General features: G+C 68.8%; 49 protein-coding genes (2 of these 49 only partly in view). 26 read left to right on the top strand and 23 right to left on the bottom strand.

What is annotated here, in order from left to right; all coding sequences use genetic code 11:
* From LY41_RS09850 to LY41_RS09860, 3 genes are all read right to left on the bottom strand, one after another.
* Positions 1 to 840, bottom strand: the 5' portion of a protein-coding gene (locus tag LY41_RS09850; protein ID WP_253864072.1) for a PucR family transcriptional regulator. 732 nt of this gene lie to the left of the window's left edge; only the first 840 of its 1572 coding nucleotides appear in the window; the start codon lies at positions 838 to 840; its stop codon lies off the left edge, out of view.
* Between the two features lie 181 nt (positions 841 to 1021).
* A complete protein-coding gene (locus tag LY41_RS09855; protein ID WP_253863561.1) occupies positions 1022 to 1510 on the bottom strand; it encodes a hypothetical protein in 489 nt (162 codons plus the stop codon).
* A gap of 73 nt (positions 1511 to 1583) precedes the next feature.
* The gene (locus LY41_RS09860; protein WP_253863562.1) at positions 1584 to 2174 is read right to left on the bottom strand and encodes an SACE_7040 family transcriptional regulator; all 591 of its coding nucleotides are present in this window, start codon (positions 2172 to 2174) and stop codon (positions 1584 to 1586) included.
* Positions 2175 to 2331: 157 nt separating this feature from the next.
* Between LY41_RS09860 and LY41_RS09865 the strand changes: the two genes are divergently transcribed.
* From LY41_RS09865 to LY41_RS09945, 17 genes are all read left to right on the top strand, one after another.
* Complete coding sequence (locus tag LY41_RS09865) at positions 2332 to 3147, top strand: SGNH/GDSL hydrolase family protein (RefSeq protein ID WP_253863563.1); 816 nt, start codon at positions 2332 to 2334, stop codon at positions 3145 to 3147.
* Positions 3148 to 3249: 102 nt separating this feature from the next.
* On the top strand, positions 3250 to 4863 hold the full coding sequence (locus LY41_RS09870; protein ID WP_253863564.1) for a carboxyl transferase domain-containing protein: 1614 nt from the start codon (positions 3250 to 3252) through the stop codon (positions 4861 to 4863).
* A gap of 160 nt (positions 4864 to 5023) precedes the next feature.
* Positions 5024 to 6997 (top strand): acetyl/propionyl/methylcrotonyl-CoA carboxylase subunit alpha, encoded by a 1974-nt coding sequence (locus LY41_RS09875; RefSeq protein ID WP_253863565.1) that lies wholly within the window; start codon positions 5024 to 5026, stop codon positions 6995 to 6997.
* Complete coding sequence (locus LY41_RS09880; protein ID WP_253863566.1) at positions 6994 to 8148, top strand: acyl-CoA dehydrogenase family protein; 1155 nt, start codon at positions 6994 to 6996, stop codon at positions 8146 to 8148. The genes LY41_RS09875 and LY41_RS09880 overlap by 4 nt, the downstream gene beginning before the upstream one ends.
* Positions 8149 to 8252: 104 nt before the next feature.
* Positions 8253 to 9035: a type I methionyl aminopeptidase gene (map, locus tag LY41_RS09885; protein WP_253863567.1), complete on the top strand. Its 783-nt coding sequence runs from the start codon at positions 8253 to 8255 to the stop codon at positions 9033 to 9035.
* 53 nt (positions 9036 to 9088) lie between these two features.
* Entirely contained in the window at positions 9089 to 10120 is a 1032-nt protein-coding gene (locus LY41_RS09890) for an alpha/beta fold hydrolase (protein ID WP_372493178.1), read from the top strand.
* A gap of 102 nt (positions 10121 to 10222) precedes the next feature.
* Positions 10223 to 10702 carry a MarR family winged helix-turn-helix transcriptional regulator gene (locus tag LY41_RS09895; protein WP_253863568.1) on the top strand — a complete coding sequence of 160 codons (480 nt, stop codon included), beginning with the start codon at positions 10223 to 10225 and terminating at the stop codon, positions 10700 to 10702.
* Positions 10703 to 10974: 272 nt separating this feature from the next.
* The gene (locus tag LY41_RS09900) at positions 10975 to 12243 is read left to right on the top strand and encodes an FAD-dependent monooxygenase (protein ID WP_253863569.1); all 1269 of its coding nucleotides are present in this window, start codon (positions 10975 to 10977) and stop codon (positions 12241 to 12243) included.
* Positions 12244 to 12333: 90 nt separating this feature from the next.
* Complete coding sequence (locus LY41_RS09905) at positions 12334 to 13731, top strand: MFS transporter (RefSeq protein ID WP_253863570.1); 1398 nt, start codon at positions 12334 to 12336, stop codon at positions 13729 to 13731.
* A 4-nt stretch (positions 13732 to 13735) separates the two neighbouring features.
* Complete coding sequence (locus LY41_RS09910) at positions 13736 to 14590, top strand: FAD binding domain-containing protein (protein ID WP_253863571.1); 855 nt, start codon at positions 13736 to 13738, stop codon at positions 14588 to 14590.
* A complete protein-coding gene (locus LY41_RS09915; RefSeq protein ID WP_253863572.1) occupies positions 14587 to 16995 on the top strand; it encodes a xanthine dehydrogenase family protein molybdopterin-binding subunit in 2409 nt (802 codons plus the stop codon). Before LY41_RS09910 ends, LY41_RS09915 begins: the two co-directional genes overlap by 4 nt.
* Entirely contained in the window at positions 16992 to 17495 is a 504-nt protein-coding gene (locus LY41_RS09920; protein WP_253863573.1) for a (2Fe-2S)-binding protein, read from the top strand. The genes LY41_RS09915 and LY41_RS09920 overlap by 4 nt, the downstream gene beginning before the upstream one ends.
* Entirely contained in the window at positions 17492 to 18196 is a 705-nt protein-coding gene (locus tag LY41_RS09925; protein ID WP_253863574.1) for an SRPBCC family protein, read from the top strand. The genes LY41_RS09920 and LY41_RS09925 overlap by 4 nt, the downstream gene beginning before the upstream one ends.
* Positions 18183 to 18836, top strand: coding sequence for an isochorismatase family protein (locus LY41_RS09930; protein WP_253863575.1), 654 nt, complete (start codon positions 18183 to 18185; stop codon positions 18834 to 18836). The genes LY41_RS09925 and LY41_RS09930 overlap by 14 nt, the downstream gene beginning before the upstream one ends.
* Positions 18833 to 19690, top strand: coding sequence for an alpha/beta fold hydrolase (locus LY41_RS09935; RefSeq protein WP_253863576.1), 858 nt, complete (start codon positions 18833 to 18835; stop codon positions 19688 to 19690). The genes LY41_RS09930 and LY41_RS09935 overlap by 4 nt, the downstream gene beginning before the upstream one ends.
* Positions 19691 to 19703: 13 nt before the next feature.
* On the top strand, positions 19704 to 20747 hold the full coding sequence (locus LY41_RS09940; RefSeq protein ID WP_253863577.1) for a 2,5-dihydroxypyridine 5,6-dioxygenase NicX family protein: 1044 nt from the start codon (positions 19704 to 19706) through the stop codon (positions 20745 to 20747).
* 5 nt (positions 20748 to 20752) lie between these two features.
* Positions 20753 to 21508: a maleate cis-trans isomerase family protein gene (locus tag LY41_RS09945; RefSeq protein WP_308292223.1), complete on the top strand. Its 756-nt coding sequence runs from the start codon at positions 20753 to 20755 to the stop codon at positions 21506 to 21508.
* On the opposite strand, the gene LY41_RS09950 is transcribed toward LY41_RS09945, so the two are convergent.
* Both LY41_RS09950 and LY41_RS09955 read right to left on the bottom strand, forming a co-directional pair.
* The gene (locus tag LY41_RS09950; protein WP_253863579.1) at positions 21493 to 22116 is read right to left on the bottom strand and encodes an FMN reductase; all 624 of its coding nucleotides are present in this window, start codon (positions 22114 to 22116) and stop codon (positions 21493 to 21495) included. The two genes, LY41_RS09945 and LY41_RS09950, sit on opposite strands and share 16 nt — an antisense overlap.
* On the bottom strand, positions 22113 to 23219 hold the full coding sequence (locus LY41_RS09955; RefSeq protein WP_253863580.1) for an LLM class flavin-dependent oxidoreductase: 1107 nt from the start codon (positions 23217 to 23219) through the stop codon (positions 22113 to 22115). Before LY41_RS09955 ends, LY41_RS09950 begins: the two co-directional genes overlap by 4 nt.
* A gap of 240 nt (positions 23220 to 23459) precedes the next feature.
* On the opposite strand from LY41_RS09955, the gene LY41_RS09960 reads away from it, so the two are divergent.
* Positions 23460 to 24386: an NADP-dependent oxidoreductase gene (locus LY41_RS09960; protein ID WP_253863581.1), complete on the top strand. Its 927-nt coding sequence runs from the start codon at positions 23460 to 23462 to the stop codon at positions 24384 to 24386.
* 325 nt (positions 24387 to 24711) lie between these two features.
* Positions 24712 to 25749, top strand: a complete 1038-nt coding sequence (locus LY41_RS09965; protein ID WP_253863582.1) for a serine hydrolase domain-containing protein — start codon at positions 24712 to 24714, stop codon at positions 25747 to 25749.
* A 166-nt stretch (positions 25750 to 25915) separates the two neighbouring features.
* Here the strand turns inward: LY41_RS09965 and LY41_RS09970 are convergent, their stop codons facing one another.
* The 3 genes from LY41_RS09970 to LY41_RS09980 form a co-directional block, all read right to left on the bottom strand.
* The gene (locus LY41_RS09970; protein WP_253863583.1) at positions 25916 to 27124 is read right to left on the bottom strand and encodes an acyl-CoA dehydrogenase family protein; all 1209 of its coding nucleotides are present in this window, start codon (positions 27122 to 27124) and stop codon (positions 25916 to 25918) included.
* 22 nt (positions 27125 to 27146) lie between these two features.
* Positions 27147 to 28442: an acyl-CoA dehydrogenase family protein gene (locus LY41_RS09975; protein WP_253864074.1), complete on the bottom strand. Its 1296-nt coding sequence runs from the start codon at positions 28440 to 28442 to the stop codon at positions 27147 to 27149.
* Between the two features lie 155 nt (positions 28443 to 28597).
* Positions 28598 to 29905 carry a TetR/AcrR family transcriptional regulator gene (locus LY41_RS09980; RefSeq protein ID WP_253863584.1) on the bottom strand — a complete coding sequence of 436 codons (1308 nt, stop codon included), beginning with the start codon at positions 29903 to 29905 and terminating at the stop codon, positions 28598 to 28600.
* A gap of 163 nt (positions 29906 to 30068) precedes the next feature.
* Here LY41_RS09980 and LY41_RS09985 point away from each other — a divergent pair, with 163 nt between their 5' ends.
* Together LY41_RS09985 and LY41_RS09990 are read left to right on the top strand one after the other, a co-directional pair.
* A complete protein-coding gene (locus LY41_RS09985; protein ID WP_253863585.1) occupies positions 30069 to 31280 on the top strand; it encodes an acetyl-CoA C-acetyltransferase in 1212 nt (403 codons plus the stop codon).
* A gap of 15 nt (positions 31281 to 31295) precedes the next feature.
* Positions 31296 to 33467, top strand: coding sequence for a 3-hydroxyacyl-CoA dehydrogenase NAD-binding domain-containing protein (locus LY41_RS09990; RefSeq protein ID WP_253863586.1), 2172 nt, complete (start codon positions 31296 to 31298; stop codon positions 33465 to 33467).
* A 128-nt stretch (positions 33468 to 33595) separates the two neighbouring features.
* On the opposite strand, the gene LY41_RS09995 is transcribed toward LY41_RS09990, so the two are convergent.
* Positions 33596 to 34627 (bottom strand): 2-hydroxyacid dehydrogenase, encoded by a 1032-nt coding sequence (locus tag LY41_RS09995; RefSeq protein WP_253863587.1) that lies wholly within the window; start codon positions 34625 to 34627, stop codon positions 33596 to 33598.
* A gap of 223 nt (positions 34628 to 34850) precedes the next feature.
* Here LY41_RS09995 and LY41_RS10000 point away from each other — a divergent pair, with 223 nt between their 5' ends.
* The 3 genes from LY41_RS10000 (at position 34851) to LY41_RS10010 (ending at position 37516) form a co-directional block, all read left to right on the top strand.
* On the top strand, positions 34851 to 35648 hold the full coding sequence (locus LY41_RS10000; RefSeq protein ID WP_253863588.1) for an alpha/beta fold hydrolase: 798 nt from the start codon (positions 34851 to 34853) through the stop codon (positions 35646 to 35648).
* 38 nt (positions 35649 to 35686) lie between these two features.
* Positions 35687 to 36649 carry a zinc-binding dehydrogenase gene (locus LY41_RS10005; protein WP_253863589.1) on the top strand — a complete coding sequence of 321 codons (963 nt, stop codon included), beginning with the start codon at positions 35687 to 35689 and terminating at the stop codon, positions 36647 to 36649.
* Between the two features lie 330 nt (positions 36650 to 36979).
* Complete coding sequence (locus LY41_RS10010; RefSeq protein WP_253863590.1) at positions 36980 to 37516, top strand: flavin reductase family protein; 537 nt, start codon at positions 36980 to 36982, stop codon at positions 37514 to 37516.
* A 26-nt stretch (positions 37517 to 37542) separates the two neighbouring features.
* On the opposite strand, the gene LY41_RS10015 is transcribed toward LY41_RS10010, so the two are convergent.
* From LY41_RS10015 to LY41_RS10065, 11 genes are all read right to left on the bottom strand, one after another.
* Positions 37543 to 38352 (bottom strand): ABC transporter ATP-binding protein, encoded by an 810-nt coding sequence (locus tag LY41_RS10015; protein ID WP_253863591.1) that lies wholly within the window; start codon positions 38350 to 38352, stop codon positions 37543 to 37545.
* Positions 38342 to 39313, bottom strand: a complete 972-nt coding sequence (locus LY41_RS10020) for an ABC transporter permease (protein WP_253863592.1) — start codon at positions 39311 to 39313, stop codon at positions 38342 to 38344. Before LY41_RS10020 ends, LY41_RS10015 begins: the two co-directional genes overlap by 11 nt.
* Complete coding sequence (locus tag LY41_RS10025) at positions 39310 to 40332, bottom strand: ABC transporter substrate-binding protein (protein WP_253863593.1); 1023 nt, start codon at positions 40330 to 40332, stop codon at positions 39310 to 39312. The genes LY41_RS10020 and LY41_RS10025 overlap by 4 nt, the downstream gene beginning before the upstream one ends.
* A gap of 41 nt (positions 40333 to 40373) precedes the next feature.
* Complete coding sequence (locus tag LY41_RS10030) at positions 40374 to 41651, bottom strand: TRAP transporter large permease (RefSeq protein ID WP_253863594.1); 1278 nt, start codon at positions 41649 to 41651, stop codon at positions 40374 to 40376.
* Complete coding sequence (locus LY41_RS10035; protein WP_253863595.1) at positions 41648 to 42172, bottom strand: TRAP transporter small permease; 525 nt, start codon at positions 42170 to 42172, stop codon at positions 41648 to 41650. Before LY41_RS10035 ends, LY41_RS10030 begins: the two co-directional genes overlap by 4 nt.
* A complete protein-coding gene (locus LY41_RS10040) occupies positions 42169 to 42948 on the bottom strand; it encodes a maleate cis-trans isomerase family protein (protein WP_253863596.1) in 780 nt (259 codons plus the stop codon). The genes LY41_RS10035 and LY41_RS10040 overlap by 4 nt, the downstream gene beginning before the upstream one ends.
* A 9-nt stretch (positions 42949 to 42957) precedes the next feature.
* Positions 42958 to 43953 carry a TRAP transporter substrate-binding protein gene (locus tag LY41_RS10045; RefSeq protein WP_253863597.1) on the bottom strand — a complete coding sequence of 332 codons (996 nt, stop codon included), beginning with the start codon at positions 43951 to 43953 and terminating at the stop codon, positions 42958 to 42960.
* Between the two features lie 315 nt (positions 43954 to 44268).
* Positions 44269 to 45825, bottom strand: a complete 1557-nt coding sequence (locus tag LY41_RS10050) for an acetolactate synthase large subunit (RefSeq protein ID WP_253863598.1) — start codon at positions 45823 to 45825, stop codon at positions 44269 to 44271.
* A gap of 49 nt (positions 45826 to 45874) precedes the next feature.
* Entirely contained in the window at positions 45875 to 47521 is a 1647-nt protein-coding gene (locus LY41_RS10055) for an FAD-binding dehydrogenase (protein ID WP_253863599.1), read from the bottom strand.
* Positions 47522 to 48279: 758 nt separating this feature from the next.
* The gene (locus LY41_RS10060; RefSeq protein ID WP_253863600.1) at positions 48280 to 48777 is read right to left on the bottom strand and encodes a DUF3830 family protein; all 498 of its coding nucleotides are present in this window, start codon (positions 48775 to 48777) and stop codon (positions 48280 to 48282) included.
* 13 nt (positions 48778 to 48790) lie between these two features.
* On the bottom strand, positions 48791 to 50044 hold the full coding sequence (locus LY41_RS10065; protein WP_253863601.1) for an aspartate aminotransferase family protein: 1254 nt from the start codon (positions 50042 to 50044) through the stop codon (positions 48791 to 48793).
* A 310-nt stretch (positions 50045 to 50354) separates the two neighbouring features.
* Here LY41_RS10065 and LY41_RS10070 point away from each other — a divergent pair, with 310 nt between their 5' ends.
* Positions 50355 to 51821, top strand: coding sequence for an NAD-dependent succinate-semialdehyde dehydrogenase (locus tag LY41_RS10070; RefSeq protein WP_253863602.1), 1467 nt, complete (start codon positions 50355 to 50357; stop codon positions 51819 to 51821).
* A complete protein-coding gene (locus LY41_RS10075) occupies positions 51818 to 52891 on the top strand; it encodes a tartrate dehydrogenase (protein ID WP_253863603.1) in 1074 nt (357 codons plus the stop codon). The genes LY41_RS10070 and LY41_RS10075 overlap by 4 nt, the downstream gene beginning before the upstream one ends.
* 293 nt (positions 52892 to 53184) lie before the next feature.
* Here LY41_RS10075 and LY41_RS10080 read toward each other — a convergent pair whose 3' ends face one another.
* The 3 genes from LY41_RS10080 to LY41_RS10090 all read right to left on the bottom strand — a co-directional run.
* Positions 53185 to 54618: a phytoene desaturase family protein gene (locus LY41_RS10080; RefSeq protein ID WP_301296810.1), complete on the bottom strand. Its 1434-nt coding sequence runs from the start codon at positions 54616 to 54618 to the stop codon at positions 53185 to 53187.
* A complete protein-coding gene (locus LY41_RS10085; RefSeq protein WP_253863604.1) occupies positions 54603 to 56426 on the bottom strand; it encodes a DUF3556 domain-containing protein in 1824 nt (607 codons plus the stop codon). Before LY41_RS10085 ends, LY41_RS10080 begins: the two co-directional genes overlap by 16 nt.
* An 81-nt stretch (positions 56427 to 56507) precedes the next feature.
* On the bottom strand, positions 56508 to 57671 hold the 3' portion of the coding sequence (locus LY41_RS10090; RefSeq protein ID WP_253863605.1) for a class I adenylate-forming enzyme family protein. Its footprint extends 309 nt past the window's final position; the window shows 1164 of its 1473 coding nt (coding positions 310–1473); its start codon lies beyond the right edge, outside the window — the gene reads right to left on this strand; it ends in the stop codon at positions 56508 to 56510.

Consider the following 57671-nt stretch of genomic DNA (forward strand, 5'->3'; position numbering starts at 1 on the left):
TTCGGCGGAGGCGCGGCGACGGACGTCGGCGTGGGCGCGGCGCCGGAGCAGGTGCAGCGCCACGACCGGAGCGGTGTCGGCGAACGCGGCGGCCCGCTCGTCGGGAACGGGGCCGTCGACGACGGCCCACATCGACCCGAGCAGCTCGCCGCCCATGCGCACCGGAGCGATGAGCCGCGGCAGGGTGCCGTCCTTCTGGCCCGGTACGAAGATCGTCTGCCTGCCGCGTGTGAGGTCCCGGAACACGCCGCGGGAGCGGAACCGCGCGAGCACGTCGTCGGGGATGCGCCTGCCGACGATCGTGGCCACGCGTGCCGGGTCGGTGAGGTCCTGCCGCGCGGAGTAGGCCAGCACGCGCGAGTTGGTGTCCTCGATCGTCACGGGCGCGTCGACGACCGAGGCGACCGCGTCGGCGAGCCGGAACAGATCGCCCGCCGCCGGGTCCGCTTCGGGCGCGTTGGACTCGTCGGAATCGTCGGACTCGGCGTCGAGCACGGTGCGCAGCAGCCACACGAGCTGGGCCCACGCGGTCGCCTCGTGGACCTCGACCAGGCCGATGCCCGCACGTCTGGCGGCTCCGCGGACGGTGGTGTGCTGCGCGATCGGCGCTTTGACGAGTACCGCTGTCGCCCCGCGTCCCGCGGCGTCCTTCACCAGTGCCACGGCCGAGTCGCCGTCCGGTACGGCGACGCCGAGCACGAGATCCCCCGTGCCCGGCACGGTCGCCGCGGCGGGCTCGGCGATGACGACGTCGGTGACCGCGGTGGTCTCGTCGGGCAGGTGCAGCGCGTGCAGTAGCGTCGGGCCGACGCGGTCGACCACCGTCCGGACGGTGATCATCGGTTGCCGGACGTGCTGCTCGTCATGGGTGGCGAGCATACCGGCAGAGACCGAACCGATGCCCGCGCCGACCCGGTGGCGGCCCTGCAGCATCGGCACCTCGGCACCTCGGCACCTCGGCACCGCGGCACCGCGGCACCTCGGTATCTCGGCACCTCGGTATCTCGGCACCGCGGAGCAGTCAGTCGAGCAGAGCCTCGGCGATCCACGATTCGACGGGCAGGTCGCGTTCCAGGCACGCGGTCGAGAGCCGCATGGTCCAGCGCAATGCCTGCACGACGAGGCTCTCCACCTCGTCCGGCGAGGCGTTGGCGAGCGCGATCTCCAGCTGCTGCCGGGCGTCGTCGGTGTTGCCGTGCACTTCGGCGAGCAGCGTGCGGACCGCGGTGCGCACGGGCGGCTCGGCGTCGTCGATCGCGACCTCTTCGCCCTCGGAGTCGAAGACCTGCACCTTGACGGGTGCGGCACCGCCGTCGCCGAGGGTCGTGACCATCTCGCTGCAGGTGCCGAACAGCAGCAACATGAGCGCGCGCGTGTCGTCGGCGGCGAGCGCTTCGAGCGCTGCCGCTTCGATGGCACCGGCGTCGTCGCCCAGCCGCATGGCCAGCAGCGCCCGCTGGGCGGTTTCGACGAGCCGTGACGGCGTCCCTTCCTCGTGCACGGATGTCATCAAACACCAGATGTGCCGTGATCGTCGTGCGCCCGCAGGGGTGATGATCACCGCAGGGCCGTTACGAGCGGTGCTACTTCGCCGCGTAGAGCGCACCGAGTGCGAGGCGGGTGAGCAGTTCGGCCAGGTCGTCGCCGGGGAGGTGCCGGTTGTGCGGAGTCGAGTTGATGAGGCCGAACACGGCGTGCGCCGCGGACCGGGCGTGGGGTTCATCCAGGCGGGGGACGGTCGCGCGCAGTGCCGTCACCCATACTTCGACGTACTGCCGCTGCAGCCGGCGCACGCGCCTGCGGTCCTCGTCGCCGAGGCTCGCCAGACTGCGTTCGTGGACGGTGATCAGCGCGGGCTGCTGCAGCGCGAAGTCGACGTGGAACCGGACGAGACCGGTGAGGATGTCGTCGGCGTCGCCGACACGCCGGATGCGTTCGGTGCCGCCCGCGAGGAGGTATTCGCTGATGCCGGTGAGCATTTCGCCCAACATGGCATCCTTGCTGCGGAAGTGGCGGTAGAGTGCCGGGCCGGTGATTCCGACGGCCGCGCCGATGTCGTCTATCCCGACGCCACGGAAGCCGTGCTGGGCGAACAGTTCCGCTGCCGCGGCCAGGATCTGATCCCGCCGGGACGGTTTCCCGTCGCCGGACGGTGGCGCTGCGCTGGGAATCATGGTGTCACTGTACGGGACGAAGTTAGTGAACGCTAACCTCGCTCCGAACTTTCGGTTTGAACCATGCGTGGTAAATCGGGAGGTTTCTCTCCTTTCCGGACCGTTGTCGCTGGTATTCGTCACCAGCGGTCAACGGCACACGGAAAGGCGGCTACGCATGGTCAGAGGTTCCCGTATCGCCGGCACGGTGGCAATCGCTTCGCTGGTACTGGTCGGCGGCGCGGCCACGGCAGGAGCGGTCGAAGCGACCACCCACGACAACCCGACCACCTACGACAACTACGTCGCCCTCGGCGACTCCTACGCCAGCGGCGTCGGCGCAGGCGAGTACGGCGATTCGGGCGACTGCAAGCGCAGCGCGAACGCCTACCCCCAGCTCTACGCGGACGCGGGCGGCATCGGCGATTTCCGGTCGGTGGCCTGTCTGGGTGCGAACACGCATGATGTGCGCGCACAGGCCGATTCGCTCTCCGCCGACACCGATCTCGTCACGCTGTCGGTCGGCGGCAACGACGCCGGGTTCGTCGACGTCATGATCGACTGCACGACGAGTTTCGATCAGGGTTGTATCGACCGGGTCGACGAGGCGAAGGAGTTCGCCGACACGACGCTGCCCGGCCTGTTGGACGGGGTGTACGACGAGATCAGGGCGAACGCGCCGGACGCCGAGGTGTTCGTCTTCGGCTACCCGCGCTTCTACGAGATCGACGGATCGTGCAACGCGGGCCTGAGCGACACCAAGCGTGCGGCCATCAACTCCGGTGCCGACGCCCTCGCGGAGACGATTTCGGAGCGTGCTCGGGCTGCGGGCTTCACGTTCGTGGATGTGCGCGACGATTTCGCCGGTCACGAGATCTGCTCCGACGACTGGTGGATGCGCAGTGTGACGTGGCCGATCGACGAGTCCTACCACCCGACCGCCACGGGTCATGAGCTCGGCTATCTGCCCGCGCTGCAGGCGGCGGCGGGCTGACTTCGACCGCGTGCGGATTTCCTCCCCGAATGCCTGGACCTCAGGGTTAGTAACCTCTAACATCAGAGGCGGTGTTAACGGCTGCTAACCCTGAGGTGTGTCATGGATGGTCCGGCGCTCGCCAGTCACGCTGACCCGAACAGCGAGGCTTACTCCCGCAATGTCGCAGGACACGGTGAGTTGGTCGAAGATCTACGCAAGCGGCTTGCCGCGGCCCGGCTGGGCGGCCCGGAGAAGGCGCGCTCCCGGCATGTGGAACGCGGCAAGCTGTTGCCGCGCGATCGGGTCGATGCGCTGCTCGACCCGGGATCGGCGTTCCTCGAACTCTCACCGCTCGCCGCGACCGGGCTCTACGACGACGAGGCGCCCGCCGCCGGCATCATCGCCGGTATCGGCCGTGTCTCCGGGCGCGAGTGTGTGATCGTCGCCAACGACGCGACGGTCAAGGGCGGCACGTACTACCCGATGACGGTCAAGAAGCACCTGCGCGCGCAGGAAGTGGCGCTGCACAACAACCTGCCGTGCCTCTACCTCGTCGACTCCGGTGGGGCGTTCCTTCCGCGGCAGGACGAGGTGTTCCCCGATCGCGAGCACTTCGGCCGCATCTTCTACAACCAGGCCACGATGTCGGCGCGCGGTATCCCGCAGATCGCCGCGGTCCTCGGCTCGTGCACGGCCGGCGGCGCCTACGTCCCGGCGATGAGCGACGAGGCGGTGATCGTGCGCAGCCAGGGCACGATCTTCCTCGGTGGGCCGCCGCTGGTGAAGGCCGCAACCGGCGAGGTCGTCACGGCCGAGGAGCTGGGCGGCGGGGACGTCCACTCGCGACAGTCCGGCGTCACCGACCATCTCGCGGCCGACGACGCCGACGCGCTGCGGATCGTGCGCTCGATCGTCTCCACCCTGGGACCACGGGAACCGGAGCCGTGGGACATCGAGCCCGTCGAGGAGCCCGCCGCCGATCCGGGCGAGCTCTACGGCGTTGTGCCCACCGATTCGCGCACGCCGTACGACGTGCGCGAGGTGATCGCCCGCGTCGTCGACGGCAGCAGGTTCGCCGAGTTCAAGAAGGACTACGGCACGACCCTGGTCACCGGTTTCGCCCGGATCCACGGGCACCCGGTCGGCATCATCGCCAACAACGGGGTGCTGTTCGCCGAGTCGGCGATGAAGGGCGCCCACTTCATCGAACTGTGCGACAAGCGCTCGATCCCGCTCGTGTTCCTGCAGAACATCACGGGCTTCATGGTCGGAAAGGACTACGAGGCGGGCGGGATCGCCAAACACGGCGCGAAGATGGTGACCGCGGTGGCGTGCGCGCGCGTCCCGAAGTTCACCGTGATCATCGGCGGCTCCTTCGGCGCAGGCAACTACTCGATGTGCGGGCGCGCGTACTCGCCACGGTTCCTGTGGATGTGGCCGAACGCGCGCATCTCGGTGATGGGCGGCGAGCAGGCCGCCTCGGTGCTCTCGACCGTCCGGCGGGACACCATCGAGGGACGCGGCGAGGAGTGGTCCGCCGCCGACGAGGAGTCGTTCAAGGAGCCGATCCGCGAGCAGTACGAGGAGCAGGGCAACCCGTACTACTCGACCGCGCGGCTGTGGGACGACGGGGTCATCGACCCCGCCGACACCAGGACGGTGCTCGGCCTGGCGTTGTCGGCGTCGGCCAACGCACCGCTGGAGCCCGTCGGCTACGGCGTCTTCCGGATGTGAGGACCGCCGATCGCCGGGTGGGCCGGGCCGCGCGGAGCTGCGCGGAAGGTGGCCCGCAGCCGCGCGGCGCAGGCGAGCTCACCACCGGTGGCGACGGGTCGCCGGGGTGCACGGCTCGCACTCTGAACAAGGCATTGTGAGAGAGGACGGTTCGACAGACATGTTCGACACGGTTCTGGTTGCCAACCGCGGGGAGATCGCCGTCCGCGTCATCGCCACGTTGCGGCGCATGGGTATCCGGTCGGTGGCGGTCTACAGCGACGCCGATGCCGACGCCCGGCACACCCGCGAGGCGGACGTGGCCGTGCGCATCGGCCCGGCGGAGGCGGCCCGTAGCTATCTGTCCGTTCCGGACGTCGTGAAGGCCGCCGTCGACACCGGTGCGCAGGCGGTGCACCCCGGTTACGGCTTCCTCGCGGAGAACGCCGAGTTCGCGGCCGCCTGCGCCGGCGCGGGCATCGTGTTCATCGGCCCTCCGACCTCGGCGATCGACGCCATGGGCGACAAGATCCGCGCGAAGGCCACGGTGTCGGCCGCGGGCGTTCCCGTTGTCCCCGGCAAGTCCGACGTGGTCGACTACGCCGAGGCAGCCGATGAGGTGGGCTATCCGGTGCTGCTCAAGCCGTCCGCCGGTGGCGGCGGCAAGGGGATGCGCCTGGTCGCCGAGCCCGGGCAGTTGGCGGACGCGGTCGAGGCGGCGCAGCGCGAGGCGCGTGGCGCCTTCGGCGACGACCGGCTGTTGCTGGAGCGCTTTGTCGACACGCCCCGGCACATCGAGATCCAGGTGCTGGCCGACGCGCACGGCACGGTGCTGCACCTCGGCGAACGTGAGTGCAGTCTGCAGCGCAGGCACCAGAAGATCGTCGAGGAGGCTCCGTCGCCGCTGCTGGACGTCGATGCCCGGGAACGCATGGGCGCGTCCGCGGCCGAGGCGGCGCGGGCGGTCGGTTACGTCGGCGCGGGCACCGTCGAGTTCATCGTGTCGGCGACCAACCCCGACGAGTTCTTCTTCATGGAGATGAATACCCGGCTGCAGGTGGAGCACCCCGTGACCGAGCAGGTCACGGGTGTGGATCTCGTCGAACGGCAGGTGCGGGTGGCTGCGGGCGAGCCGCTCACGATCGGCCAGGACGACGTGCGCTTCGACGGGCATGCCGTGGAGGCGCGGGTCTACGCCGAGGACCCCGCGCGGGGCTTCATTCCCACCGGCGGCACCGTGCTGGGGCTCACCGAGCCGGCCGGGCCGCACGTGCGGGTGGACTCCGGCCTCGCCGAAGGCACCCGGGTCGGGTCGGACTACGACCCGATGCTGGCCAAGGTCATCGCGTGGGGGCCTGATCGGGCGTCGGCGCTGCACCGGCTCGATCGGGCACTGGCCGGAACCGCGGTCCTCGGGCTGCAGACCAATGTGGAGTTCCTGCGGCGGCTCGTGTCCGATGCGGACGTCCGGTCGGGGAATCTCGACACCGGCATGGTGGAGCGGAAACTGGAGGAGCTCACCGATTCCGTTGTGGCGGAAGAGTTCTTCGTCGCCGCGGCCCTCGACCGGTTGCTCGCGCTGGAACCCGCGGGCCCGGTCGTCGACCCGTGGGACGTGCCGAGCGGCTGGCGGATGGGGGCGGCAGCCGGGGTGACGTTCCTGCTGCGTGCGGGCGAGACCGAACGGCTGGTGCGGGTCGAAGGCCCGGCGTCCGGTGCGCGGGTCACCGTCGGTGACGCCGAACCGGTCGAGGCTTCGGCACGCCGTCTCACCGGCGGGATCGATGTCCACTGTGGATCGCAGTATCGGCGGTACGTACGCGCGCAGGCGCCCGACGGGACCGTGTGGCTGAGCCACGACGGCGTCGGAGTGGCGGTCGGGGAGCGGCCGAACCTGCTGGCCCCGCGTGCCGAGGACGTCGACGCGGGACCCGTGACGAGTCCCATGCCGGGCACCGTGCTCGTCGTCAAGGCCGCCCAGGGCGATGCGGTCGCGGCCGGTGCGCCGTTGCTGGTCGTCGAGGCGATGAAGATGGAGCACACGATCACCGCGCCGGTCGACGGCGTCGTCACCGAACTCCCCGTGCGGGCGGGCCAACAGGTCGCGCTCGACGAGAAACTGGCACTGGTTACCCCTCAGGAGCAGACATCATGATCGACTTCCGGCTCGACGACGAGTACGAAGCGCTGCGCAAGACCGTTCACGACTTCGCCCAGTCCGAGGTCAAGCCCGTGATCGGGGACTTCTACATCCGGGAGGAGTTTCCGTACGAGATCGTCGCGAAGATGGGCGAGATGGGCCTGTTCGGCCTGCCGATCGCCGAGGAGTACGGCGGTATGGGCGGCGACTACTTCGCGCTGTGCCTCGCGCTCGAGGAGCTCGCCCGGGTTGACTCCTCGGTGGCGGTCACGGTCGAGGCGGGTGTGTCGCTGGGTGCGATGCCGATCTACCGGTTCGGCACCGAGGAGCAGAAGCGCCGCTGGCTGCCGTCGCTGTGCACCGGCGAGGCGCTCGGTGCGTTCGGGCTGACCGAACCGGACGGCGGTTCGGACGCCGGTGCGACCAAAACCCGCGCCACGGTCGACGGAGACCAGTGGGTCATCAACGGCAGCAAGTCGTTCATCACCAACTCCGGTACCGACATCACGAGCGTCGTCACGGTCACGGCCGTCACGGGCACGAACCCCGACGGCAGCAAGGAGATCTCGGCGATCCTCGTGCCCTCCGGTACGCCGGGCTTCACGGTGGCGCCGAAGTACTCGAAGGTCGGCTGGAACGCGTCCGACACCCACGAGCTGGCGTTCGACGACTGCCGCGTGCCGGTGGACAACCTCGTCGGCGAGCGCGGCCGCGGGTACGCGCAGTTCCTGCGGATCCTCGACGAGGGCCGCATCGCGATCGCGGCGCTGAGCGTCGGTCTGGCGCAGGGATGCATCGACGAGTGCCTGCGCTACGTGGACGAGCGGGAGGCGTTCGGCAACAAAATCGGCGCGTACCAGGCGATGCAGTTCAAGATCGCCGACATGCAGGCCCGGGTGCACACCGCGCGGCTGGCCTATTACCAGGCGGCTGCGAAGATGCTGCGCGGCGAGCGGTTCAAGCAGGAGGCGGCGATCGCCAAGCTCGCCTCGTCGAACGCCGCGATGGACAATGCGCGGGATGCGACGCAGATCTTCGGTGGCTACGGGTTCATGAACGAGTTCCCGGTCGGCCGGTTCTACCGGGATGCCAAGATCCTCGAGGTCGGCGAGGGGACGAGTGAGGTGCAGCGGATGCTGATCGCTCGTGAGCTCGGCCTGAAGTGACGGCGGGTGGACCTGTCGCCACCTCCGGATTGCCGTGATAAGAATACCGGTATAAGTATTCGCAGCGGCGATCGGGCGCGGGCCCGTGGTGGAGGAAGCAGGCGATGGTTGAGCTGAAGACCCCCGGCGAGATCGAGGCGATGAACGTGACCGGCACGTTCGTCGCCGAGGTGCTCGGCGATCTGGCGCAGCGGGCCGAACCCGGTGTCAACCTGCTCGACCTCGAGCATCGCGCCCGCGACATGGTCAAGCACCGCGGCGCCGAGTCCTGCTACTGGGACTACGCGCCGTCGTTCGGCAAGGGGCCGTTCCGCAACGTCATCTGCCTCGCGGTCAACGACGCCGTGCTGCACGGTCTGCCGCACGACTACGAGTTACGGGACGGCGACCTGCTGACGATGGACATGGCCGTCTCGATCGACGGCTGGGTGGCCGATTCGGCACGCACCGTGATCGTCGGCACGCCGCGGCCCGGTGACGTGGGGCGCGGCGACGTGCGGCTCGTCGAGGCGACCGAACGCGCACTGGACGAGGCGATCGCGGCCGCCCGGCTGGGCAACCGCCTCGGTGACGTCTCGGCGGCCGTCGGGGAGGTCGCGTCGCGGTACGGCTACCCGGTCAACACCGAGTTCGGCGGACACGGTCTCGGCCGCACGATGCACGAGGAACCGCATGTGCCCAACGTGGGCCGTCCCGGCAGGGGAATGCCGCTGCGCGCGGGGCTGACCATCGCGATCGAGCCGTGGTTCGCAGCCGGCACCGATCGCATCGTCTACGACCCGGACGGGTGGACGATCCGCTCGGCCGACGGGTCGCGCACCGCGCACAGTGAGCACACGATCGCGATCACCGAAGACGGGCCGCGTATTCTGACGCTCACGAGCTGAACCCGAGCCGGCTGGAGGTCCTGGTGCTCCCGATTCCGTCTCAGCTGGCGTCGATGGCGGCGAATGTCACCGACAAGGTCGCCAAGGGCGGCGTCGCGGACCTCCGGCCGGTGCCGCGGGTGCTGATCGACCGCGGCCCGAACCGCTCGGTCTACCGGATGACCGGGCAGCAGGCGCCCGCGTCGGGCGACCCGGTGCTGCTCGTGCCACCGCTGGCCGCACCCGCGCTGTGCTTCGACCTGCGGCGCGGCTGCAGCCTCGCCGAGCACCTCGCCGACGCGGGCAGGCGCACCTATCTCGTCGACTACGGCAGTGTCGCGTTCGCCGACCGCAATCTGGGCATCGAGCACTGGATCGACGACGTCCTGCCGCGCACGATCCGCAAGGTCAGCGAGGACGCGGGCGGCAGGCCCGTGCACGTCGTCGCGTGGTGCCTCGGCGGCATCTTCTCCGTGCTGACGGCCGCCGACCGGCCCGAACTGCCGATCGCGTCGCTGACCACGATCGCCTCGCCGTTCGACTACACCGCGATCCCGCTGGTGGCGCCGCTGCGGCCGCTCGTGGAGTTCACCGGCGGGCACATCCTCACGCCGTTCTACCGCATGTTCGGCGGTGCGCCGTCGGCCGTGGTGACGCAGGTGTTCCGCGCGACCGGGATCGAGAAGGAGATCACCAAGCCGCTCGCCGTGCTGCGCAACCTCGACGATCGCGACTACCTGGCACAGATCGAGGCGGTCGACCATTTCATGGCCAACATGCTCGCCTACCCGGGGCGCACGTTCGGGCAGATCTACCACCGGTTCTTCCGTGCGAACGACCTGTCCGCGGGCACGTTCGCACTCGACGGACGCACGATCTCCCTGTCCAAGCTGGACATCCCGACGCTCGTCATCGCGGGCGAGAACGACAGCATCGCGCCGCGCGGTGCCGTGGAGCGGCTGGTGGGACTGCTCGAGAACGCCCCGGAGGCGCGCTTCCACGTCGCACCCGGGGGTCACCTCGGCGTGCTCACCGGACGGCGCGCACGCACCACGACGTGGCACCACATCGACGAGTTCGTCGACGAGCATTCGAGCCCGCGGTAGGACGAACCGTCACTCCGGCACGTGGCGGCCGGGTATCGTGCGAATGGTCCGGGTACGGAGGGTCCCGGGCCGAGGCTGCCGACGGGAAAGGGTGGAGCCGTGGTGAACGGCAAGAGGGCCGTGGTGGCCGAGGACGAACTGCCGATTCCGCAGGAGCTGCTGGACGCACCCGGGTACGTCGCACGCAGGCTCTACCAGGCCTACCTCGCTGTTTGGGTGCGTATGGTCGACGCGAGTATCACGGGCCCTCAGTTCGCCGTGCTCGTCGCCGTTGACGATTATCCGGGCGAGGATCAAGGATCATTGGCGCACGTCGCCGCACTCGACCGGTCGACGATGGCCGACGTCGTGCGCCGCCTCGAGGCGCGCGGGCTCCTCACGCGCGAAACGGCCGAGAACGACGGGCGCCGCAAGCTCCTGTACCTGACCGACGAGGGCCACGAGCAGTTGGCCGGTGTGAACCGCCGCGCTCGCGACCTGGACCAGAAGCTCGTTCAGGGTAACGACGTCACCGTCACCAAGCAATGGCTGGCGGAGCTGAACGCTCTTGCCGAGTACTGGGAATCCCTGGTCGAGGACTGATCTTTCGGCTCCCGTCGCCCGGATCTCGTCGCCACTGCTCCGGCCGCCGTCGGCCGGTGTCGGGGCTCGCCTGCTCGTCGCGTCATGACCGGCGTATTACGCCGGATCGTTTTCGTGTGCCGCTTGTGCGGACGGCCGTGATAACAGCTTGTTTCCGGACATTAAACCTGCGTCCTCCTGTTGACTTCCGGAGTTAGTCCGTGTTCGGATCAAATCAGTCCGAACGCGGACGGATTTTTCCGACCGTGTGGCCACGGCAATGTGGAGGCGTTGTGCACGCTAGTCAGTCCTATGAGGTCACGGTCGTCGGCGGCGGTCTCGGCGGTTTGACGGCCGCCCTCGCCCTGCGGCAAAAGGGACTTCGGGTGACGGTACTGGAGCGGGCTCCGCAGCTCGGCGAAGTGGGTGCGGGGATTCAGACCGCGCCCAACGCCAGTCGAGTGCTCACGGGGCTGGGGCTGCGCAAGCAGCTGGAGGCGATCCACACGGAGCCGCTCGACCAGGTGCGCCGTCGTTGGCAGGACGGCAGCATCATCGGTCTGACCTCACTCGGTGAGTATTGCAAGCAGACCTACAACGCCCCTTACTGGCACTACCACCGCGCCGACCTGCACAAGGTGCTGCTCGAGGCCTGCCTCGACGAGCGGCGCCCCGGCCCAGTGGTCGAAGTGCACACCGGCAGTCGTGTGACCACAGTGGACACAGAGACGCGCCGTCGACCCGCAGTGCTGACCGAATCCGGTCAGCGATACGAAAGCGACGTCGTGATCGGTGCGGATGGTATTCGCTCGGCAGTACGCGATCTGATCGGTATGGACGACACTCTCGAGTTCTCCGGTGAGATGGCCTACCGTGTGCTGATTCCGGGCGACAAGATCGCGGCCGACCCCGCGACACGCTGGTTGGTGGATCGGTTCCAGAGCACCATCTGGTACGGCCCCGGAAGGCATCTCGTGCATTACATGATCCGGGGTGGCGAGTATCTGAACATCGTGGCGCTCGTGCCGTGCAGCGACGAGGTCGCGGAGAAATGGAGCGCGCCCGTCGGGGCGGACGAGCTCGTGAACGCGTTCCCGGGCTGGGACGACCGAGTGCCGGCGATGCTGTCCAAAGCGGAAGGCGACGCGATGGCGTTCGCCCTGTACTACCGCAGGCCGGATCCGGTGTGGATGGACGGTCATGTCGCGTTGCTGGGCGATGCCTGTCACGCGATGCTGCCGTATCAGGCCCAGGGTGCGTCGCAGGCGATGGAGGATGCGGCCGTGTTGGCCGAGGAGCTCGGAACGGTGCCGGTGACCGGCGTCGAAGAGGCGCTCACCCGATACGTGTCGCGGCGCGCGAAACACGCGGGCATGGTGCAGGACGCCTCGCTCGAGAACAAGCGGTTCTATCACCTGCCCGACGGGCCGGAGCAGCGGGACCGGGACGCGAAGCTGAAGAATTTCACCGGCGAGTCCCACGTGTCCTACAAATGGTTGTGGAGCGGGACCCCGTTGAACGACCCGGACGTCGAATCGTTCGCCTACCAGTTCTCCAGATGAGCCGCTTCCCCTGATGAACGTGGTGCCGGCGAAAGCGGCACCGATGCACACTTCCAGTCCCCACCCACGGAAGAAAAGGCAGGGTCTGCAATGAAAACGGCCGAGCAGATCGTTCAGGACCTACCTTGGAAGTGGTCCGTCCAGGGAAAGATTTTCATCATCGGCGGACTCGGGTACATGTTCGACGCCTGGGACGTCATCCTCAACGGCTTTCTCACGCCGCTCGTCGGAGACCACTTCGGACTGACCACGGGTGAGCGTGGCCTGGTCGCCACAGCGAACCTCATCGGCATGGCGGTCGGTGCGGTCCTGTGGGGCACGATCGCCGATCGCATGGGCCGCAAGAAGGCGTTCAGCATCACGTTGGCCCTGTTCGCGCTGTTCTCGGTACTCGGGGCGGTGTCGCCGAACTACGAGATCTTCCTGCTGTTCCGATTCCTCGCCGGCGTGGGACTGGGCGGTTGTATCCCCGTCGACTACGCGTTGGTCGCGGAGTTCTCACCGCGCCGGGTGCGAGGCAAGGTGCTTGCCGCGATGGACCTGTGGTGGCCGATCGGCGGGACCCTGTGCGGACTGTCGGCGACCTTCCTCTCCCCGCTGGACGGCAACTGGCGCTGGATGCTCGTGATCATGGTCGTGCCCGCACTGCTGTTGTTCTGGATTCGGCGTGGGATTCCGGAGTCACCGCTGTACCTGGCGAAGAACGGCAGGGAAGCGGAGGCGCGTGTGGTGGTCGACAGCTTGGTCGAGCAGACCGGAGCAGCGAGGCAGCACTACTCCGTGACCGCCGACGAGCCGGAGCGGACCAAGGGCGGTCTGCGTGCCGCCGTGAGCCAGCTCCGGATGATCTGGACGTTCAATCCGAGGATTACGTCAGTGGCGTGGGTCCTGTTCATCACGATCATGACCGTCTACTACGTGGCGCTCACCTGGATGCCGTCGATCCTCAGGGAAGAGGGTTACGACACCTACGCCGCGTTCGCAAACACGACCCTGATGACCGGTATCGGTATTCTCGGTGTTGTCACCTCGGTGTTCCTCGTCGAATGGCTGGGCCGCAAGTGGGTGCTGGGACTGTCGGCGCCGCTGGCTTCGGTGGTGCTGGTGGCGTTCTCGCTGACGCTCGGCATGGAAACGGTCGGCCTGGTCTGGCTCGGCATCTTCGGATTCGTCGTTCAGCTCGCGATTCCGGTGCTGTACGCCTACGTCTCGGAGTTGTATCCGACCCACCTCCGGGCCAGCGGATTCGGATGGGCCTCCTCGATGAGCCGGGTCTTCAGCGGATTCATCCCGCTCGTGTTCGGCAGCCTGCTCTGGCCGGTCCTGGGTCTGACCAATACGTTCGTCGTGCTCGGCGCGGTCGTTCTTGCCGCCGTCGTGTGGATGGCCGTGGCCGCGCCCGAGACGAAGGGCAGGGAACTGGACCGGGTCGAGGAAGGCGCGCCGGATCCCGACCCCATGCCCGCGGCCCGGACGGGGGAGGAGTGACGCGATGAAGCCACCGCCGTTCACATACCACCGGGCACGCGATGTCGCGGGTGCGGCGGACCTGGTCGCCGAGCTCGGGGAGGACGCCAAGTTCCTCGCGGGCGGGCAGAGCCTGATCCCGATGATGAACTTCCGCCTCGCGCGCCCGGAACACCTGATCGACATCGGCGGACTGCGTGAACTGTCCTTCGTGGACGCAGGCCCCGAAGCCCTGCGGGTGGGATCGCTGACCACCCACCGAACCGTGGAGACGGCCGACCTCGGGACGGGTTTCGATGTCGTGCGGGAGGCGATGCGGTGGATCGGGCATCTGCCGATCCGGACGCGGGGCACGGTGGGCGGCAGCCTGGCGCACGCCGACGCGACCGCGGAGTGGTGCCTGCTCGCGGTGCTGCTGGATGCGGAGATCGTGGTGGCGGGCGCCGGAGGTAGACGTCGCACCATCGCCGCCGGCGATGCGTTCCTCGGCTTCTATACGACACTGCTCGCCGATGACGAACTGATCGTCGAGGTGGTGTTCGGCAGGCCGGCGCCCCATGCCGCTGTGACGGAGTTCGCCGAGCGGAAAGGTGACTTCGCGGTGGTGTCCGCCGCCGTCGATCTGGATGTCGGCAGCGGTGCGGTGGCAGGCGGCCGGGTGGCACTCGGAGGTGTCGGGCCCGCCGTGGTGCGTGTCCCGGAGGCCGAACGGGTGTTGCAGGCAGGAGGCCGGGCGTGCCGTGACCTGTTCGAGGCGTGTGCCGACGCGGCTGCGCAGGCCGTCGATCCGCCTGCCGACGGCGATGCCGGCACCGAGTATCGCAGGGCGTTGGTGCGCAATCTCGTGATCCGTGCGTGTGAGGAGGCGGTGGCCCGGTGACATCGGAAGTGGCGACAGGAGACAGGGCGAACGAACCGGGCTTCCGCGCCGACGGAACGTGGATCGGCGCCGCCGTGTCGCGGAAGGAGGACCCGCGGCTGCTCACCGGCGAGGCGCGATTCGTCGACGACATCCACCTTCCGCGCATGCTGCACGCCGCGTTCGTGCGCAGCACCGTCGCGAGCGGACACATCACGTCGGTCGACCTGTCGCGCGTGCTGGAGGTGCCGGGTGTCGTGGCCGCGTTCACCGCCGAGGACCTGGACCTCGGCGACATCACGCCGCGGCTCGACCGGCCGCCGGAGGAGCACACGGAGACGTCGATGCCGATCCTGGCGCGCGATCGGGTGCGGTTCGTCGGTGAACCGGTGGCGGTGGTCCTTGCCGAGGATCCGTACGCGGCGGAGGACGGGATCGAGGCCGCCGATGTGACCTATGACGTCACGCCTCCGGTGCTGTCGGAGGAGCAGGCTCTGACCCCCGGTGCGAACGCGGTGCACGACGAGGCGCCCGGCAACGTGTTGCTGGACGTGTCGATGTTCGCCTCCGACGGTATCGACGACGTCTTCGCCGAGGCGCCCTGTGTCGTGCACGTGCGGGCCAGGGCCGGCAGGCAGAACGCGCTGCCGTTGGAGACCAGAGGTGTCGTGGCCGGCTGGGACGCGCGGGCACAGCAACTCCTGGTGCAGACGTGCACACAGGTGCCGCACCAGGTGCGCACGGTGCTGGCGGGCTCGCTCGGCATGTCCGAGAGCACCGTGCGGGTGCTCGTTCCGGACATGGGTGGCGGGTTCGGTATCAAGTGCGTGGTGGGCCGCGAGGAGATCGCCGTCGCCGCGGCCGCGACTCGCGCGGGCAGGCCGGTGAAGTGGATCGAGGACCGCAAGGATGCCTTGTCGGCGTCGTTCCTCGCCCGCGAGCAGCGCTACGAGGCGCGGGCGGCGTTCGACGAGACCGGTCGCATCCTCGGCCTGGACGTCGACGTGCTGTGCGACATGGGCGCCTACTCGTGCTATCCGTTCACCGTCGGTATCGAGCCGCTGATGGCGTCGTCGGAGATGCCGGGCGTGTACCGGGTACCCGCATACCGGGTCCGCGGACGTGCCATCGCGACGAACAAGGCGCCGACGGCCCCGTACCGAGGCGTGTCCCGTCCGCAACACGTGATGGTGATGGAGCGGCTCGTCGAACGGGCCGCCCGGGAGCTCGGGCTGGACGCGCTCGAGGTGCGCCGCCGGAATCTGATCACGGTGTTCCCGTACACCGGCATCAACAACGTGACCTACGACCCGGGTTCGTATCTCGAGTCGCTGAACCTGTGCGAGCGCGTGCTCGCCGACGAGGGCTGGTACGGGACGCAACGCTCCGTCGCGGAACAGGGAAGGGTCCTCGGTATCGGGTACGCGTGCTTCAACGAGCGCACCGGCTACGGTTCCGACGCGTTCGCCAAGCGCAAGATGCAGGCCGTTCCGGGTTTCGACCTCTCGGAGGTCCGGATGGACACGTCCGGCACGGTGGTCGTCACGACGGGAACGATGAGCCACGGCCAGAGCCACGAGACGACCATGGCGCAGATCGTGGCCGACAAACTGGGTCTGCCCGTGGACAAGGTGAAGATCCAGCAGGGCGATACGGACCGCGTGACCTATGGCTGGGGGTCGTTCGGCAGCCGGTCGATCACCATCGGCGGGACGGCGGTGGCACTCGCCGCGGGCAACCTGGGCGGAAAACTCCTCGACCTGGGAGCGCACCTGCTCGAAACCCGGCGTGACAACGTCGAACTGGCCGACGAGGGCGTGCAGCAGCGGGACGACCACGATCGGAGACTGTCCTATCAGGACATCGCCGACGTGGCCTATCTGAGGTCGCACCTGCTGCCGAAGGAGGCCGAACCGGGCCTGCAGGCGAGCGCGAGCTTCGACGGCGTCGGTGACGGCACGTTCTCCAACGCCGCCCACGGCGTGGTCGTCGAGCTGCACCGGGACACCGGGCGGGTGGAGATCCTGCGGTACGTCTGCGTCGAGGACTGCGGGGTGGCGATCAACCCGCAGGTCGTCGACGGTCAGGCCAGAGGCGGGATCGCCCAGGGCATCGCGGGCGCACTGTTCGAGAAGGTCACCTACGACGAGAACGGGGAGCCGTCGGCGGCGAGCTTCCTCGACTACAAGGTGCCGACGGCCTGTGAGATCCCGGACGTCGCGATGCACCACATCGAGACGCCGTGCCTGTTCACCGACAACGGCGCGAAGGGTGCGGGCGAGGGCGGCACGATCGGCGCGCCCGCGGCCGTGCTCAACGCCGTCAACGACGCGCTGCGTCCCGCCGGTGTGGAGCTGAACGACACGCCGATCACCCCGCAACAGGTATTCGACGCGCTGACCGGCGCACTGGAGGTCGCTCCGTGACCGAACCCGACAAGGTGCTGCTGACCCTGCAGGTCAACGGTACTTCTCACGAAGTAGCCGTCGAGGCGCGCCGCACCCTGGCGGACACGCTGCGGCACGATCTCGAGCTGACCGGGACCCACGTGGCGTGCGAACACGGCGTGTGCGGTGCGTGCACCGTGCTGGTCGACGGAGATCCGGCTCGTTCCTGCCTGATGTTCGCCCCGCAGGCCGAGGGCAGCGATGTCCGGACCGTGGAGTCGCTCGCCGGTGACGACGGGACGATGTCAGACCTGCAATGTGCGTTCTCCGCGAATCACGGACTCCAATGTGGCTTCTGCACTCCGGGGTTTCTCATGCTCGCGGAAGGGTTTCTCGCCGAGCATCCGGATGCCGACCGCGAGGAGATCCGCGAGGTCGTGTCGTCCAATCTCTGCCGCTGCACGGGGTATCAGACCATTGTGGATTCGATCCAGGACTGCGCCGAGCGCAGGCGCGACGCGAAGGAGACCAGCGCATGATCCTCGAACACGAGATGTCGGTATCGGCACCCCCGCGCGAGGTGTTCGCCCTGCTCGGCGATGTCGAACGCGTGGCGGGATGTGTGCCGGGGGCGGCGATCGAGGGACGGGACGACGATACGGGCGGCGAGGCGTATCGCGGCCGCGTCAAGGTCAAGGTCGGCCCGATCTCCGCCGAGTACGCAGGCGTGGTGCGGTTTCTGGACGTCAACGACACGGAGCTCTCGCTGCGCCTGCAGGGACGCGGGTCGGACGCACACGGCAACGGCGACGCCGAGGCCGAGGTGCTGGTGACGCTGGCCGAATCCGGCGAGGGCACCACGGTGTCCCTCAAGACCGACCTGGTGATCCGCGGCAAGATCGCGCAGTTCGGCAAGGGCGCGATCAACAAGGTCTCGGATCGCATCCTCCAGCAGTTCGCGGTGAATCTCTCGGCCTTGCTGGCGGGCGGCGGGCCGCAGGAGCAGGGAGCCGACGCCAGCGGCGTGCACTCGCTGCAGCCCGACGTCTCGTCGGCGGCCGCCACGGCCACGGCATCGAATCCGTCGGAACTGGACGGTCTCGCGCTGGTCACCGGACCGCTCGCGAAGTATCTGCCCGTGGCGGGCGCGTTCGCGGTCGGCGTGGCCCAGGGCTGGCTCCTGGCCACCGTCCGTGCGCAGGCCAAGCAACTCAAGGAGGTGCGCCGTGTACGGAACTGACACCGACGAGACGTATGCCGAGGCGGGGTTCGGTGCACCCGTTCGCCGTGGTGTGCGACCGGCGATCGTCGTGGTCGACCTGACGAACGGGTTCACCCGTGACGAGTATCCGACGGGTGCCGACCTGACCGCGGTCGTCGGTGCCACTGCGACGCTCGTCGAACGCGGAAAGGCGAGCGGCGTGCCGGTCGTCTACACCACGATCGCCTATACCCCGGCGGAAGCGCGCGGAGGCGCACTGCCGTGGTTGGACAAGGCCGCGGGCATGCGATCGCTGGTGGAAGGAAGCGCCGAGGTCGCGATCGACGACCGGCTTCCCGTCGGCGAGGGGGACCACCTCGTGACGAAGAAGGGCGCATCGGCCTTCTTCGGAACGTCGCTCGCCACGATGCTCGCGGCGGCCGGCTGCGACACGGTGCTGGTGTGCGGCGCCACGACGAGCGGCTGCGTACGTGCTACGGCGGTGGACGCCGTCCAGTCCGGCTTCCCTGTACTCGTGCCGCGGGAGTGTGTCGGCGACCGTTCCCCGGGTCCGCACGATGCGGCCCTGTTCGACATCCATGCCAAGTACGGCGACGTGATCGACCTCGACGACGCCCTGCACTATCTGACGAATCCGAAACCGGTGAGCACTCGATGACCCGACGCCTTCTCACTCAAGCCGCCTTGGCCGACCTCGCGGATGTGCCCGCCACGAGCCGGTGGGTGGTGAAACAAGACGGCCTGCGCCTGCACGTACTGGACTACGGCGGCGACGGCGTGCCCGTCGTCGTCCTGCCGGGCATCACCAGCCCGGCGATCACCATGGACTTCGTGGCCCGGCGACTCACCGACCTCGGCCGACCGGTCGTGGTCGACGTGCGCGGTCGTGGCTTGTCGGACGACGGCTCCTCCGCGACGCTGCACGACTACGCCGAGGACACCGCCGCGATCATCGACGCCCTCGGCTTGGGTCGGTCGATCCTGCTCGGTCATTCGATGGGTGCGCGGATCGCCGCGGTGGCGGCGACCACTGTGGACGTCCGGGGAGCCGTGCTGGTCGATCCGCCGATGAGCGGGCCCGGCCGCGGGCCGTATCCCACCACGCTCGAGATGTTCTTGACACAGCTGGAGCAGGCACAGCGTGGTACCGACGCCGACGAGGTGGCCGGATGGTGGCCCACCTGGCCGAGGCGGGAGCACGAACTGCGGGCCCGCTGGCTCGCCAGCTGCGGAACGGAAGCGATCACCGCGACGCACCACGGCTTCGAACACGAGGACTTCTTCGACACGTGGCCTTCGGTTCCGGCCGCTCCGGCACTGCTGTACGGCGCGAACAGCCCCGTCGTGACGGCGGACGGAGCACGTGAGGCGGCGGAGTCCAATCCGGACGCCCGATTGATCGAGATCCCGGACGCCGGACACATGGTGTTCTGGGACAACCCGGAGGGCGCACTGAGCTCGGTGCGCACCGCCCTGCAAGTCACGGCCAGCGCAAGTTCGGCGACGCGATGAATGTGGAGGACCAATGAATCCCAACCAGCTCAATGACATCTGCCTCCGGCAACTCACCTTCAGCGGGGTGCATGAGGCGGAGACCATCGCCGTGCTCTCGCGCGGTGCCGAACGGGCGGACTACGCCGATTCGTTCATGTTCGCCGCCCAGCAGCTCGGCGCGAGCACGTACCACATGCGGCTTCCCGACGCGACGGATGCGTCCGGCGCATGGGCGGTCGGCGAATCAGGGCTGGCGGGCAATCCGCTCGCGGTGGACGCGCTCAAGCAGGCGGACATGCTCGTGGACCTGACGTTCCTGCTGTTCAGCAAGGAGCAGTTCGCGATCCAGGACGCCGGTACGCGGATCCTGACGTGCGTCGAACCCGCACCGCTGCTGGCCAGGCTCATGCCGACCAGGGAACTGCGGGAACGGGTCGAGGTCGGCGACGAGATCCTCAAGAAGGCCAGGACGATGCGGATCACGAGTCCGCACGGGACGGACGTGACGTACCAGCTCGGCGTGTATCCGACGATGACCGAGTACGGCTACACCGACACCCCGGGCCGGTGGGATCATTGGCCCGCCGCCTTCGTGTTCACCGGAGGTGCCGACGATGGGGTCGACGGCACCATCGTGCTCGCACCGGGTGATGTGCTCCTGCCGTTCAACACGTACGTGCAGAACCCGGTGAAGCTGACCATCGAGAAGGGGTTCATCACCGACATCCGCGGCGTCGACGGCGCGTCGAGCCTGGACGCGGACCTGCTCGCCTCGTACATCAAGTCGTTCGACGACCCGCGCGGCTACGGCATGTCGCACGTCGGGTGGGGCCTGGACGAGCGCGCGCAGTGGCACGGTCTGACGCAGTTCCCGGGCGGTATGGGTATGGAACTGCGCAGCTTCTACGGCAACGTGATGTTTTCCATCGGCCCGAACAACGAGCTCGGCGGACCGAACGACACGCCGTGTCACTTCGACATCCCGATGCGCGGTTGCTCGCTGTTCCTCGACGACGAGCCGATCGTGGTGGACGGCGACGTCGTCGTACCGGACATGCGGCCGGGCGGGAAGTGATCGCCGTGGCCGACCACCACATCGGATTGATCGTTCCGAGTTCCAATCTGACGATGGAGACCGAACTCCCGCGCATGTTGCGTGCGCGGGAGGAGGCCGATCCGTCGGAGCGGTTCGTGTTCCACAGCGCACGGACCCGCATGCAGCAGGTCACCGAGGAACAGCTGCGGGCGATGAACGCTCAGTCGGAACGGGCGGCCGCCGAGCTGGCGGACGCGCGGCCCGATGTGGTCGCCACGGCGTGCCTGGTGGCGATCATGGCGCAGGGGCCGGGTTACCACTGCACCGCGGAGGAGGCGATCACTACGGCCATGCGCGCCGAAGGTGCGACGGCCCCCGTGGTGTCCAGCGCCGGTGCGTTGCTCGACGGTATCGGTGCCCTCGGGGCGAAGCGGGTCGCGATCGTCACGCCGTACCTGAAACCGCTCACGAAGATGGTCGCCGACTACATCGAGGACGCGGGCATCGAAGTCGTCGACGCGCTCAGCCTCGAAGTCGCCGACAACCTCGCCGTGGGCAAGCTGGACCCGGCCGACCTTCGGGAACACTGGAAGAAGCTGGATCTGTCCAATGCGGACGCGCTGGTCCTCTCGGCGTGCGTCCAGATGCCGTCGCTGCCGTCGATCCAGGCGGTCGAGGACGCGGCGGGGCTGCCTGTGCTCTCGGCGGCGACCGCGACGACCTATCGCATTCTGACCGAGCTGGGCCTGCCGGCGACGGTGCCGGGTGCGGGCAGGTTGCTCGCTCAGACGTCGAGCTGACCGAGGTTCGCCAGCTGCTGTTCGAAAGGGACGAAGTCCGAGAAGCCGTCGCCGGCGCGGCGGCTTCTCGGCGTTCCGGCCATCGCACCCGCCAGCTCGCCTGCTGCGCGATCGATGCGGGCGTGCAGTTCGTTCGTGTCCTCGCCGCCCCAGTCCTGCGACGCCGCGTACACGCCGGTCGGCATCACCGTGGCGCGCAGGTAGGACAGCAGGGGGCGCAGGGCGTGGTCGAGGGCCAGCGAGTGGCGCGGTGTGCCGCCGGTCGCCCCGATGATCACGGGCATCCCCGCCAGGGCGCCGCTGTCGATCACGTCGAAGAACGACTTGAACAGCCCGCTGTAGGACGCGGAGTAGACCGGGGTCACCGCGATGACGCCGTCGGCACCGGTCACCGCGTCGAGTTCGGCCTGCAGCGCCGGACTCGGGAAGCCCGTCACCATGTTCTTGGCGATGTCGACGGCCACGTCGCGCAGTTCGACGACGTGCACGTCCGGCTGCTCGCCGCCGTTGTCCCCGAGCCGCTGCGTGAGCGACTCGGTGAGCCGGTCGGCCAGCAGCCGGGTCGACGACGGAGACGTGGTGCCCGCGGACACGACGGTGAGCTTCATCGGGCCTCACCCGCAGTCACGGTCTCGGCGTTCTTGGCCGTCAGCAGCGAGGCGTGTGTCGGGGCGTCCGGCACGTGCGAGGGACGGTTCTTGGCGAACTCCTCGCGCAGCACGGGCACGACCTCTTCGCCGAGCAGGTCGAGCTGCTCCAGCACCGTCTTCAGCGGCAGGCCGGCGTGGTCGAGCAGGAACAGCTGGCGCTGGTAGTCGCCCACGTTCTCGCGGAAGGTCAGCGTGCGGTCGATGACCTGCTGCGGGCTGCCCACCGTGAGCGGGGTCTGCTCGGTGAACTCCTCCAGCGACGGTCCGCCGCCGTAGACCGGGGCGTCGTTGAAGTACGGCCGGAACTCGTTCACGGCATCCTGGGAGTTCTTGCGCATGAACACCTGTCCGCCGAGCCCGACGATCGCGCGGTCGGCGGGGCCGTGGCCGTAGTGCTCCCAGCGCTGCCGGTAGAACTCGACCATCCGGCGGGTGTGCTCGAACGGCCAGAAGATGTGGTTGTGGAAGAAGCCGTCGCCGTAGTAGGCGGCCTGCTCGGCGATCTCCGGGCTGCGGATCGAACCGTGCCAGACGAACGGCGGCACGCCGTCGAGCGGGCGCGGCGTCGACGTAAAGCTCTGCAGCGGTGTGCGGAACTTGCCCTCCCAGTCGACGACGTCCTCGCGCCACAGCTTGTGCAGCAGGGAGTAGTTCTCGATCGCGAGCGGGATGCCCTGGCGGATGTCCTTACCGAACCACGGGTAGACCGGGCCCATGTTGCCGCGGCCCATGATCAGGTCGACGCGGCCGTCGGCGAGGTGCTGCAGATAGGCGTAGTCCTCGGCGAGCCGCACCGGGTCGTTCGTGGTGATGAGGGTCGTCGCCGTGGACAGGACGATCCGCTCGGTCTGCGCCGCGATGTTGGCCAGCAGCACCGTCGGGTTCGGCGGGGCGGCGAACGGCGGGTTGTGGTGCTCGCCGGTGGCGAAGACGTCGAGTCCGACCTCCTCGGCCTTGCGCGCGATCCGGACCGTGGCCTTGATCCGCTCGTTCTCGGTCGGCGTCGTGCCGGTGGTCGGGTCCGTGGTGACGTCCCCGACGGTGAAGATCCCGAACTGCATCGCTTGTCACCCTGCCTCAGGTAGTTGTGCGTTCAACTATCCACCATAACGGCAGGGGTACCGGTGCTATTCCCGCCCCCGAGTGCGGGTGCGGGCAGAGTCCCGGCCCGGGCGCGGGTACACGCCCGGGCGTGGTTCCGACTACGTCGGCGCCGGCACCGGAACGCCGCAGGGGGGCGATGGGCGTTCGGGTGGGTGACCGCAGGAATGCGGGTCCGGAACCGCCTTGTTACGCGGGGTATGAAGGCGATCGTTCTCAATCAGTACGGCGGACCCGACGAACTGACCGTTGCCGACCACCCGGATCCGAAGGTGGCGCCCGGTGAAGTGCTGGTGCGCGTGAAGGCGGCCGGCGTCAACCCCGTCGACTGGAAGCTCGCCGCCGGCGGGCTCGACCCGGTGATGGAGGCCCGCTTCCCGCTGATCCCCGGCTGGGACGTGGCCGGTGTCGTCGAGGCGGTCGGCCTGGACGTCGACGAGTACGCCGTCGGCGACGAGGTGATCGGCTACGTCCGCAAGGACCATGTGGAACTGGGCTCGTACGCGGAGTACGTCTCGGCCAACGTGCGGCTGCTGGCCCCGAAGCCGGCCTCACTCGACTGGGCGCAGGCGGCCGGACTGCCGCTGGCGGGACTCACCGCATACCAGGCGTTGCGCAGGCTGGGAGTCGGCGCGGGGGACACGGTACTGATCCACGCGGCGGCCGGTGGGGTCGGCGTGCTGGGTGTCCAGTTGGCGAAGGAGTTCGGTGCGCGGGTGATCGGCACAGCAGGCGAACGCAACCACGCGTTCCTCGGCGAGCTCGGCGCGGAGCCCGTCTCGTACGGCGAGGGCCTGGCCGACCGGGTTCGCGAACTCGCGCCTGCCGGCGTCGACGCGGCGGTCGACTTCGCAGGAGGGGAGGAGGCCGTGGAGGTCTCGCGGCAGGTCACGACGGACGCCGCACGTGTGGTGTCGGTCGCCGACCCTGCGGTGGCCGAGTACGGCGGCCGGTACCTGTGGGTCCGGCCGAGCGCCGCCGACCTCGCCGAACTGGGCAGGCTCGCCGACGCCGGCAAGCTCGGCGTGCACGTCGACCGCACCTATCCGCTCGCCGAGGCCGCCGTGGCGTGGCGGGTGAGTCAGGTGGGCAACGTCCGCGGCAAGCTCGTGCTGACGGTCGGCTGATCGCGGGCTGATCGCTCCGCGGGAGCTCCGCGGGAGGTGCGCGGCCGCGGGTACCTGCACCCGTGCACCTCCTGTGCACCCGTGTTGCGTTCTCCGGGTGCCGTGTTGCATTTCCCGGGGTCCGTGTTGTGGTCTCCGGGAACCGTGTTGTGGTCTCCGGGAACCGTGTTGTGGTTTCCGGGGTCCGTGTTGCTCTCGCCCGGCGCCCGGCCACTGTCCCTCAACGAAACGCTGCCGGCGCCTGCGTTTCCGGGATGCGCTGTTCCCGGGATGTGTGCACCTCCCGCGTTGTTGTCGCGGCGCCGTTGTGGCACGTTGCTGCGATATGGGATCGGGCCGGGACTCGGCGGACCTCGAGGCGATTCTCGGCGCCGTGGTGCGGGCGGAGCGTCGCAGCACTCCCGGCATCGAGGACATGGCCGCGTTTCATGCGGCGCAGGTCGGCGATCTGTCTCACCGTGATGTCGTCGGACCTCTGCTGCCGGGCGGTGGCGCGAGTGGTCTGGTCAGCTGCCGGGGCACGATTCTCGCCGAGTGGGGTGACGTCGACCGGCCCGAGATGTGCTTCTCGGTCACCAAAACGGTTCTTTCCGCGCTCGCGGGTGTGGCGTTCGACCGCGGTCTGCTCCCCGACGTGCACGCTCCGGTCGAAACCACGGTCGACGTACCGGTGCGCCTCGGACCGGAACTGACGTGGCAGCACCTGCTTCAGCAGACGAGCGGGTGGGCGGGTGAGTTGTGGGGGAAACCGGCCGACGTGGATGCGCAGAGCCTGCGCGACGGCGGTTCGGCCGCCTACGCCGAGCCGGGTGCGGAGTGGGCCTACAACGACGTGCGCGTCAACCTGCTGGCGCTCGCGCTCACCGTGCTGTGGCGCCGGCCGCTGGACGAGGTGGCCCGTACCGAACTGTTCGACCCGCTCGGCGCGTCGACGACATGGTCGTGGCACGGCTATCGCGATTCGGTGGTCACGGTCGACGGCGTGGAACTGCCGGTGGTCTCGGGTGGAGCGCACTGGGGTGGCGGATTGTGGATCTCCACGGCCGACCTGCTGTCGCTGGGCGAGCTGTTCCTCGCGCGCGGGTCATGGCACGGGACGCGCCTCCTGAGTGCCGAGTGGATCGACGCGAGCTGGTGGCCCTGTTCGGCCAATCCGGACTACGGGTACCTGTGGTGGCTGAACGACCGGCAGCGCGTGTTCGATGCGGCGCCGTCCTCGGGACGTTGTGCCCGAGGATGCGGCAACCGTCATCTCGTGTGGGTCGATCCGAGCCGGGACCTGGTCGTCGTCTCGCGCTGGTCAGATTCGGTCGAACTGCTCGTTCGCGATATCTCGACGGCGATCCCGGCGTCACCCGCGTGACGACGCCACACAGGGCGGCCCACGCCGCTCACCGCGAGCCCGGTGGCCCGCACTGCGGCGCCCTGTAATAGGGCGCTCTGCAGCCGGGAGCCGAGCAGCCGGGCGCCGAGCGAAAACCGCCCGGCTGCAGGGGTGACGGCAGCCGGGCGGTCGTGGGACAGCAGTCCTACTTCAGTTCGGCGCTCGACTTCCCCAGGAGCCTGCGCGCCACGATGAGTTGCTGGATCTGCTGCGTGCCTTCGAAGATGTCCAGGATTTTCGCGTCGCGACTCCATTTCTCGAGCAGCGACTCCTCCGTGTAGCCGTACACCCCGGCCAGCTCGACGCACCGCAGCGTGATGTCCACACCGGAACGGCCGGCCTTCGCCTTGGCCATCGACGCCTGCAGCGAGTTCGGCTTGCGGTTGTCGGCCATCCACGCCGCTTCCAGCGTCAGCAGGTATGCGGCTTCGTAGTCGGCTTCGAGCTGCAGGAACGTGGCAGCCGCGGCGCTCTGCGTGTTCGCCGGCCGGTCGTAGTCGATCTCGACACCCGCCTGTTCGAGCACGCTCCGGGTCTCCTCCAACGCGGCCCGCGCGACGCCGACCGCCATCGCGGCGACCATCGGGCGGGTGTTGTCGAAGGTCTGCATGACCCCCGCGAAGCCCTTTTGGGTGTCGATCTCCGGACTGCCGAGCAGGTTCTCCTTCGGCACCCGGCAGTTGTCGAACCGCAGCACCGCGGTGTCCGAAGCACGGATACCGAGCTTGTGCTCCAAGCGCACCACTTCGAAGCCCGGTGTGCCCTTCTCCACCACGAACGATTTGATCGCCGCGCGGCCCTTCGATTTGTCCAATGTGGCCCACACGACGACGCAGTCGGCCCGCTCGCCCGCGGTCACGAAGATCTTCTCGCCGTTGAGGACGTACTCGTCGCCGTCGAGCTCCGCGGTTGCGCTCACCGCCGCGGAGTCGGAGCCGAAGCTCGGCTCCGTGATCGCCATCGCGGCCCATTTGCCGTTGAAGCGCTCCAGCTGTTCGCCATCGGCCACCGACGCGATCGCCGCATTGCCGAGGCCCTGCCGCGGCATCGACAGCAACAGCGCCACGTCACCCCAGCACATCTCGATCGTGCCGAGCACGGTGGACAGGTTGCCGCCGTTGCGGTTGCCCGTGTCCTTCCGGTCCTCGTCCGCGCGCACGCCGGACGCACCCGCACCGCCCTCGCCGGACGAATTGAGACCGTCCAACAGGGAAGCCAGCATGTCCAACTCGGTCGGATACGCGTGCTCGGCCCGGTCGTACTTGCGGGAGTTCGGCCGGAACACCTCCGCGGCCGCCTGATGCGCCTGGTTGACCAGCGCCTTGGCCTTATTCGGGATCTCGAGGTTGATCACTGCAAGCCCTTTCTGCGCTGCTCTACAGGAGAACGATGCCGTCGACGGAGCCGATCGCGCGGAGGTCGCGGTACCAGCGCTCCACGGGGTGCTCCTTGATGAAGCCGTGCCCGCCGAGCAGCTGCACGCCCGCGCTGCCGATCTGCATGCCCTTGTCCGTCGCCAGCTTGCGGGCCAGCGCGACCTCCCGGGCGTAGTCCCTGCCCCGTTCGGCCCGCGAGGCGGCACGCAGCATCGTCAGCCGCATGCTCTCCAGTTCGATCGCGATGTCCGACACCTGGAACGCCACACCCTGGCGGTGGCTGATCGGCTCCCCGAACGCCTCCCGCTCGTTGACGTACGGGACGACGTAGTCGAGTACGGCCTTGCCCGTGCCGCACGCCAGCGCAGCCCAGCCGATACGCGAGAGGCGCACGACGTCGGCGAACACCTCCCGGCTGCCGCCGCCCAGCAGCGCACCCGCGGGCAGCGTCACGTCGCTGAGCACGAGCTTCGTCGTACCGGCGCTGCGCAGGCCCATCGCGGGCTCGGCCTCGACCGACACGCCCGCCGTGGCCGCCTCGACGATGAACAGGGCGGGGCCGCGGCCTTCGAGGTCGGCCGAGACGATGAACAGCTCGGCGTCGGCACCGCGTGGCACGAGCGACTTCACGCCGTCCAGCCGGTAGCCGTTGGGCGTGCGCTTGGCACGCGTCTTCGGCGCGAACGGATCGAACAACGGTGCGCGTTCCTGCAGGGCCAGTGCGGCGGCCGGAACGTGCTCGCCTGCGAAGGCGGGCACGTAGGTGGCCTGCTGCTCGGCGTCACCCCATTGCACGAGCGCGTTGCTCACCGCCGACGGCGCGAGCACCGCTACGGCCAGCCCCATGTCGCCGTGCGCGAGCGACTCGGCGACCAGCGCGTTGGTGACGACCGAGCGCTCGGAGCCGACCCCGTCGAGCTCTTCCGGGATGCCGATCTGCGTCACGCCGAGCTCGGCGGCACGGCTCAGCAGCCCGTCCGGAGGAGCGAGCTTGTCGTCGGCCTCGGCGGCCGCGGGGCGGAGCTGCTCCGCCGCGAACTCGTCCACCGTCTCGACGATCAGTTGCTGCTCTTCGGAGGGCTCCAGGTCGAACAACGCCGCCTCGGGCGCCTTCTCGAGCCGCGCGGGCTTGCCGAGTCGTGTCGTCGCCGTGAACGTGCGATTCGCCGCGCCCGCCGCCCGGAAGCCGGCACGGGTGGCCGACGAGACGAGGTTCTCCACGGGCTTGCGCAGCCCCGCGCGATCGATCAGCTTGCTGCCTGCCAGCTGGTTCAGCGCGGCGAGGCCGAGCCCCATGGCGTCGCGCCCCTGCTGCGGATTCTGTCGAGCCACAGTCATCCCCTTCGGTTACCTACTCGTGAGTAGGTTAACTCGAACACCGAAGACTCGCCAGTAGGGGGCTGGGTCCGTCCTCACCCGGCACGGTCCGCACCGGATCAGCCCTGCCCCGATCAGCCCTGCCCCGAGGCGGTTCGGTCCGGCCCGTCCTGTCCCGGCACGTCCTGCGCCGCCGGGTTCTGCCCGGTCGTCTCGCGTTCCGGGGTGGGACTGCCCAGCACGGTGCTCATCAGGGTGACGAGGTCGGCAGGCAGGCCCGGCCTGCGGTTCACCCGGCGGGTGCGGGTGAGGTCGTTGGCCACCGTCAGTGCGGCGTGCACGGTGATCTTGGCTTCGCGGGTGTCGAGCTCGGGACGGGCCGCCTCCAGTAGCTGGACCCAGCGGGCGACGTACTCCCGCTGGATCCGCAACAGGTCCGGCCGGTCACGCTCGTCGATGTGCACGCGGTCGACGGAGAACGACACGAGCAGTTCCGGCTGGCCGGTCAGCGTCGCGACATAGGACTCGGCGAGCCGGTGCAGCGCGGGCCATTCGCCGTCGGAGCGCAGCGCGTCCTCGGCACTCAGCAGGAGCCGATCACCCGCCCTGCGGCCGATGGCGCCGAGCAGGTTCGCCTTGCTCGGGAAGTGCCGGTACACGCTCGGACCGGCGATACCCACCGCGCGGCCGATGTCGTCCATGCTGACGGCGCTGAATCCGCGGGAGGAGAACAGCTCGGTGGCCTCGGTGAGGATCTGTTCGCGGCGTGACGGGGTGGTGAGCGGTTCGGTCGCGGCTGCGACGTCGACGTCCGCCGTGGCCCCGGCGCCGGGCGGATCGGCCCTCAGTACGCGGCCTGCGATGTCGACGAGCAGCTGTTCGAACCGCCGTTTCGGCACGCTCGTGCGGTGTACGGACACGCTGCCGAACACCGACAGCCCTGCCCAGCACAGCAGTTCGGCGTCCTCGGGTGAGAGTCCGGGCCGGGCCCGCAGCAGCATCTTGGTCCACGTCGCGAGTATCGCGGCGGAACGTTCCCGCAGGTCTCGCTGAGTGTCGGCGTCGAGGTACCTGCCCTCCCAGCGCCACAGCGCCGCCGTGTCGCGGCGTTCCACCGATTTGGCGGCCAGCTCGGTCAGCAGCGTGCCGACCCGGCCGTTCGAGGCGTGCTCGGCCGAGCCGAACGCGGCGTCGGTGGCTGCCTCGAGCTCGCCGAGCCCGGCCCGCAGCACGTGCGCGAGGATCGCCTGCTTGTCCGTGAAGTGGCGGTACAGCGCCGGTCCGGTGATGCCGGCGGCCGAGGCGATGTCGTTGATGCCCACCCCGTGGTACCCGCGAGCACGGAACAGCTCGGCCGCGACGGCGGCGAGCTGCGTCTTGCGGTCGCGTGGCCGTTTGTCGCTGGCGCGAGGCCGTTTACCGCTCGGTGGTGTCCGTGCCATAGGTGAGACAACTTTAGCGCGGACAGTTCGACAGGCAACCCATTGACACCATGGGAACAAGGCGGACTATGTTAGTAGCAATTAGCACCGAACCTGGATGCATGGACACTGTCGACCGTGTCGGCTGGGTGCTTGCCGCCAGCCGCGAGGAAGGACCGTTGGTGTGAGTACAGAGGCGTTCATCTACGAGGCGATTCGCACGCCTCGTGGCAAGAACAAGGGCGGAGCCCTGCATGGGACGAAGCCGATCGACCTGGTCACGGGGTTGATCGACGAGCTCAAGAGCCGGCACCCGGGGCTCGACCCGGCCAAGATCGAGGACATCGTCCTCGGTGTCGTCTCGCCGGTCGGCGACCAGGGCGCCGACATCGCGCGCGCCGCCGCGATGGCTGGCGGTCTGCCCGACAGCGTCGCGGGCGTGCAGCTCAACCGGTTCTGCTCGTCGGGTCTCGAGGCCGTCAACCAGGCCGCCGCGCGGGTACGTTCCGGCTGGGAGGGGTTGCTCCTCGCGGGTGGCGTCGAATCGATGTCGCGGGTGCCGATGGGCACCGACGGCGGTGCGATGTTCACCGACCCGGCGACGAACTACGACAGCTACTTCGTGCCGCAGGGCATCGGTGCCGACCTGATCGCCACCCTCGAGGGCTTCTCGCGGGAGGACGTCGACCGGTTCGCCGTCCGTTCGCAGGACAAGGCCGAGGCGGCGTGGTCCGGCGGCTACTTCGCCAAGTCCGTCGTGCCGGTCAAGGACATGAACGGCGTGACGCTCCTCGACCACGACGAGCACCGGCGCCCCGGCACCACGGTCGAGGACCTGGCCAAGCTCAAGCCGGCCTTCGAGGGCATCGGCGAGATGGGCGGTTTCGACGCGGTGGCGCTGCAGAAGTACCACCAGGTCGAGCAGATCGACCACGTCCACACCGGTGGCAACTCCTCGGGCATCGTCGACGGCGCCGGACTGGTGCTGGTCGGCAACGAACAGGTCGGCAAGGACCTCGGCCTGACGCCGCGTGCGCGCATCGTGTCGGCAGCGGTCACGGGCTCGGACCCGACGATCATGCTCACGGGCCCGACGCCCGCCTCCGAGAAGGTGCTGGCGCAGGCGGGCATGACCACCGACGACATCGACCTGTTCGAGCTGAACGAGGCGTTCGCGTCGGTCGTCATGAAGTGGACGAAGGACCTGAAGCTTCCGGAGGAGAAGGTCAACGTCAACGGCGGCGCCATCGCGATGGGTCACCCGCTCGGTGCCACCGGCGCGATGATCCTCGGCACGATGGTCGACGAGCTGGAGCGGCGCCAGGAGCGGCGCGCGTTGCTGTCGCTGTGCATCGGCGGCGGTATGGGTATCGGCACGATCATCGAGCGTGTGTGAGGGCGAGCGACAACAATGACTGAAGCCAAGACCATCCGCTGGGAGCAGGACTCCGACGGCATCGTCACGCTGACGATGGACGATCCGAAACAGTCGGCCAACACGATGAACGCGGACTACCGCGAGTCGATGGGCGTCGTGATCGACCGTCTCGAGTCCGAAAAGGACTCCATCGCCGGTGTTGTACTGACCTCGGCGAAGAAGACGTTCTTCGCCGGAGGCGACCTGAACGACCTGATCAAGGCGACGCCCGACGACGCCGCCGAGATCACCGACACGAGCAACGAGCTGAAGGCGCAGTTGCGCCGGCTCGAGACGCTGGGCAAGCCGGTCGTCGCCGCCATCAACGGTGCGGCCCTCGGCGGCGGCCTGGAGATCGCGCTGGCCTGCCACCGCCGGATCGCCGCCGACGTCAAGGGAAGCGCCATCGGCCTGCCCGAGGTCTCGCTGGGCCTGCTGCCCGGTGGCGGCGGCATCGTGCGCACGGTCCGCCTGATCGGCATCCAGAGTGCCGTCATGAACGTGCTCGCGCAGGGTCAGCGGCACAAGCCCGCCAAGGCTCTCGAACTCGGCATCGTGGACGAGCTCGTGTCCGATGTGGACGAGCTGCTGCCGAAGGCCAAGGCGTGGATCAAGGACAACCCCGAGGGCGGCGTGCAGCCGTGGGACCAGAAGGGGTACAAGATCCCGGGCGGTTCGCCGTCGAACCCGAAGTTCGCGGCGAACCTGCCCGCGTTCCCCTCGAACCTGCGCAAGCAGCTCAAGGGCGCTCCGATGCCTGCGCCGCGCGCCATCCTGGCGGCAGCCGTCGAGGGCGCGCAGGTCGACGTCGAGACCGCGAGCCTGATCGAGACGCGCTATTTCGTCAGCCTCGTCACCGGCCAGGTCGCGAAGAACATGACCAAGGCGTTCTTCTTCGACCTGCAGGCCATCAACGCGGGCGAATCGCGCCCGGACGGGTACGAGCAGTACCAGGCCAAGAAGGTCGGCGTGCTCGGCGCGGGCATGATGGGCGCGGCGATCGCCTACGTGTCGGCGAAGGCCGGCATCGACGTGGTGCTCAAGGACGTCTCCCAGGAGAACGCCGAGAAGGGCAAGGGCTATGCGGCCAAGCTCGAGGAGAAGGCCCTCAAGCGGGGCAAGACCACGCAGGAGAAGTCGGACGCGCTGCTCGGCCGCATCACGCCGACCGGTGACCCGGCCGACCTGAAGGGTGTCGACTTCGTCATCGAGGCCGTGTTCGAGAGCACCGAGCTCAAGCACAAGGTCTTCCAGGAGATCGAGGACGTCGTCGACTCGGACGCCGTACTCGGCTCCAACACCTCCACGCTGCCCATCACCGGCCTGGCCGAGGGGGTGCAGCGGCAGGAGGACTTCATCGGCATCCACTTCTTCTCGCCGGTGGACAAGATGCCGCTCGTGGAGATCATCCGCGGCGAGAAGACCTCCGACGCCACGCTGGCGAAGGTCTTCGACTACACGCTGCAGATCAAGAAGACGCCGGTCGTCGTGAACGACAGCCGCGGCTTCTTCACCTCGCGCGTCATCGGCACGTTCATCAACGAGGCCGTCGCCGCGCTCGGCGAGGGTGTCGAGCCCGCCACCATCGAGCAGGCCGGTTCGCAGGCCGGGTACCCGGCACCGCCGCTGCAGCTGATGGACGAGCTCACACTCACGCTGCCGCGCAAGATCCGCCTCGAGACGAGGGAAGCCGTCGAGGCAGCGGGCGGCACGTGGGACGCCCACCCGGCCGAGGGCATCATCGACCGGATGATCGACGAGTTCGATCGCAAGGGCCGTTCGACGGGCTCGGGCTTCTACGACTACGACGACGAGGGCAACCGGACGCGGCTGTGGCCGGGTCTGCGGGAGGCATTCGACAGCGGCAGCGGCGACGTGCCGTTCGAGGACCTCAGGGAGCGCATGCTCTTCGCCGAGGCCCTCGAGACCGTGAAGTGCTTCGACGAGGGCGTGCTCAACACGGTCGAGGACGCCAACATCGGCTCGATCATGGGCATCGGGTTCCCGCCGTGGACCGGTGGCGTGATCCAGTACATCAACGGTTACGAGGGCGGTGTGCAGGGCTTCGTCGCGCGCTCGAAGGAGCTCGCGGCGCGCTACGGCAACCACTTCGAGCCGCCGGCCTCGCTGGTCGCGAAGGCCGAGAAGGGCGAGATCTACGAGTGATCGCCTGCGCCTGAACCAGGTGTGAACCAATGGCACGGCCCCGGGTCGCGAACTCCCGCGACCCGGGGCCGTGTTGTGGTTTCGGGAGCCCGTGTTGTGGTTTCGGGCGGCCGTGTTGTGCCCGCATGTCACTCCGGGGCCGGACCGGGTGCGGGCAGGGACGGTACGTCGTTGACGACCGTCCCCGGCAGGCCGCCGCGCAGCGCGACGTCGAGCGACGCGAGAGCGCCGGCGACCATCGCCTCCCGTGATTCCAGGGTGGATCCGGCGAGATGTGGCGACAGGAACACGTTGTCGAGCTCCGCCCAACGGTGATCCCCGGTCAGCGGTTCGTCCCCGAAGACGTCGAGGGCGGCGGCCGCGATCTCGCGGCATCGGAGGGCGGAGTGGAGGGCGTCCTCGTCGACGACGGCACCACGAGCGCCGTTGACCAGGACACCGCCGGACCCCAAGAGCCGGAGCCGGCGGCGGTCGATGAGCCCGCGGGTGTCTCCGGTGAGCGGAACGTGCAGGCTGAGCACGTTGCTGCGCCGGCACAGTTCATCCACATCGGACACCCGTTGCAGCGGAAGACCGGCGCTGTCGGTGTCGGGAATCGGCCTACGATGGTGATACAGGATCGGTGCCGTCCCGAACGCCGCGAGTCGCCGTGCGACGGCCAGGCCGGTGCGGCCCATGCCGAGGATGCCGACCGTACGTCCGGCCAGGTCGTGGACCCCTTCGTCGGCCGCGGCGGTCATCCACCACTCGCCGCGCCGGGTACGTTCGTGGTTGCGCACTGCGTTCTTGACGAGCAGCAGCATCGCCATGACGGTCCACTCGGCGACCCCGCGGGTGTTCGCGCCGGGCGTGTTGGCCACCGGGATGCCGAGGTCGTGAGCCGCGTCGACGTCGACCGAGTCGTAGCCCGCCGCCGGTTGCACGATCAGGCGGCAGCGTTCGGCGAGTCCGAGTGCGGTGCGGCCGAGGCCCAGTTCGCCCGTCCAGTCGCCGAGCAGGAAGTCCGCGCCGGCGACGGAGGAATGGAGCTCGTCGGGCGTACGGGGTTCGACGAACCTCAGCTCGTGCTGGGGAAGAAGGGGTTCGTGGCGGCTGTGCACGGGGGTGATGACGTCACGGGGGCTCGTGCTGAGCACGATCGGCGAGGATTGCGAGGACATGGAACTCCCGGGGATACGGTGAGCGGTCGCCCCCAGTGCAGCAGGCGGGATTTGCCGTGACGTCAGCGACGTGTTAATCGAATTTTCCGGGGCCGTCGATCCGATCCGGCGATAATTCCGCGGCGACATCGACTCCGCAGATGAACCGCTTCTGGTTTCGGTGTTTGACCCCGGAAGGCGGCGCTCCGAGACTGGAATTCCGAAATTTCTGTGCGGAGGACGTGTGATCACGAGAGAATTCATGCCGGGATATGTGACGACCGACGTCGGGCGGGTGCATTACGTCGAGTGCGGTGACGGGACACCGTTGGTGCTGTTGCACCAGACACCGCGCTGCTGGGACGAGTTCGCTCCGGTGATGCCGTTGCTCGACGGCTACCGGGTGATCGCGCCGGACCTACTGGGCTTCGGTGGTTCCGGGCCCGCGCCGGAGAACACGATTGAGGAGACGGCCGCTTCGGTCACCGGCCTTCTCGACGCGCTGGGCGTGGGGGAGTTCCACCTCGCCGGACATCATTTCGGCGGTCTCGTGGCGTATCAGGTCGCGGCCGTGTCGCCCGAGCGCGTGCGATCGCTGGTGCTGTCGTCGACGCCGTACGTCGACGCAGAGGAGCGCCGACGCCGGGCCACGGCGACACCGTTCAACGTGGTATCTCCCGCCGACGACGGTTCGCACCTGACCGAACTGTGGCAACGTCGCACCGGGTTCATGGCCGGGGTTTCCCACCCGGTCGTGAGCCGGTACGTGCGGGACGTGCTGGACCACACCGACGCCGATCGCGGCCACGCCGCCGTCGCCGCATACCGGTCGGAGGACCGCGTGGGCGCGTATCCGGGGCCGGTGTTGTGCGTCGCGTCGGCGCGCGACCCGCGCGCGTTCCCGTTGCGGCACCGCATCGCGGCCGCGTTCCCGCAGGCCCGCGAGGCCGTACTGGAGGACGGCGACATCTCGTCACCGGAGACGATGCCGGAAGCGTTCGCCGCCACGATCCGCGCGTTCCATGCCGAGGCCGGCACATGACGGCACGGACGAACCGGACAGCACGAACGTCGCCGACGATGCGCGCCGTTGTGTTCGACGGGGCAGGCGGGCCCGAGGTGCTGAGGGAAACCGTGGTTCCGCGGCCGGATCCGGCCGACGGCGAGGTGCTCGTGCGGGTGCGCGCGGTGGGCGTGAACAACGTCGACGTGCTCCAGCGCAGCGGTGTCGTACCGACACCGCGCGGCGGCGTCGGCGGGCTCGAGTGCGTGGGCGAGGTGGCCGAGGTCGGCGCGGGGGTCGACAGGTTCGCTCCCGGTGACCGGGTCGGTGCGCTGCTGCGTTCCGGCGGCTACGCCGAGTTCGTCGACGTACCGGAGGGCGCGTGCGTCCCGCTGCCGGATTCGGTGGACGACGTCACGGCCGCGACACTGCCGGAGGCACTGGCGACGTCGTGGTGGAACCTCGTTCACCGGGGCCGGTTGACCGCGGGCGAACGGCTGCTGGTGCACGGCGTGTCCGGCGGTGTCGGGGTGCTGGCGGCGCAGCTCGGCCGCGCGCTCGGCGCCGACGTCATCGGGACGGCGAGTGCCGCGAAGGTGGACCGGTGCCGCGACGTGTGCGGCGTCGACGTCACCGACCACGCAGGCGATGTGGCCGCCGCCGTCAGGGCGGGGCGTCCCGATGGGATGGACGTCGTCCTCGACAACCAGGGTGGTCCTGCGCTCGAGGCGAACCTCGGCATGCTGGCACCGCTCGGACGGCTCGTCGTGGTCGGAACGCAGGCGGGCGGTCCCGGAACGGTCGACCTCGGCATGATGATGCGGCGGGGCGTGGAGGTGTCGTCGTCGAGCCTCGGCATGCTCGAGACGTCCGTGCGGACCCGGCTGTGCGCCGAGGTGGCCCGCGAGGCACTGCCACTCGTCGAATCCGGCGCCGTCACACCGGTCGTCGACACGGTGCTGCCGATCGGCGACATCGCGGCCGCTCACCAGCGGTTCAGCGGTCCGGGCAAACTCGGCAAGATCGTCCTTACGCTGTGACTCGGAGGCGCTGTGACTCGGAGGCGCTGTGACTCGGAGGCGTGGTGACTCGGAGGCGCTGTCATTTCGGAGACACTGTGATTCTGATACTCAGTGATTCGGACGAGCGGCGATTCGGACGAGCGGCGATTCGGACGAGCGGTGATTCGGACGAGCGGCGATTCGGAGGTTTTGCGGTGTCGGCGGGTACTGAAATCTGCGGAATCGATGGGCCGCAGCAGAAAGAACTGTTGGCCCGATGGGCGGACTGCGTTGAATCATGGACGTATGACTACGAATACGGCACCCGTCCGCACCGTGTCGAAATCGGCGAAGCCGGGAGGAATTCGCGTGTCCGATGATGTCGCCGCCGACTCCGCCGAGCTGGCCCACGCCTTCGTGAAGGCATGCAGCCGTACCGCCACGCCGGTCACGATCGTCACGTCGGCCGACCCGTCCGGTGGGCTCGGGCAGACGGTCTCGGCGTTCAGCCGCGTGTCCGACGATCCACCCGTGCTCGGCGTCTGCATCCAGCAACGCAGCCCGATCAACGACGTCATCGCCGCCGGTGAGGAGTTCAACGTCTCGGTGCTGGCTGCCGGGCAGGAACGGGTCGCCGACACGTTCGCGGGCAGGGAGGCACCCGGCAGGCCGCGGTTCTCGTTCCTGGACGAAGAGTGGTCCGGCGGCCGGAACGGCCTTCCGCTCCTCGACGGTGCCGCGGTCGCGTTCGAGTGTGGCCTGCTGGGAGTGCAGGACGTCGGCACGCACTTCCTGTACCTGGGCCGGGTGCTACGGGCCCGGCACGCGGATGCCGAGCCGCTCGTGCACCTGCGCGGGGCCTATCGCACGCTCGCCGGCGAGCGCCACGAGATCGCGCGGACCTGACACGGCGCCCGGCCGCGAGGTCCCGCTCAGGACCACAGGTGAGCGGTGACCTCGCGGCGGAGCGCGTTGAACGCGTCGGACGTGCGGTCACGCGGCCGTTCGAGGGTGACGTCGACGACGGCTGTGACCCGGCCGGGCGCTGCGGCAATGACGACGACACGGTCGCCCAGCACGATGGCTTCCTCGACGGAATGCGTGATGAACACCGCGGTCTTACGGCGTTGCTGCCAGATGCGCAGCAGTTCGTCCTGCAGTCCCGATCTGCGCTGTTCGTCGAGCGCTCCGAACGGTTCGTCCAGCAGCAGGATCCGGGGATCGATGGCGAGGACCCGGGCGATGGACACCCGCTGTTTCATCCCGCCGGAGAGCTGGTGCGGGTAGTGGTCGGCGACGCGCTCGAGGCCGACCGTGTCGAGCATGGCGTCGACGATCTCGCGGATCTCCGCCTTGGGCAGCCGTTTCTCGCGCAGCCCGTACGCGATGTTCTTGCGCACGGTCAGCCACGGGAACAGGGCGAAGTCCTGGAACACCACACCCTTGTCCGGGGACGGCCCGGTGACCGGGCTGCCCGCGACCGACACGGTGCCCGCCGTCGGCAGGTCGAAGCCGGCGATCAGGTTGAGCAGCGTCGATTTGCCGCACCCGGACGGGCCGAGCACGGTGATGAACTCGTCGGGAGCGATGTCGAGATCGACACCGCCGAGCGCGACGAAGTCGCCGCCGGTACCGGGGAACGTCTTCGTCACACCGCGGCAGCCGATCATGCAATGCGGGCGGCCGTCGAGGCCGGCCGGGGTGAGGGTCGCTGCGGTCTCTGCAGTCGGTTCAGCGGACATCGGGCGCCCATTTCAGTACGGGCCGTGCGGCCAGGTTGAGCAGTTTGTCGGAGAGGTAGCCGAGGAGCCCGACCGTGAGCATGGCCACCACGATCACGTCCATGCGGCCGAAGTAGTAGGCATCCCAGAGGCTGAAACCGAGTCCGGATTTCACGGCCACCATCTCGGACACGATCACCAGCACCCAGGCGAGCGCGAGTCCCACACGGAGTCCGGTCAGCAGGGACGGCAGTGCGGACGGCAGTGCGACCCGCCGGAGCGTCCGTTGTGGACTCGTGCCGAGCATCCGCGCGGCGGACACGAGCACATCCGGTGTGCCGCGCGCTCCGGCGGCCGCGTTGAGCACGATCGGCGGGAAACACCCGAGCGCGATCAGGAAGATCGACGCTGTGGGCCGGATCCCGAAGAAGACCACCGCGAACGGCACCCAGGCGGTCGTCGGAATCGGCCGGAGGATGTCGATGACCGGCTGCAGCAGCATCCTGGCCCACTGTGACCAGCCGATGAGCAGGCCGACCGCGGTGCCCGCTACGGCGGAGGCCGCGAATCCGAACAGGACCCGCTGCGTGCTGGCGTACACGGCAGGCAGCCAGGTACCGCTGTAGGGATCGGCGGTTCCCCCGGAGGCGCCCGCGGCCCAGGTCCACCAGGTCTGCGCGACGGTGTGCGGTGCGGGCACCGAACGGTCGTCGATCAGCCCGGTCACGACCGCGAGCTCCCACGCCACCACCAGCAGCACCGGGACGGCCAGGTACTGCGGTCTGATCCGCAGCCGTGAGGCGATGCGACCCGGTGCGGACGTTCCGGTCGTCCGCTCGGAACCATCGGGCTCCCCGGGACCGCCGGGACCGCCGGGACCGCCGGGACCGCCGGGACCGCCGGGACCGCCGGGACCGCCGGGACCGCCGGGACCGCCGGAGCCGGTCCCCGCCACCGGCCCCGACGGGGTGGCGCCGGTCATCCGGCGGCGCCCAGGTCGGCGGCCTGCCGGCCGGTGACGTGCTCGAGCGGGCCGTAGTCGAAGAACTCGCTCACGCGGTCGCTGGTGTCGTCGAGCAGTCCGTTGGCGGCGAACTCCGCGATGATGTTCTCGGCTGCCTCCTGCGGTAGTTCCAGGTCCATCTCACCCGTCTCGATCGCGGCGCGCGAGACCTCCTCCGACAGGCCGGTCTGCTCCCGCAGCGCCGTCACCCAGGCGTCGACGTCGCCGTCGAGCGCCTCGGTGCGCTTTCGCAGGCAGTCCACGAGCGCGTCCGTCACGTCGGGGTCGCCGGCCGCGAGTTGTTCGGTGACGTACAGCAGTGCGGTCGCGTCGCCCAGTTCGCCGTTCTGGATGTCGAACGGCGGCTGGACGCCGTAGCCCTCGGTCACGGCGGTCGAGCCGTTCGGTTCCCAGGCCACCATCGCGTCCACGTCGCCGTTGCGCAGCGCCGTCTGCAGCGGCGGGCCCGCGCCCGCGAACGGCACGAGTTCCATGTCCGCGATGTCGACGTCGTTCTCGCGCAGTGACGCGCGGAAGAGCATCTCGACGAAGCTGTTCGGCGGGATCCCGATCCGCTTGCCGCGCAGGTCGTCCCAGTCCTCGATGCCGGATCCGGCGGCGACCGTGATGTGCTCGCCCCCGCGGTACACACCGGACACGGCGCGGAAGTCCTCGAATCCGTTGTCCAGCAGCTGGCCGAGGTTCTGGTAACCCATCATGGCGGCGTCGACCTGTCCCTGTTCGAGACCGCGCTGGATCTCGGTGAACTGTTTGAACGCGCTGAGTTCGACGCGGACCGTGTCGGACTCGCATTCGTTCATCGTCCACACGTTCGCCGCATGCACGTCGTACATGAATCCGACGGTCACACTCCGGCGGTCATCGTCCGCGGACGGTTCACTTCCCGCCAGGGTGCAGCCGCCGAGCGCGGTGGCGAGCGTGCCGGCCGTCAGAACGGCTGTCGCGGTGCGGAGCAGGGAGCGTTGTTTCGGTTCCACCGGGCCTCCAGGTCGTGTCGATGATGCGAGGGATGCGGGGGTCATTCCCCGACGGCGCCGGGCATCCAGGTGACGAGTTCGGGGAAGACCATGACGAGCGCGAGTACGACCACCGTGGCGACGAGGAAGGGGACGTTCGCCCGGAACACGTGCCATGCGTCGACCTTCGCGAGCTTCGCGGCGACGACGAGCGACATCGCCACTGGCGGGGTGACCTGGCCGATCACCACGGTCAGCACGATGACGACGCCGAAATGCACCGGATCGATGCCGACGGCGAGGATCGTGGGCAGCAGCACGGGCATGATGACCGGAATCAACGGGTCGAACAACATCCCGGCCACGGCGGCGACCGCCACCAGCACGACGAGGTAGCCGAGCTGCGCGTCGCCCGGCACGACCGACACGGCGAACTCGGTCAGCGCGGCGGGCAGTCCCGCGGAGGCGAGGACGGCGCCCAGCGCGACGGAGACGCCGACGATGAGCATCACCTCACCGGTGAGCACGGCCGCATCGACGAGACAGCGGTACAGCCTCCGCCAGTCGAGCGTCCGATACGCCAGGGCCGACACGGCGACCGCGTACACCGCGGCGAAGGCGCTCGACTCGGTGGGCGTGAACAGGCCGAGGACGAGCCCGAGCACGACGAGTACCGGCACGCCGAAGGCGAGCACGGCCGATCGCAGCGTCCGCAGCACGTCGCCGAACCGCAGCGGGGTGCGTTCGCCCCAGCCGTTGCGCTTGGCCTGTACCGCGACCACCGTCATCAGCGCGGCGGTCAACGCGAGCCCCGGAACGATCCCGGCGAGGAACAACGTGCTCAGCGACGTACCGGTGGCCGCGGCGTAGAGGATCATCGGCGACGACGGCGGCATCAGCGGCCCGATCCCCGACGAGGACGCCGTGACGGCGGCGCCGTACGCGGCCGGGTAGCCGTTCCTGCGCATCTGCGGGATGATCGTGGACCCGGTCGCGGACAGGTCGGCGACGGACGTGCCCACCATCCCGCCGAAGAAGAGACTCGTCGACACGTTGACCTGTGCGAGGCCGCCAGGCAGCGGGCCGGTGAGGGAACGGGCGAAGGCGAACACCCGGTCCGCGATTCCTCCCGCGTTCATCACCATGCCCGCGAAGATGAACAGCGGCATCGCGAGCAGGACGAAACTGCCCATACCGTCGGCGACCTGCTGCGGATAGTGCAGTACCCACGATCCGTCGAGCAGCGAGAACACGGCCACACCGGCGCCCATCGACACGATCAACGGGGTGCCGAGCACCAGCAGGCCGACGATGACGGTCAGCGTGAGCACGAGTGTCATACCGCCGGCTCCCCACGTTCGCGAAGGACGACGGCGCGGACCGAGGGCAGCCGCACCAGGACGGCGAGCGCGCCCGCGGCGGCACCCACCGGGAGCGCGGAGGTGAAGAACCCGCGCGGCAGGCGGAGATACGGCGTCGAGTCGCCGCCGAAGTCGACGACGTACTGCAGCGAGAACCAGGCGAGGTGCAGGAGTACCGCGGCGGTCACGAGCTCGGTGGCGATGCGGACCCCGATGCGCACCCGCACGGGCAGCTTGGTGACGAACGTGTGGACCGCGATGGACTCGTGCCTGCGCACGCCGAGTACGAACCCGAACATGGTGAGCCACAGGAGCAGGCCGGTCACGACCTCCTGGACCCACGGCAGCGGCATGTCGGCCAGCAGCCGCAGGCACGCGTTGCCGAACAGCATCAGGACGATCGCCACGAGACACAGCGCTGCCAGCGCCCCGAGCACCCGGTCGACGACGCCTTCGCCGACGTCCTCTCGGGGTCCGGATTTCGGCCGGGTGCCCGTCATGAATCGCCCTCGACCATGCCGGTGCGCTCGAACAGTGAGCCGAAGCCGGGCTTCGCGGCCGTGAGCCCCGCCAGCCGCAGGCAGTACCAGAACGACGCCTGCACCGCGCTGACGACCGGCTTGCCGAGTGCGTCCTCGAGTGCTGCCACGGCACCGACGCTCGCGAGATTGGTGCAGCTGATGAACACCGCTCCGGCCTGCGGTGTGTCGGCCTCCACCGCCAGGTCGTACACGCGCTCGAGCGGTACCTCCGCGAGGGCGTGATCGTCGGTGATGCCGAGGGCCGTCGACGAGACGACCGGGTGTCCGTTGTCTCCGAAGAAGCGCGCGGCCCGGTCGACGACCTCCTGCCGGTACGGAGTCACCAGGGTGATCGGTCCGGCCTCGACGGCCTGCAACGCCGCGATACTCGCTGTCGACGTCGTGGTGCACCGCCCGGTCAGGCCGGTCCACGACGCGAGCGTCGCGGACAGCTCCCGGTCCCACGCGGTGCCGTGCAGAAAGGATGCGCTCGTGCCGCCGAACAACAGTACGTCGAGCGGTGCCTGGCCGACCAGGTCCGCCGCTTGCCGGAGCTCGGGCGAGCGCATCATCGCGTCGATGCCATCGACGGTGACCTTCGGCAGGGTCACCCTGCTCGTGTGCACGGTGACGCGCGGTGTCGCCATCGCGTACATCTCGGCCTCCATCAGCGTGCTGGACGCCATGTAGATCAGGCCGATCCGGCCCGCGGTGTTGAGCGCGCCGAGCGGGAGGTGCGGGTGGGTGGTGGTCATGGCGTCTCCTCAGTCGTCCGTCCGGGCGAGCACGCGGTCACCGAAATCGCCGGGGATGCCCCCGGCGATCTCGTCGCGGACACCGGCGACCTTCCGGCGGAACGCGTCCACGTCGGCTTCGTTGATCCGCATGCCCTGTTCTTCGAACTTCGCCTTGAGCGTGCGGTCGGCTTCAGCGCCGGCCTCACGACTGATCTCGGCGGCCTCGGCGGCGGCCTGCTCGACGCCGCTCCGGATGTCCTCCGGCAGGTCGGACCAGGTCTGCTCGTTCATCGTCAGATACACCGGGCTGTAGATGTGCGAGGTCAGCGACAGGTACTGCTGTTTCTCGTGGAAGGAGAACGCGTCGACCACCTTCAGCGGGTTCTCCTGGCCGTCCAGGACGCCCTGGTCGAGAGCCAGATACGCCTCACCGATGTCGATCTGGGTCGGTGCCGCGCCGAGGTTCTCGAACAGCGAGACCCGGGCCGGGCTTCCGGGAACGCGGATCTTCAGGCCGGACAGGTCCGCGGGGGTGTTGATGGGGCGTTCGTTGTTGGTGATGTGCCGGAATCCGTTCTCCCCGAAGGCGAGCACGCGGGCTCCGATTTCCTCGGTCAGGGATTCGCTCATCTCCTGGCCGAATTCGCCGTCGAGGAATTCCGTCGCCTCGGCCCGGTCGGTGAACAGGAACGGCACCTCCATGATGTCGAAGGTGGGGTCGAGACTCGCAACGGAACCGCTGACGGCGGCGACGTCGACCGACCCCGCGCGCAGTTGCTGCAGTACCGCCTCCTCGTCACCGGTGGCCCCGCCGGACTGCACGGTGACCGAGACCTGGTCGCCCAGGGTGGCGTCGAGTCGGTCGGCGAACGCCAGCAGCATGTCCGCGAGCGGGTCGCCCTTACTCGTCTCCACCGCGAGGGACAGTTGCGGGGTTGCGTCGTCACCGGCGGGTGTGCATCCGGCGAGCAGGAGCGCGGACACCAGTCCGCCGACCACGGTTTTCGTCACCTGTGTCCTCATGGTGTTCCTCTCGGCAGGTACCCACGATGTCGTGATGCGCGGGAATGGGGTGGAACCACCTTCGCGAGGACGGAACAGAAAGGTCAAACAGTCAAATTCGGCTCCGCACATCTGCATAACAGATGCGGAAACCGAAACGTAAAAATTGCGCGGAACGGCGTAACAACGGTGTCATCCGCAAGCGTCCGCCCCGAGCCGTGTCACGAACGCAGAACACGCGCGAGGACGCAGGTGTGCGTCAGCGCGGCGTCGAGGGGCGGTGGCCGGGAGTCGGGTGAGTGCAGAACACGCGGGCGTGAGTGCAGAACACGCGGGTTACAGCAGGGGTGGGATGCGGGCGTCGATCAGGTTCGGGCCGGGTTCGGCCAGGGCCCGGCGGAACCGGTCGGCGAGCTCCTCCGCGGTGGTCGCCGTGGCGGCCGGCACGCCCATTCCCTCGGCGATCCTCGTGAAGTCGATGTCCGGTGTGGACAGGTCGAACAGCCCGGCCTTGGCTGGGTCGACGTCGCCGGCACCGGTGCGCTGCAGCTCCATCCGCAGGATGGCGTAGGCCCGGTTGTTGAGGATCACCGTCGTCACGTTCAGGCCTTCGCGGGCCTGCGTCCACAGCGCCGAGATCGTGTACATCGCGCTGCCGTCGGCCTCCAGGTTGACCACCGGCCGCGACGGCGCCGCGACTGCGGCCCCGGTCGCGGCGGGAATGCCCTGGCCGATCGCCCCGCCGGTGAGTGAGAGGACGTCATGGCGGGGAGCGCCCGCGGTGGCCGCGGCGATCGGCATTCCGGAGGTGTTGGTCTCGTCGACGATGATCGCGTCGTCGGGAAGCAACGCCCCGATCACGTCCGCCCAGTTGGCCACGGTGAGTTCGCCGGCAGGCAGGTCCGGCCTGCGGGCGGGCGCGAGTGCCGGCTCCGTGCCGGGTGCGACCAGGTCGGCCAGCTCTTCGAGTGCCCCGGTGACGTCGTCGCCCGGCTCGGCGAGCGGGTGCAGCGCCGCACCGTCGGGTACGAGGTCGCCGCGCTTTCCGGGATAGGCGAAGAACGTCGCGGGCGGTCTCGCGCCCGCGACGACCAGGTGGGCCGTGCCGGCCAGCTGCTGTTCGGCCTGCTCGGCGACGTAGCCGAGCCGTTCCACGGTGGGCAGGCCCGCGCCGCGCTCGAGCCTGGCCGGGAACGTCTCCAGGAGCAGCCGCGCGCCCGTGGCCTCGGCGATGCGGCTCGCGGCGCGCAGTCCGCGTTCGCGGCAAGCGACGCCGCCCAGCAGCAGTGTCACCGGCTCACCGCTGCGGCACGCCAGGGCGACCGAATCCACAGTGGACACTGGGGCGGGTTCGCGGGGTGTGACCGGCGCGGCGGGCACGCCGCCGTCGCTCCACGACGCGTCCGCGGGCAGGATCAGCGTCGCCACTCCGCCGGGCGCGTCCTGGGCGGCCGCCAGCGCCGCGGCCGCGTCCGGTCCCACGTCGGCGGGCGTCTCGGAACGCAACACCCGGCCGAGCGTGCCCGCCACCGCGTCGATGTCGGATTCGAGCGGCGCGTCGAAGCGCTTGTGATACGTCGCGTGGTCGCCGACGACGTTGACGACCGGCGAATGCGCGCGCCGCGCGTTGTGCAGGTTGGCCAGGCCGTTCCCGAGGCCGGGACCGAGGTGCAGCAACGTCACCCCGGGTATGCCGCTCATCCGCGCGTAGCCGTCGGCCGCACCCGTGACCGCGCCCTCGGCCAGCCCGAGTACGCCCCGAACCCGCGGATCGGATTCGAGCGCTGCGACGAAGTGCATCTCGGACGTGCCCGGGTTGGCGAACACCACCTCGACCCCGGCGCCCGCCAACGTGCCCAGCAGCGCCTGCGCGCCGGTCCCGCCCTCGCTCATGCGTGTCCTGCCGCCTTTCGTGGAAAGCCAGTTCAGCCGTGGAAGCCGGTCAGCCCGACCTGGCGAGCGCCTCGCCTGCGCGCAGGCCGGTGAACAGACAGCCGCCCAGGAACGTGCCCTCCAGCGAGCGGTAGCCGTGCATCCCGCCGCCACCGAAGCCGGAGGCCTCGCCCGCGGCGTAGAGACCGGGCACGGCCTCCCCGGAGTCGTCCAGCACTCGGCCGTCCAGGTCGGTTTCCAGGCCGCCGAGCGTCTTGCGGCTCAGCACGTGGAGTTTCACCGCGATGAGCGGACCGGCCTTCGGGTCCAGCATCCGGTGCGGCGACGCGACGCGGATGAGCTTGTCGCCGCGGAACTTCCGGGCGCCGCGCAGTGCGGCGATCTGCATGTCCTTGGTGAACTCGTTGCCGATCTCGCGGTCACGGGCGACGACCTCGCGGCGGATCTGCTCGACCGACAGCATGTCCTCGTCGGTCTTGGCGTTCATGCCGCGGACCAGGTCGTCGAGGTTGTCGGCGACGACGAAGTCGGGGCCCTTGTCGAGGAACGCCTGCACCGGGCCGGGCGGACCGGGCTTGACGCGCTGCAGCGTCATCCGCAGATCCTTGCCGGTCAGGTCGGGGTTCTGCTCCGAACCCGACAGCGCGAACTCGCGCTCGGCGATCTTCTGCGTCAGCACGAACCAGGAGTGGTCGTGTCCGGTGCGGCGCAGGTGCGCCAGCGTGCCGAGCGTGTCGAATCCGGGGAACAGCGGCACGGGCAGCCGCTCGCCGGTCGCGTCGAACCACAGGGACGACGGCCCCGGCAGGATGCGGATGCCGTGCTGCGGCCAGACGGGGGAGTGGTTGTCGATGCCTTCGACGTAGTGCCACATGCGGTCGCGGTTGATCAGGTGCGCGCCTGCGCCCTCGCTGATGCCGAGCATGCGGCCGTCGACGTGCTCGGGGACGCCGGAGAGCATCGACCGTGGTGCCTCGCCGAGGCGGGCGGGCCAGTTCTTCCGGACGAGGTCGTGGTTGCCGCCGATGCCGCCGCTGGCCACGAGGACGGACTGCGCGCGGATCCCGAACTCGCCGGTGACCTCGCGGGAACTGCTCTCGCCGCGGGCGACGGTGCTGGGGGCGAGTACCGACCCGGTCACGCCGTCGACGGCGCCCGCGGACGTCGTCAGCTCGTCGACGCGGTGCCGGAAGCGCAGTTCGACCTGGCCCCGGTCGACGGCCTCCCGTACGCGCCGCACGAACGGGTCGAGCACGCCGGGCCCGGTGCCCCAGGTGATGTGGAAGCGCGGGACGGAGTTGCCGTGGCCGATGGCGCCGTAACCGCCGCGCTCGGCCCAGCCGACGACCGGGAAGAACTTGACCCCCATGGAGGCGAGCCAGGACCGCTTCTCACCCGCGGCGAAGTCGACGTAGGCCTCGGCCCAGCGGCGGGGCCAGGCGTCCTCCTCGCGGTCGAAACCGGCGGTGCCGGCCCAGTCCTGCCACGCGAGGTCGTGGGAGTCGCGGACGCCGAGCCTGCGCTGCTCAGGGCTGTCCACGAGAAAGAGGCCGCCGAACGACCAGAAGGCCTGTCCGCCGAGGGAAGCCTCGGGTTCCTGTTCGACGACGATGACGCGTTTGCCCGCGTCGGCCAGCGTGGCCGTCGCGACCAGTCCGGCCAGTCCCGCGCCGACGACGATGACATCCGCGTCCATGGGCACCTCCGCTCCGAGTCGTCTGCAGGTTACCGCCGCGGCCCGTTCCGACACAGGGTCGCGGTGCATCCGCATCCGTGCCGTCGCCGCGGGTGCCGAGCATCGGAGTTCGCCGGGTCGTGCCTGCCGCGGAGGTGCCATCGGCCGGCGCCGGGGGAGGGCCGAAGGGGCCGGTCCGCGCCAACGATACCGGCCCCTTCGGTCACTCTCGGTGTTTCAGCGAGTGGCTCAGACCAGCCAGCCGAGCGTGTGGGCGAGGCTTGCCAGGAGGTTGCTGATGACGTCGCCACCGTGCATGGCAAAGAACTGCATTCGAGGGGCTCCTTCGTATCTGGAGTGATTCGTTGACATTCGTGTGCTCGCGACACACACGCTGCTTTCGAAAGCGCGGCAACGCTTTCAGCGCCTCCGGCGGAGTGTCAAAAGCCGGCCGGACCCCTCGACGTGAAACATGAAATCCTCTCAGTCTAAACACGTAATTCTTTCGTGTTTTCGGATGGGGTGAGCGTCCGGGCATAGGATCACGGTGTGTAGTGACAACGGATGCGATCACGCTCGGTGATAACGATCATGAACCACGGTCGCAGCGTGTCGCCCTCCGAAGGGTGATGTGAGATCACGTCGCGTGAGTTCCCGCGAATCACTCGTTCGAGGGAACGGTCGCCCGCACATCGGAGCGCCGACGAAGACCGCCGGACACAGACGGGGGCGGGCACACCGTTCGGCATGCCCGCCCCGTCGGCGATGGTTCGCGTGCGTCAGGCGCGTGCGTACGTCATCGTCTCGCCCTCGACTCCGCGCAGCCACATGTCCTGTGCCGCTGTCGCCATCGCGTCGAGACCGTCCTCGATCGTGGCGAAGACGTTGCCGGGAACCCAGCCCGCGTCGCCGTTGATGAGCAGGTTGTTGCGGTCGTAGAAGATCGCGAGATCGGTGGCACCCCGGTCGCTGTGCGCCTCGCTGTCGGCGTCGTAGCCGTAGGCCGGATTGCCGATCTCCCACGCTTCGAAGCCGAAGTAGCAGACGTCGCCGGGGATCGGTGTCACCGTCGGATTCTCGCGGCCCGGCTTCGGTTCGGCGAACGGCGGCACGAGCGTGTAGATCTCGTTGCGCGCGTACTTCGCGTGATACGCCGACCCGCTCTGCGGCAGCGATTCCCACACGGCCCGGCACGTCCGCGGGGCCTCGTCGTCGAGCAGGCGCGCACGGCAGGACACGCCGCGCTTGTCGAGCGTGATCGTGATGTACCTGCTCATCTGCGCCTGCCCCTTACTTCGTCACCTCGGCCACGACCTCGGCCCAGATCTCCAGTGCCTCGTCGATCTGCTCGGAGGTGACCACCAGCGGCGGAATCATGCGCACGACGTTCATGAAAGCCCCGCACGTGAGCAGCAGCAGCCCGCGCTGGGCCGCGGCCTTCTGCGCCGCCTGTGCCGTCGCGTTGTCCGGCTTGCCGTCGGCGGTGGTGAACTCGGATCCCACCAGCAGGCCCAGGCCGCGCACGTCGCCGATCGCCGGGGTCTTGTCGGCCACCGCCCGTGCGCCGGCGAGCAGCTGCTCGCCCCGCTCGGCCGCGTTGGCGACCAGGTTCTCGTCGCGGATGACGTCGAGGGTCGCGACGGCCGCCGCGCACGACACGGCGTTGCCGCCGTAGGTGCCGCCCTGCGAACCGGGGAACGCCTTCGCCATCAGCTCCTCCGACGCGGCGATGCCCGACAACGGGAAGCCGCTGGCCAGGCCCTTGGCGATCGTGATGACGTCGGGCCGGACGTCGAAGTGGTCGTGGCCCCAGAACTTGCCGGTGCGGCCGAATCCGGTCTGGATCTCGTCGACCACGAGCAGGATGCCGTGCTCGTCGGCGCGCTCGCGCAGGCCCGCCATGAACTCGGGGTTGGCCGGCACGTAGCCGCCCTCGCCGAGCATCGGCTCGATGAAGAACGCGGCCGTCTCGCCGGGTGCGGTCGCGGTGGCGAACAGGTAGTCGAGCTCGCGCAGTGCGAAGTCGGTGGCGGTCTTCTCGTCCCAGCCGTAGTGGTAGGCGAACGGGAACGGCGCCATGTGCACGCCGCCCATCAGGGGTGAGATGCCCGCGCTGAACCGCGTGCCGGACGTGGTCATGGAGGCGGTCGCGACCGTGCGGCCGTGGAATCCGCCCTGGAACACCACGACGTTCGGCCTGCCGGTGGCCTGTCGTGCCAACCGCAGCGCGGCCTCGACGGCCTCGCTGCCCGAGTTGGCGAAGAACAGCGAGTCGAGACCGGCGGGCAGCACGTCGCCGAGGCGTTCGGACAGCTCGAGCAGCGGCTTGTGCATCACGGTCGTGTACTGGCCGTGGACGAGCTTGCCGACCTGCTCCTGTGCTGCGGCCACGACACGCGGGTGGCAGTGTCCGGTGCTGGTGACACCGATGCCCGCCGTGAAGTCGAGGTGCCTGCGGCCGTCGGTGTCGTACAGATACGCACCTTCGCCGTGGTCGACGACGACCGGGGTCGCCTGCTTGAGCAGAGGGGACAACGTGGCCATGACTGCGGCTCCTTCTCGGGTTCCGGGGGCTGACCTCGGTGGACGTCGTTGTCACCGGTTGCCGGACGCGGTGGTTGCGGTCCAGGCTCGAACCCGGCGCCGCCGGGGCGCGGTTCCGGGTCCGGAGCCCACCGCCGACGGGGTTGTAGATTGTCAACAATGTTCGTAGCATAGCCGTGCAGGCGGTGCAATGGCCCCTCGTACGCAGCGATCCGGGACCCGGGATCCGGCGGGGTGGTCATGGGTCGTCCGCGCGCGGACCGGGAATCCGTCAACAGGCGGGATCTTCGACGAACTTGGGAGCTGTGGCATGAGCACGGTCAGTGAAGCCGGTGTCGTTTCGGCGGTGAACAAGGAGCTGTTCATCGGCGGCAAGTGGGCCCCGGCGGCCGGGAGCGCGACGTTCGACGTCCACGATCCGGCGACGGGCGAGGTGCTGTGCGCGGTCGCGGACGCCTCGCCGCAGGACGGTCTCGCTGCGCTCGAGGCCGCGACCGCCGCGCAGGCCGACTGGGCCGCATTCGCGCCGCGGGAGCGCGGCGAGATCCTGCGGCGCGCCTACGAGAAGCTCATGGCCCGCCAGGAGGAGCTCGGGCTGTTGATGACGCTCGAGATGGGCAAGCCGCTCGCCGAGGCCAAGGGCGAGATCGCCTACGCGGCCGAGTTCTTCCGCTGGTTCGCCGAGGAAGCGGTGCGCATCGACGGCGGGTACGCGGTCGCGCCGAACGGCAGCGGGCGGTTCCTCGTCACCAACCAGCCGGTCGGTCCGTGTCTGCTGATCACCCCGTGGAACTTCCCCATGGCGATGGGCACCCGGAAGATCGGCCCCGCCGTCGCCGCGGGCTGCACGATGGTCATCAAGCCGGCGGCGCAGACGCCGTTGTCGATGCTGGCCCTCGCCGGGATCCTGGCGGAGGCGGGTCTGCCCGACGGTGTGCTGAACGTCGTGACGACCACGCAGGCAGGCGGCGTGATGGAGCCGATGATTCGCGACGGCCGCGCGCGGAAGCTGTCGTTCACCGGATCGACGGGGGTCGGCCGCACACTGCTCGAACAGTGCGCCGGAACCGTCATGCGCACGTCGATGGAACTGGGCGGCAACGCGCCGTTCGTCGTCTTCGAGGACGCCGACCTCGACGCGGCCGTGGAGGGTGCGATGCAGGCCAAGATGCGCAACATCGGCGAGGCGTGCACGGCGGCGAACCGGTTCTACGTGCACAGCTCCGTGGCCGACGAGTTCTCGCGCAAGCTGACCGAGCGCATGCAGGGCCTGCCCATCGGCCGCGGCACCGAGGACGGTGTCGTGGTCGGCCCGCTGATCGACTCCGCTGCGATCGAGAAGGTGTCGTCGCTCGTCGGTGACGCGGCGCAGCGGGGCGCGACGGTGCTCACCGGCGGGGCCACTGTGGACGGTCCGGGAAACTTCTACCAGCCGACGGTGCTGAAGGGGGTGCCGCGTGAGGCCCGGATGAGCACGGAGGAGATCTTCGGCCCGGTGGCACCGATCTCGACGTTCGAGACCGAGGACGAAGCGCTCGCGGTGGCCAACGACACCGAGTACGGCCTCGTCGGCTACATCTACACGGAGAACCTCAGCCGCGCACTTCGCGTCAGCGAACGGCTCGAGACGGGCATGGTCGGGTTGAACCAGGGCGTGGTGTCGAACCCCGCGGCCCCGTTCGGCGGTGTCAAGCAGTCCGGGCTCGGCCGTGAGGGCGGCACGGTCGGGATCGACGAGTTCCTGGAGACCAAGTACATCGCGGTCGGTGGCCTGTGACCACCTACCGCGTCGCGTCGATTCCCGGAGACGGCATCGGGGTCGACGTCCAGCGCGAGGCGCAGGCGGTCCTCGACACGGCCGCGCAGCGGTTCGGCTTCGGACTGGAATGGACCGAGTTCGGCTGGAGCTGTGAGCGTTACGCCGAGGCCGGTTCGATGATGCCGGCCGACGGCATCGAGACGCTGCGGCCGTTCGATTCGGTGCTGCTCGGAGCCGTCGGTTTCCCCGGCGTACCGGATCACGTCTCGCTGTGGGGCCTGCTGATCCCGGTGCGCAGGGCGTTCGCGCAGTACGTCAACCTGCGCCCGGTGCGGCTGCTGCCGGGAACCACGTCGGTGCTCGCGGGCCGAGGGGCCGACGAGCTGGAGATGGTGATCGTCAGGGAGAACTCCGAGGGCGAGTACTCCGAGCTGGGCGGCAGGCACAACGCAGGCGGTCCCGGCGAGTTCGCGCTCCAGGAGTCGGTGTTCACGCGCGTCGGTGTGGAACGGATCATCCGCTACGCCTTCGAGCTGGCGCGCACGCGGCAGCATCGGGTGTGCTCGGCGACGAAGTCGAACGGGATCATCCACACGATGCCGTTCTGGGACGAGATCTTCGCCGAGATCGCGGCGGAGTACCCGGACGTCGAGTCCGAGCAGCTGCACATCGACGCGCTGGCCGCGCGCATGGTGCAGCGGCCGGATCTGCTCGACGTCGTGGTCGGGTCGAACCTGTTCGGTGACGTTCTCAGCGATCTCGCGGCGGCGATCACCGGCGGGCTCGGCATGGCACCGTCCGGCAACATCAACCCCGAGGGCGAGTTCCCGTCGATGTTCGAGGCGGTGCACGGCAGCGCGCCGGACATCGCGGGCCGGGGGATCGCGAACCCGGTGGCCCAGATCCTGGCCGCCGCGATGATGCTCGACCAGCTCGGCGAGAAGGCCGCGGGCGAGGCCGTCCGCGGTGCGGTGCAGACGGTGCTGGATGCCGGTGCGGTGCTCACGCCGGATCTCGGGGGCACCTCGACGACCGGCCAGCTCGGCTCGGCGATCGCGGAGGCGATCCAGAGTGGACGGAACAGTTAGGGATTGTCCGTGACCATGTGACCGTTGAAACACTGCTGCGGGCGGACTGACCGAGCGTGACCAGCCGCGCGACGAAGAGGTGCTGCATCACGACCCCGGCATCCTCCGATTCAACGAGAACATTGCCCCGGTCGCCTGACCGCGTCAGCAGCCCGACCCGGTGACCTGGAGGAAGGACCCCTCGATGGCCACGTTCGACGGGTGCGTCGAACGTGGCCATCCAAATTTCCCGTCGGGACCGGCAAACTCGGCCAGCTGGTCAAGTGTTGCCGGAAGGCAAGCATCTGCACCGATCAACCATAGCTGTCCAGGTAGCGCAGTGCGGTGCGAGCCGCGTGCGCCCCGCACATCCCATGTGCTCCCGGTCCAGGTGGTGTTGCGGCTGAGCAGATGTACACACCTGGTATCCCCGCGCTGTACGGGTCGAGTGTCGGTCGTGGTCCTAGTATCAGTTGGTTCGCGTTCTTGGCGCCGGTGACGATGTCCCCACCGACGTAGTTCGGGTTGTATACGGCCATCTCGGTTGTGGTCCGCACGGCTTTGCCCACGATGCGGTCGCGGAAGCCAGGCGCGAACCTCTCGATCTGATTGATGATCGCCTCGGTTGCATCTCCGGTGTAGCCGTTCGGGACATGCGCATAGGTCCACAGCGGGTGGACCGTGCCGACCGAGCGCTGAGGGTCGGCAAGGTATTGCTGGCCAACGAGGACAAACGGCCTTTCGGGCATTCGTCCGTGGTAGACATCGCGCTCAGTCGTTGCGATCTCGGTGAAGCTCCCGCCGAGATGGACCGTGCCCGCTAGCCGAGCATCTTGATTGAGCCAAGGGATCCCGTCCTGGACAGCAAAGTCGACCTTGAAAGCCCCGGGGCCGTGGCGGAACCGCTGGTATGCACGCGACACTCGTCGTGGCAGGCGATCCCCGAGGATGTCCGCTACCGCACGCGGCGCGAGGTCGAAGAGAGTCACGTCCGCGTGTGGGAGCTGCGATGCGTCCTCGATGTGAGTGCTCGTCTCGATCTTGCCCCCGAGGTCGGCGAGCAGCGCGGCGAGAGCAGTGGTGATCGACTGCGAACCGCCAGCCGCCACTGGCCACCCGTGCCGATGTCCTGCCGTCAGGATACCCAGGCCGATGGCTGAGCTCAGCGGGCGATGCAGGGGTTGGAATGCGTGGGCTGCTACCCCGCCGAACAACGCTCGGGCTCGCTCGGTGGTGAAGCAGCGGGCGAGGACTGACCCGGGAAGAAGCGTGGGCGCGCCGAAGCGTGCCAGCCGCAGCGGATGCCTCGGTAGCCGCAGCATAGGCCTCATGATGTCTTCGGACAGCGAGTCGAAACCGGCCGACGGGCTACCAAAGAGAAGCCGCCACCGGTCTTCGTCAGCGCCGAGCCCGCTCGCGGTCTGCTCGACCGAACGCCACAACGCGCCGGCATCGGCATTATCGAGCGGATGCGCGCAGTCGATCTCGGGCCACCGCCACGACAGCCCGTAGTCCTCCAAGCCCAGGCCGTTGAGGAACGCCGAGCCGACAGCCATGGGGTGGAACGCCGAGCAGTGATCGTGCAGTAGCCCGGGCAGGATCGCCTCGCCGGACCGTGTGCCGCCGCCAACCTGATCGGCAGACTCCAGAACAGTGACCTCTACGCCGGCCTTGGCCAGCGCGACGGCGGCGGCGAGCCCGTTGGGCCCGCCGCCCACCACGACCGCCGTACTCACGACGCCGCCCATTGGCGGTCGGTGTCCCGGCCCGGAGCGCCGGAGTGCTGCACCGCACTCCTCCGGGATGGACGAGACCATGTCACGTCGAGGGGAATCGGCCCGTTCGGCAGCCACGGCTGTTCGCGCACGGCGTCTGCCACCTTCCACGTACCCCGCTCGATCACGCCCACCGCGACATCGATGACCTTGTAGTGCTGGACCGAACTGTGGATCGCCTGCGATTCGACCCAGACCACGATGAACTCGCCGGGGTCGAAATCGCACTGCTTCTGCACCGCGGCCAGCAGGTCCTCGTTGTGCAGGTGTCCATCTCCAAAATTGAACCCGACGAGCGAGTTGCACGCGAATTCCGCCTCACGCACGGACCAGCGGTCCACGTCGGGGATGTGTTTGTAGAGCAGGGAGAACAACCCACGCCCCTGGCTGTGCATCGACCGCCACGCGGCAGTCTGCTGCATGGTGATTTCAGCGACCTTGGGCGGATAGCCCATCGCTTCGAGCTGCTCGATCTGGTTCGTCGTTGGCCGCTTCACCCTGTTGAGCTTGGCCTCGGCGTCCGGCGCGAAGGCCCAGAGAGCGGACGCCCAGTTGCCCGCGTACTGGCGCATCGATGGCAGGAACGACACCAGATCCGGACGGAGGTTGCCCAGGACAGGGAAGAACATCAGCCCCGCGACGATCCCGGCGGCCAGCCAGGGTGACGACATGTCCCACACGGCGTGACCCTGCCAGTTGGGGAAGCCCAGGAACAAGAACACCGCAGCGTAACCGAAGAGGATGTTCCATTCCAGTGGCACGGCCAGCGGGAAGGTCGAAGTGATGAACAGGTGGAACAGGACCATCAGCGTGACGGCACCCAGGGTGAGCCAGTAGTTGGTGGAGAACAGCAGCACCAGCGGCGTCGCGATCTCGACGAACGTGCCGCCCACGTGTGCCATGAAGTGAGCCAGACCCGACGGGCGAATATCACGTGGGAAGTCTCGGTAATGCGCACGCTTCCCCCATCGGCTCGGTATGCACGGGCTGTTGCTCACCATCGGGGGGACGACGTTCGAAAAATGCCGCCCGAACTTGGACACGCCGGCCCCTACCCACACGCTCACCATGAGCAGTTTGAGCGCAATGACCATGTCCATGAACGGCAGAGTGGTGAAGAAGAGCATCGCCGGCAGGTACTGTTCGCTGCGCACCGCGATGAAGATTGTCTTGTCCCGCAGGCCGATCAGGACCAGCAGCACGATGGCCGGGATCAGCGGGGCGGTATTGACGAGGCCGGTCGTGTTGTCGGGTAACACAGCCGCCAGTGATTCGCTCGGCACACCCGGCTGCAGCACCGCTGCCGTCACCGAGGCCAGGAAGCCGAGGTAAAGGACAACGTCAACGACCGTACGACGATCACCAGAGGTGAAGGGAGCACGACGCCAAGGCCTCAGGCGGATCGTCCCCGGACGAGCCCAGAATAAGATCCCCCCGGTCATGGGTTTGAACTTTCCGGCCAGCGGCCCCCACGACCCGGCGACCCCGACCGCTTCCAACAGAACGGTCCACAACACGAGCTTCTGGTACACGATCGGCTCGTCCCACCAGCTCATCACATCCCAGAACGGGCCTAGGCCAGATGTCCACGTTGTCAACGCGGTCCCGCCAATGATGTAGAAAATCACCAGCTTCACGATGTAGGTGGTGTGGATCATCTTCGGTGAGCCGAATCCGTACTCGACCCAGTGCAGGGCCAGCGTTTTCATGCGCTCGCGCAAAGGCTTTTCCAGAAAAGTCTCGACCTCGACAGGCGGTGCGTCGGCCGTTGTGAACCCCATCGTCAACTCCTTTGGTACATGGGGATACCGCTACCCGTTCACTTTTGGAGCGGCTGAAACAGGTTGCTCGGCGGAGCCAGGTCAGCTCACTACTGCCGAGACTCGTTTTCTGAGCGAAGGCTTGTCGATCTTTCCCACCGGATTCTTGGGCAAGGATTCGATGATCAGGATCTCGGCAGGAACTTTGAACTTGGATACCTTCTCGGCCAGATGGCCCCGGATGTCGTCCTCCCCCAGCGACGCCCCACTGGCCAGGGATATCAGGAGCACGGGCTCTTCACCGAGAACCGGGTGCGAGCGGCCGACGACGGCCGCCTCGAACACGTCGGGCAACTGGTGCACCACGTTCTCGATCTCCTTGGGGTAGATGTTCTCGCCGCCCCGGATCAGCATGTCCTTGGCGCGGTCGACCAAGGTCAAGTAGCCGTCCTCGTCGAGATACCCGATATCACCGGTGCGCAGCCAGCCTTCATCGGTGATGGTCACGGCGGTTTCCTCGGGCTTGTTGAGGTACCCGCGCATCACGTTCTCGCCCTTGATGAGGACCTCGCCGGCCATGCCGGGGTCGACGTCTCGCCCGTCGCCGTTGACGATCCGGACCGACTGCCCTGGCAGGGGCAGTCCGACGGTGCCGGCCTTACGGACACCGCGCAGTGGGTTGAGCGTGCTCGCACACGTGCCCTCGGACAGGCCGTAGCCCTCGATAATCGGCACGCCGAACCGGTCATGGAACTTGGCGAGCAGTTCGACGTTCGCGGGAGCAGCGCCGCACACCGCGAACTGCAGGGAGGACGTATCCGGAGAAACGTCGCTGGGGAGGTCGGCGAGCATGGCGTAGATCGCCGGCACGCCGGAGAAGTACGTGGGACGAGCTCGTTCGACCCGGTCGAAGAACGCCCTCGCGTCGAAACGCCCCGCGATGGTGGCCCGGCCCCCTGCCAGCAGCGGCGACAACGTGCTCACCACGATCCCGTTCACGTGGAACAACGGCAGGATCAGCAGGCTGTGCGCCGCGCTGTCCAGACCGAAGCCCTCGATGACCATCGAGCACATGGCGTCGACGTTGCCGTGATCGAGCATGACGCCTTTGGGGCGGCCCGTGGTGCCGCTGGTGTAGATCAGCAAGGCCAGGTCGGCCGAGCTCGGCATCCATTCCGGGACCGCGACTGGGGTGCTCGAGTGGGGCGCGAGGTCAGTGATCGCAACGACGGAGTGAGGAGCGTCCGCGAGTCGCTCCGGGAGAGT

The organism is Prauserella halophila, assembly GCF_024171895.1.
GTDB lineage: Bacteria > Actinomycetota > Actinomycetes > Mycobacteriales > Pseudonocardiaceae > Prauserella > Prauserella halophila.

Bases quoted from the DNA above. Each gene is read 5' to 3' on its own strand.
- LY41_RS10080 (WP_301296810.1), bottom strand. From the start codon at position 54,618: ATGGGCGGCGTCGTGAGTACGGCGGTCGTGGTGGGCGGCGGGCCCAAC.
- LY41_RS09870 (WP_253863564.1), top strand. From the start codon at position 3,250: ATGGATGGTCCGGCGCTCGCCAGTCACGCTGACCCGAACAGCGAGGCT.
- LY41_RS10035 (WP_253863595.1), bottom strand. From the start codon at position 42,172: ATGACGGGCACCCGGCCGAAATCCGGACCCCGAGAGGACGTCGGCGAA.
- LY41_RS10055 (WP_253863599.1), bottom strand. From the start codon at position 47,521: ATGGACGCGGATGTCATCGTCGTCGGCGCGGGACTGGCCGGACTGGTC.
- LY41_RS10005 (WP_253863589.1), top strand. From the start codon at position 35,687: ATGCGCGCCGTTGTGTTCGACGGGGCAGGCGGGCCCGAGGTGCTGAGG.
- LY41_RS10030 (WP_253863594.1), bottom strand. From the start codon at position 41,651: ATGACACTCGTGCTCACGCTGACCGTCATCGTCGGCCTGCTGGTGCTC.
- LY41_RS09860 (WP_253863562.1), bottom strand. From the start codon at position 2,174: ATGATTCCCAGCGCAGCGCCACCGTCCGGCGACGGGAAACCGTCCCGG.
- LY41_RS09980 (WP_253863584.1), bottom strand. From the start codon at position 29,905: ATGGCACGGACACCACCGAGCGGTAAACGGCCTCGCGCCAGCGACAAA.
- LY41_RS09855 (WP_253863561.1), bottom strand. From the start codon at position 1,510: ATGACATCCGTGCACGAGGAAGGGACGCCGTCACGGCTCGTCGAAACC.
- map (WP_253863567.1), top strand. From the start codon at position 8,253: ATGGTTGAGCTGAAGACCCCCGGCGAGATCGAGGCGATGAACGTGACC.
- LY41_RS10070 (WP_253863602.1), top strand. From the start codon at position 50,355: ATGAGCACGGTCAGTGAAGCCGGTGTCGTTTCGGCGGTGAACAAGGAG.
- LY41_RS09965 (WP_253863582.1), top strand. From the start codon at position 24,712: ATGGGATCGGGCCGGGACTCGGCGGACCTCGAGGCGATTCTCGGCGCC.
- LY41_RS09960 (WP_253863581.1), top strand. From the start codon at position 23,460: ATGAAGGCGATCGTTCTCAATCAGTACGGCGGACCCGACGAACTGACC.
- LY41_RS09935 (WP_253863576.1), top strand. From the start codon at position 18,833: ATGACCCGACGCCTTCTCACTCAAGCCGCCTTGGCCGACCTCGCGGAT.
- LY41_RS10085 (WP_253863604.1), bottom strand. From the start codon at position 56,426: ATGGGGTTCACAACGGCCGACGCACCGCCTGTCGAGGTCGAGACTTTT.
- LY41_RS09880 (WP_253863566.1), top strand. From the start codon at position 6,994: ATGATCGACTTCCGGCTCGACGACGAGTACGAAGCGCTGCGCAAGACC.
- LY41_RS09910 (WP_253863571.1), top strand. From the start codon at position 13,736: ATGAAGCCACCGCCGTTCACATACCACCGGGCACGCGATGTCGCGGGT.
- LY41_RS10065 (WP_253863601.1), bottom strand. From the start codon at position 50,044: ATGGCCACGTTGTCCCCTCTGCTCAAGCAGGCGACCCCGGTCGTCGTC.
- LY41_RS10045 (WP_253863597.1), bottom strand. From the start codon at position 43,953: ATGAGGACACAGGTGACGAAAACCGTGGTCGGCGGACTGGTGTCCGCG.
- LY41_RS10050 (WP_253863598.1), bottom strand. From the start codon at position 45,825: ATGAGCGAGGGCGGGACCGGCGCGCAGGCGCTGCTGGGCACGTTGGCG.
- LY41_RS09875 (WP_253863565.1), top strand. From the start codon at position 5,024: ATGTTCGACACGGTTCTGGTTGCCAACCGCGGGGAGATCGCCGTCCGC.
- LY41_RS10060 (WP_253863600.1), bottom strand. From the start codon at position 48,777: ATGAGCAGGTACATCACGATCACGCTCGACAAGCGCGGCGTGTCCTGC.
- LY41_RS09865 (WP_253863563.1), top strand. From the start codon at position 2,332: ATGGTCAGAGGTTCCCGTATCGCCGGCACGGTGGCAATCGCTTCGCTG.
- LY41_RS10040 (WP_253863596.1), bottom strand. From the start codon at position 42,948: ATGACCACCACCCACCCGCACCTCCCGCTCGGCGCGCTCAACACCGCG.
- LY41_RS09890 (WP_372493178.1), top strand. From the start codon at position 9,089: ATGGCGGCGAATGTCACCGACAAGGTCGCCAAGGGCGGCGTCGCGGAC.
- LY41_RS09955 (WP_253863580.1), bottom strand. From the start codon at position 23,219: ATGCAGTTCGGGATCTTCACCGTCGGGGACGTCACCACGGACCCGACC.
- LY41_RS09940 (WP_253863577.1), top strand. From the start codon at position 19,704: ATGAATCCCAACCAGCTCAATGACATCTGCCTCCGGCAACTCACCTTC.
- LY41_RS09925 (WP_253863574.1), top strand. From the start codon at position 17,492: ATGATCCTCGAACACGAGATGTCGGTATCGGCACCCCCGCGCGAGGTG.
- LY41_RS09995 (WP_253863587.1), bottom strand. From the start codon at position 34,627: ATGTCCTCGCAATCCTCGCCGATCGTGCTCAGCACGAGCCCCCGTGAC.
- LY41_RS10015 (WP_253863591.1), bottom strand. From the start codon at position 38,352: ATGTCCGCTGAACCGACTGCAGAGACCGCAGCGACCCTCACCCCGGCC.
- LY41_RS09975 (WP_253864074.1), bottom strand. From the start codon at position 28,442: ATGGGGCTCGGCCTCGCCGCGCTGAACCAGCTGGCAGGCAGCAAGCTG.
- LY41_RS09990 (WP_253863586.1), top strand. From the start codon at position 31,296: ATGACTGAAGCCAAGACCATCCGCTGGGAGCAGGACTCCGACGGCATC.
- LY41_RS09950 (WP_253863579.1), bottom strand. From the start codon at position 22,116: ATGAAGCTCACCGTCGTGTCCGCGGGCACCACGTCTCCGTCGTCGACC.
- LY41_RS09905 (WP_253863570.1), top strand. From the start codon at position 12,334: ATGAAAACGGCCGAGCAGATCGTTCAGGACCTACCTTGGAAGTGGTCC.
- LY41_RS10020 (WP_253863592.1), bottom strand. From the start codon at position 39,313: ATGACCGGCGCCACCCCGTCGGGGCCGGTGGCGGGGACCGGCTCCGGC.